Below are 56,770 nucleotides of genomic sequence, written 5' to 3' on the forward strand. Positions count from 1 at the left end.
GTGGCGACCAGCACGGCCGGGCCGGAGAGCCAGCAGGTGTCGTCGGTGATCGTGATCGTGAGGCGGCCGCCGGGGACGTCGACGGTCATCGTGCCGGTCTCCCGGCCGGCGTCGCGCAGCGCCACGGCGGCCACCGCGCAGGCGCCGGTGCCGCAGGAGAGCGTCTCGGCCGAGCCCCGCTCGTAGACCCGCATGAGCACGTGCCCGTCGCTGCCCTCGACCGGCTCACCCGGGGTGGTGAACTCGACGTTCACCCCGGCCGGGAAGAGGGACGGGTCGACGTCGGGCGCCCGGGTGAGGTCCAGTCCGCCCAGGTCCAGGCTGGCGGGCAGCGGGCAGACCAGGTGCGGATTGCCCACGTCCACGGCCGCGCCGGTCAGGGTGAGCCCGCCCAGGGTGGCGGTGGCCGTGTCGTACAGCCGGGGGCGGCGCATCTCGACGGCGACGTCGGCCCCCTCGACCCGGGCGCGGACCAGGCCGGCCCGGGTGGCCAGCGGCAGGGTCGCGCCGGACGGGGCGGCCAGACCGGTCTCCAGCAGGTAGCGGACGAAGACCCGGGCGCCGTTGCCGCACATCTCGGCGAACGAGCCGTCGGAGTTCCAGTAGTCCATGAACCACTCGGCCTCACCGGCCAGCGCGGCGCCGTCCGGGTGCTTGGCGGCGCGTACCACGCGCAGCACACCGTCGCCGCCGAGGCCGCGCCGCCGGTCGCAGAGCGCGGCGACCAGGCCGGGCGTCAGGTCGAGCGCCCCGTCCGGGTCGGGCAGGATGACGAAGTCGTTGCCGGTGCCGTGGCCCTTGGTGAACTCCACGCCTCCATCATTCCCGATGCTCGGCGACCAGCCGCAGCGCAGTGTCGAGAAACGCGGGCGAGGCCGAGTCCAGCCAGTGGATCCGCGGGTCGCGGCGGAACCAGGAGCGCTGCCGGCGGACGAAGCGCCGGGTGGCCCGGACGGTCTCCTCGTGCGCCTCGGCCTCGGTCAGCTCACCGGCCAGGAAACGCAGCACCTGCTGGTAGCCGAGCGCCCGGCTGGCCGTCCGCCCCTCGGGCAGGCCCTGGCCGACCAGGGTCCGCGTCTCGGCGACCAGGCCGTCCGCCCACATCCGGTCCACCCGCAGCGCGATCCGCTCGTCCAGCAGCGCGGTGTCCAGGTCGACGCCGAGCTGCACCGACGGGTAGTACGGCGTCGGCGCGGGCAGCGACGCGGTGAACGGCGCGCCGGTCAGCTCGACGACCTCCAGGGCCCGGACGATGCGCCGGCCGTTGCTCGGCAGGATGCCCGCCGCGGCCACCGGGTCGGCCTCGGCCAGCCGGGCGTGCAGCGGGGCCGGGCCGACCTCGGCCAGCTCCGCCTCCAGCCGTTCCCGCACGGCCGGGTCGGTGCCGGGGAACTCGAACTGCTCCAGCACCGCCCGCACGTAGAGCCCGGAGCCGCCGACCAGCAGCGGCACCCGCCCCCGGGCCAGGATGTCGTCGACCGCCGCGCGGGCCAGCTTCTGGTATTCGGCGACGCTGGCCGGCTCGGTCACCGGCCAGATGTCGAGCAGGTGGTGCGGCACGCCCTCCCGCTCGGCCGGGGTCAGCTTGGCGGTGCCGATGTCCATGCCCCGGTAGAGCTGCATCGAGTCGGCGTTGACGACCTCGCCACCGAGGGCGTGCGCCAGGGCGATGCTCAGCGCCGACTTGCCCGCCGCGGTCGGCCCGACCACGGCCACCACGGTCCGGCTCACTGCTGCTCTCCGTTCGCGACTGCGGGGCTCGCAAGCTCACTCCTCGCGCTCACACCCGCTCCCAGTTCGCCACGAAGTAGGCAACGCCGTAGGGAGCCTGGTGGTAGCCGAGGTCCCCGCGCCAGTCGCCGCCCGCCGCCCGGACGGCGCCGGCCAGCACCTGCCACGGCGCCCGCCCGGCGGCCTTCAGCTCCGCCGACAGCACCGGGTCCAGGCCGAGCAGGGCCTCGGTGTCCGCGCCGGCCAGGGCCGCGGCAACCCCCTCGTCGTACGCGGGCGCGCGCGGGTCGTCGTAGCCGGGCGCCTTGACGCCCCGGCAGGCCGACCCGTCACCGAGCACCAGCAGCGCGACCCGCTCAGCCGCCTCGGCGCCCAGCTCCGCGCCGAGGGCGGCGCACTCGGCCGGGGACGCGTCGGCGGCGACCGCCCGGGCCAGCCGGGGCAGCTCGGACCCGGACCGGTTCACCAGCCAGGCGCCGATGGTCAGGCTGAGGGGCAGCGCCTCGACGCCCGCGCAGTTGGTCTTCCAGAGCCGGACGTGACGGTGCAGCCCGAAGGGCAGCAGCGACCCGTAGTCGGCGGTGCCGAACCGCTCCGTCTGTGGCCCGGCGCCGAGCAGCAGGACCACCTCGGGGTCGGCGGCGAGCAGCCGGGCCACGGCCACGTCGGCGGCGGCACGGAGGTCGTCCAGCTCGGGCGCGGCGGCGCCGGCCAGCTCGGGCACGATCAGGGGCGGGTGGGGGCAGACGGCGGCGGCGACCAGGGGCACCGGTCCAACCTATCCGTATCCCCCGGTGCGTCCCCGCGCCGATCCGGTCATCGAGGCGCAACGACACCGTATGGTCACGGTCGACGACAGGCGCTCGACACGGACCGGGTCGGACCTGTGACAATGCCGGGAGAACTTTGCTGCGCCGTGGCGGCGATCGCGGGAGGTGTCCCGTCGACGCCGGGAGAACGAGGATGGGCACATGAGCGACTGGACTGCCTTCGGACGGGTGGACGAGGACGGCACCGTCTACGTCAAGACCGCCGAGGGCGAGCGGGTGGTCGGATCCTGGCAGGCGGGGGCACCGGAGGAAGGGCTCGCCCATTTCGCCCGGCGCTTCGCCGACCTGGTGACGGAGGTGGACCTGACCGAGGCCCGGCTCAACTCGGGCGCGGCGGACGCCGGCCACTCGCTGACCACGATCCGGCGCATCCGCGCCTCGCTGGCCGAGGCGCACGTCGTCGGTGACATCGACGCCCTGGCCGCCCGTCTGGACAAGCTGGCCACGGTGGCCGAGGAGAAGGCCGGCGAGGCCCGTGCCGCCCGCGACGCCGCCCGCGGCGAGGCCCTCGCGCGCAAGACCGCCCTGGTCGAGGAGGCCGAAAAGCTGGCCGCCGAGTCGACCGGCTGGAAGACCGCCGGCGACCGGCTCAAGGAGATCCTCGACGAGTGGAAGACCATCCGCGGGGTCGACAAGAAGGCCGACGGTGAGCTGTGGAAGCGGTTCGCCGCCGCGCGCGACGGCTTCACCCGCCGCCGGGGCGCCCACTTCGCCTCCCTCGACCAGCAGCGCAAGCAGGCGCAGGGGGTCAAGGAGGAGCTGGTCGCCGAGGCCGAGAAGCTCAAGGAGTCGACCGACTGGGGCACCACCGCCAACCAGCTCAAGGACCTGATGGCCCAGTGGAAGGCCGCGCCGCGCGCCTCCAAGGAGGCCGAGCAGAAGCTCTGGGAACGGTTCCGGGCGGCGCAGGACGAGTTCTTCACCCGGCGCAGCGAGGTCTTCTCGGCGCGGGACAACGAGCAGCGCGCCAACCTGGAGCGCAAGCAGGCCCTGCTCGCCGAGGCCGAGGCGCTCGACGTCGACGGCGACCCGAAGGGCGCCCAGGCGAAGCTGCGGGAGATCCAGGCGCAGTGGCACGAGGCCGGCCGGGTGCCGCGCGAGGCGGCCGCCGGGCTGGAGCGCCGCCTGCGCGCCGTCGACGACAAGGTCCGCGAGGTCATGGACTCGGCGTGGCGGCGGACCTCCAAGGAGGACAACCCGCTGCTGGCCCAGATGCGGGCCCAGGTCGCCGAGGCCGAGGACCGGCTGGCCCGGGCGCAGACGGCCGGCGACGCCCGGCGGATCAAGGAGGCCGAGCAGGCGCTCGCCTCGAAGCGGCAGTTCCTCCAGCTGGCCGAGCAGGCCGGCTGAGCCGAGCTTCACCGGAGAGCCCCCGTCCCGCCCCGGGACCGGGGGCTCTTCCGTGTCCGCCCCAGGCCGGAAGAGGAAAGCGGCCCGGCCCGGAAGTCGCGTGTTGACGCATCGAGGCGGGCTGATCAAAATGGGCGGCAGAGCCAGGTTCCGCACCGGCGCGAGGGCACGACGGCACGACCCGCCGTCGGGATTCGCCGGTGCCTCTCGCCGCGGGTGGCCGTCCACGTGACACGGCCCGACGCGCGCTGTCCGCGTACTCGATGACGAGCGGGCCGTCTCGCCCTGGTCCTTCCGCCCGCGGCGCTCGCGCGGCTCGGGCATCCGAAGTGGAGCTCGCCATGCACCGACCCACCGCCCTCGGCGGCGCCCTCGCGGCGCTCGCCACCGCCGCGGCCGGCGTCCTCGTCGCCGCCGCCGTCAGCACCACCCCGGCCGCCGCCGCCACCGCCGGGACCGGCACCGGCTACCTGCACACCAGCGGCAACAAGATCGTCGACAGCACGGGGGCCACGGTCCGGCTCACCGGCATCAACTGGTTCGGCATGGAGACCGACAACAAGACCTTCCACGGTCTGTGGTCGAGCAACCCGTGGCGCGGCCAGCTCGACACCATGGCCCGGCTGGGCTACAACACGCTGCGCATCCCCTACTCGAACGACGCGCTGAAGCCCGGCGCGACGGCCACCGGCATCAACGACTTCGTCAACCCGGACCTGGTCGGCCTGTCCCCGTTGCAGATCCTCGACAAGGTGATCGACTACGCGGGCAGCAAGGGCATGCGGATCATCCTGGACCGACACCGGCCCACCTCGGCCGGGCAGTCGCCGCTCTGGTACACCTCGACGGTCTCCGAGGCGACCTGGATCGCCGACTGGAAGGTGCTCGCCCAGCGGTACGCGAACAACCCGACGGTGATCGGCGCGGACCTGCACAACGAGCCGCACGCCGAGGGCACCAACCCGGCGGCCACCGGCGCCTGCTGGGGCTGCGGCGACACCGCCCGGGACTGGCGGCTGGCCGCGGAGCGGGCCGGCAACGCGATCCTCGGGGTGCAACCGAACTGGCTGATCTTCGTGGAGGGGGTGAGCTGCCCGAGCGGCGGCCTGTCGAACGTCTGGGACAACGACCCGAGCAACGACGAGGACTGCGGCTGGTGGGGCGGCAACCTGTCCAGGGCCGGGCAGTTCCCGGTGCGGCTGAACGTGGCCAACCGGCTGGTCTACTCCCCCCACGAGTACGCGACCTCGGTCTACCACCAGGCCTGGTTCGACGACCCGACGTACCCGGCGAACATGCCGGGCATCTGGGACAAGTACTGGGGCTACCTGTACAAGCAGAACATCGCGCCGATCATGATGGGCGAGTTCGGCACCACGCTGCAGGACCCGAAGGACAAGGTGTGGTTGCAGAACCTGATGGCGTACACCGGGACCGGGGTGACCGGGATGTCCTTCACCTACTGGTCGTGGAACCCGAACTCCGGTGACACCGGCGGCATCGCCAACGACGACTGGACCACCATCAACCAGGCCAAGCAGGACATCCTCCAGCCCTACCTGATCCCGCCGGCCGGCGGCGGCAACCCCACCCCGACCCCGACCGGGTCCGGCTCACCGTCGCCCTCCCCGACCACCCCGGCACCGAGCGGCGGCTGCACCGCCACCTACAACCAGGTCAACGCGTGGCAGGGCGGCTTCCAGGGCGAGCTGACCGTGAAGAACACGGGCACCGCCGCGCTCAACCCGTGGTCGGCGACCTGGACCTGGCCGTCCGGGGTGACCCTGGCCAGCGGCTGGAACGCCACCGTCACCCAGTCCGGCAGCACGGTCACCGCGGCCGCCCCGACCTGGGCGGCGTCGCTGGCGCCGGGCGCCTCGGTGACCGTCGGCTTCACCGCAAACGGCACGGCCGCCGCGCCGGGCGCCGTGAAGCTCAACGGCACCGCCTGCTGAGTGAGGCAGGGCCCCTTCTTGACAGGCGTCTGTCAAGAAGGGGCCCTTCCCGGACCGTCAGTGCGCGGCGCAGCCGCCGGTGGCGGCGGGCACCGCGGCCGGCGCGCCGATCGTCGGCAGCCCGAGCAGCACCCCGGGGGTACGCGGGGCGCGCCCCGCCTCGGCCGCGTCGCCGGCCCGGGTACGCCGGTGCGACAGCGGCTCACCGTCGGCGTTGAGGTGGTGCGGGGCGGCGTAGGTGACCGTGGTGTGCACGATGTCGCCCGGGCGGATCTGCCCGGCCAGGATGCCCGCGTCGAAGTGGACCAGGCGGCCGTCGCGGGCGCGGCCGGACATCCGGCCCGTGCGCTCGTCCTTGCGACCCTCGCCGACCGCGACCAGCACCTCGACGGGCTCCCCGACCAGCTTCCGGTTCTCCGCCCAGGTGATCTCCTCCACGCAGGCGATCAACCGCTCGTACCGCTCCTGCACGACCTGCTTGGGCAGCTGGCCGTCCATGGTCGCGGCCGGGGTGCCGGGGCGCTTCGAGTACTGGAACGTGAACGCCGACGAGAAGCGGGCCGCGCGGACCACGTCGAGGGTCTTCTCGAAGTCGGTGTCGGTCTCGCCGGGGAAGCCGACGATGATGTCGGTGGTGATCGCCGCGTCGGGCATCGCGGCCCGGACCTTCTCGATGATCCCCAGGTACTTCTCCGACCGGTACGAGCGGCGCATCGCCCGCAGCACGTCGTCGGAGCCGGACTGGAGCGGCATGTGCAGCGAGTGGCAGACGTTGGGCGTCTCGGCCATCGCGGCGATGACGTCGTCGGTGAAGTCCTTCGGGTGCGGGCTGGTGAACCGGACCCGCTCCAGCCCGTCGATGTCGCCGCAGGCGCGCAGCAGCTTGCCGAAGGCGTACCGGTCGCCGAACTCCACGCCGTAGGAGTTGACGTTCTGCCCGAGCAGGGTCACCTCCAGCACGCCCTCGTCGACCAGGGCACGCACCTCGGAGAGGATGTCGCCGGGGCGGCGGTCCTTCTCCTTACCGCGCAGGGAGGGCACGATGCAGAACGTGCAGGTGTTGTTGCAGCCCACCGAGATCGACACCCAGCCGGCGTACGTCGACTCGCGCCGGGTCGGCAGCGTGGACGGGAAGACGTCCAGGGATTCGAGGATCTCCACCTCGGCGGCGGTGTTGTGCCGGGCCCGCTCCAGCAGCACCGGCAGCGAGCCGATGTTGTGCGTGCCGAAGACCACGTCCACCCAGGGCGCCTTGCGGACGATCTCGCCGCGGTCCTTCTGGGCCAGGCAGCCGCCGACTGCGATCTGCATCCCGGGGTGCTTGTCCTTCACGGGGCGCAGATGACCCAGGTTGCCGTAGAGCCGGTTGTCGGCGTTCTCCCGGACGGCGCAGGTGTTGAACACCACCACGTCGGGCTGCTCGTCGGCCTCGGCGGCACGCACGTAGCCGGCCTGTTCGAGCAGGCCGGAAATGCGCTCGGAGTCGTGCACGTTCATCTGGCAGCCGTACGTGCGCACCTGGTAGGTGCGCGGGCTGCCCGCGGCTGCGGTAGTCATGACCCGGACAGCGTATCCGGGCGGAGCTGGTCGGACCGAACGAGGAGGAGCCGTGTGCCGAAGCATCAAGACCCTGCGTGAGCCGTACGTCCCGGTGGCGACCGAGGAGGACATCCGGGCGGCCGCGCTCCAGTACGTCCGGAAGATCTCCGGGTTCCGCGCCCCCGCGGCGCACAACGCCGCCGCGTTCGACTCGGCGGTCGACGCCGTGGCGGCGGCGACCGCCACGCTGCTGGAGCAGCTGGTGGTCCGGGGCCAGCAGCCGGCGGCCCGCGGCTGAGCCTGCCGGCTCCGGCCTGCCCTCGCCGCCGGTCAGGCTGCGGCGAGGGCCGGGGCGACCGAGTCGGGGGCCCACCGGGAGCGGTGGCACTGCGACCAGCCCCGGCAGCGGGGGTCCGCCACGGTGCAGAGCCGCTGGTCGCTCAGGACCTCGCCGTCGTCGGTCTCAACCACGTCGAAGTGCACCGGGCGGATCGTGCCGTCCGGGGTGACCAGCAGGTGCCGCCCGGCGTCGAGGGTGTCGTCGCGCATGAGGCAGTTGCGGTCCAGCAGCCGGGCCAGCGCCGCGATGCTGGGCAACTCGCGTAGGCGCTCGGGCACCCCGTAACAGTCGACCATGGTCCCGTACACCCCGGGCGCCTCCCACACGTCGCAGACCACCGCGTACGCGGGGAGTCGGGCCGGGTCGGCGACGGCGAGGGGCATCACCACCCGGCCGAGCGCCTCGGCCAGCGCCGGGTAGACCTCCACGGGCGCCGCGCCGTCTATTCTCCAGTTCCACAGCTCGGTCATGCCGCCTCCTCGCTGCGCTCGTCCCACCGGCCTCCGGATCGGGCCCTACTGACGATGGTGGGGTGCATTTGACCTCAGCCGGGCGCAAGTTACCGGTCTGTGACCATTCTGGGCAGAATTTCCCTGGGCGACCTTGCCCAGAGTAGCGGGAAGGTGACAGTTTATCGGGTATGGTGCCGCGTCCGCGACGGGAAACACCGGGGTGTGGTGACGGATTCGCGAATACCGACGCGGGTTTCAGCGCACCCGGATCAGGTGTTCGCTCGCCGGCAGCAGTTCCCCGACCACCGTGCCGCCCGGCACCTCGCCCGCGACCAGCAGCCCGCCCGAGGTCTGCGCGTCGGCCAGCAGCAGCCGCTCCCCCTCGTCGGCCCCGCCGAAGTCGGTCCACGGGGCCACCCAGTCCAGGTTGCGCCGGGTGCCGCCGCTGACGAAGCCGTCGCGCAGCGCCTCCCGGGCGCCGGGCAGGTAGGGCACCGCGGCCGCGTCGATCGCCACGGTGAGCCGGCTGGCCCGAGCCAGCTTCGAGGCGTGCCCGAGCAGCCCGAACCCGGTCACGTCGGTGCCGCAGCGGATACCGGCCGCGACGGCCGCCCGGGCCGCGTCCCGGTTCAGCCGGGCCATCGAGGCGACCGCCTCCGGGAAACGCTCCCCGGTCCGCTTGTGCCGGGTGTTCAGCACCCCGACGCCGAGCGGCTTGGTCAGCGACAGCGGCAGGCCGGCCCGGCCTGCGTCCAGGGTGATCAGTTCCTCGGGACGGACCACCCCGGTGACGGCCAGCCCGTACTTCGGGCCGTCGTCGTCCACGCTGTGCCCGCCGGCCAGGTGGCAGCCGGCCTCCCGGGCCACGTCCTGGCCGCCGCGCAGCACCTCCCGGGCCAGTTCCAGCGGCAGCACCTCGCGGGGCCAGCAGAGCAGGTTGAGCGCGACCAGAGGGGTGCCGCCCATGGCGTACACGTCGGAGAGCGCGTTGGCGGCGGCGATCCGCCCCCAGTCGTAGGCGTCGTCGACCACCGGGGTGAAGAAGTCGGCGGTGCTGACCAGGCCGGTGCGCTCGTCCAGCCGGACCACCGCGGCGTCGTCGCCGTGCTCTAGACCCACCAGCAGATCGGCGGTGCCGACGGCCGGGGCCAGGCCGGCGACCATCGTCTCCAGCTCCCCCGGCGGGATCTTGCAGGCGCAGCCGCCGCCGCGGGCGTAATCGGTCAGCCGGAGTGCGGATGTCATCTCCATATGATCTCCGTGAACCAGCCTGGTGGCCACTCGGAACCCCCGTTTCGTGACGGAATTCGGACGCACGGGTACGGCGGTGACCGGTGTTACCGCTCCGTGACCATTCGAGTTGCGTTCTGCCACATCACGCCGCCTACAGTGGCCCAACCGGGGGTCTCGCGACCCCACTTTCCGTACGGACGACAGGGACGGTGGACGACGTGACGACGGGCGAACCGCTGATCGTGCTGGACGGGGTGAACAAGTGGTTCGGCCCGCTGCACGTGCTGGACGACGTCTCGCTCTCCGTCGGCAGGGGCGAGGTGGTCGTGGTCATCGGCCCGTCCGGCTCCGGCAAGTCGACGCTCTGCCGGGCGATCAACCGGTTGGAGCCGATCAACTCGGGCACCATCACCTTCGACGGCACCCCGCTGCCGGCAGAGGGCAAGGCGCTGGCCAAGCTGCGCAGCGAGGTCGGCATGGTGTTCCAGTCGTTCAACCTCTTCGCGCACAAGACCATCCTGGAGAACGTCACCCTCGGCCCGGTCAAGGTGCGCCGGGAGAAGCCGGCCGCCGCCCGCGAGCGCGGCCTGGCCCTGCTCGACCGGGTGGGCATCGCCAACCAGGCGGACAAGTACCCGGCGCAGCTCTCCGGCGGCCAGCAGCAGCGGGCGGCGATCGCCCGCGCGCTGGCCATGCAGCCCAAGGCGATGCTCTTCGACGAGCCGACCAGCGCGCTCGACCCGGAAATGGTCGGCGAGGTGCTGGAGGTGATGACCTCGCTCGCCCGCGACGGCATGACCATGGTCGTGGTCACCCACGAGATGGGCTTCGCCCGGCACGCGGCCAACCGGGTGATCTTCATGGCCGACGGCAAGCTCGTCGAGGACGCGCCGCCGGCGGAGTTCTTCGCCAACCCGCGCAGCGAGCGGGCCAAGGACTTCCTCTCCAAGATCCTCACCCACTGAGCGTCCGTAGTGGAGCGCGCCGTCCCCCGGCGGCTCCGTCGAAGAAGGAGATGAGTATGCGTATGAAGCGCGTGGCGGCGGTCGCCGCGGCGGCTACCTTGGCGCTCGGCATGAGCGCCTGCGGCGGCGACGGGGACGGCGGCTCCGGCAGCGGCGGGGCCAAGGGCATCATCGGCAAGGCGCAGAGCCAGAAGAAGCTGGTCATCGGCGTGAAGGCCGACCAGCCGGGCCTGGGCATCCAGACCGGCAGCCAGTACGAGGGCTTCGACATCGAGATCGCCAAGATCGTGGCCAAGGGCCTCGGCGTGGACGCGAACAACATCGAGTGGAAGACCACCGTCTCGGCCAACCGCGAGCCCTTCATCCAGCAGGGCACCGTCGACCTGGTGGTGGCGACCTACACCATCAACGACGAGCGCAAGCAGAAGGTCAACTTCGCCGGCCCGTACTTCATCGCCGGTCAGGACCTGCTGGTCAAGGCCGACTCCACGATCACCGGGCCGGAGGGGCTGGACGGCAAGAAGGTCTGCTCGGCGCAGGGCTCCACCCCGGCCAAGCGGATCCAGACCGACTACCCGAAGGCCAAGCTCCAGCAGTTCGACGCGTACTCGAAGTGCATCAACGCCCTTGAGGGCGGCAAGGTCGACGCGGTGACCACCGACGACATCATTCTCGCCGGCTACGCCGCGCAGTCCCAGTACGCCGGCAAGTTCAAGGTGGTCGGCAAGACCTTCTCCACCGAGCCCTACGGCATCGGCCTGAAGAAGGACGACAAGGACGGCTGCGAGAAGGTCAACGAGATCCTCAAGGCCGCCGCCGCGGACGGCACCTACAAGGCTGCCTGGGACGCCACCCTGGGCAAGAGCGGCAAGGCCGCGCCTGAGCTGGACACCACCAAGCTGACCAACTGCGGCAGCGTCTGACCGGTTCCGGGGCCGGCATCCCTAGGGGTGCCGGCCCCGGCCTGTCGCGACGCCGACGACGTGCCCCGGGAGTCGACGCATGCACGTATTCGCTGATCCGACCAACCTCGACGCGTACCTGTCGGGCTTTCTCTGGATCCTCAAGCTGACCGGCGCGTCGGCGGTCCTCGCGCTGGTGCTCGGCGTGTTCCTCGCCGCGTTCCGGGTGTCCCCGGTGCCGGTCCTGCGGGGCTTCGGCACGGCCTGGGTCAACACCTTCCGCAACACGCCGCTGACGCTGATCATCTTCTTCTGCTACTTCGGCCTGTACTCGACGCTCGGGCTGACCCTCTCCGAGGACCTCGACCTGAACAACTTCTGGCTCGGGGTGGTCGGCCTGTCGGTCTACACCGCCGCGTTCGTCTGCGAGGCGGTCCGCTCCGGCGTCAACACCGTGCCGGCCGGCCAGGCGGAGGCGGCCCGCGCGATCGGGTTGACCTTCTTCCAGACCCTGCGCATCGTGATCCTGCCCCAGGCCGGCCGGGCCGTGGTCGCCCCGCTGGGCAGCGTGCTCATCGCGCTGTGCAAGAACGCCACGATCGTCGGCACCATCGGCGTGATCGAGGCGTCCAGCGTGATGAAGCAGCTGATCAACGACAACGGCGACGCCGTGATCCCGATCTTCCTGGTGTTCGCCGGCACCTTCGCCGCGATCCTCGTCCCGACCGGCTACTTCTTCGGCTGGCTCGCCAACCGACTGGCGGTGAAGCGCTGATGAGCATGACCACGGTTCTCTACGACCACCCGGGGCCGCGGGCCCGCGTGCGCAACGCGGTGCTCAGCGTCGTCTTCGGCGTCGGCCTGGCCGCGCTGCTCTGGTGGGTCTACGCCAAGTTCGACCAGGCCGGGCAGTGGGAGGGCAGCCTCTGGAAGCCGTTCGCCGAGGCACCGACCTGGACCCAGTTCATCCTGCCCGGCCTGCGGCAGACGCTGCTCGCCGCGGTCACCGGCATGGTGCTGTCGCTGGCCTTCGGCATCCTGTTCGCCGTCGGCCGGCTCTCCGACCACCGGTGGGTCCGGATCCCGGCCGGCGTCGTCGTGGAGTTCTTCCGCGCCGTCCCGCTGCTCCTCATGATCTTCTTCATCTTCTACGGCGTGCCGTTCCTCATCCAGGGGCCGGTCTCGGCGTTCTGGTCGGTGGTCGTCGGCCTCACCCTCTACAACGGGTCGGTGCTGGCCGAGGCGTTCCGCGCCGGCATCCGCTCGCTCCCCGGCGGGCAGTCCGAGGCCGCGTACGCCGTGGGCATGCGGAAGAACCAGGTGATGCGCCTGATCCTGGTGCCGCAGGCCGCCCGGGCCATGCTGCCGGTGATCGTCAGCCAGCTCGTCGTGCTGCTCAAGGACACCGCGCTCGGCTACATCGTGGCCTTCCCCGAGCTGCTCCAGCGGGGCGTCAACGACCTGTCGGCCAACCGGGGCAACGTGATCGCCGCCGCCATCGTGGTCGCCGCCATCTACATCCTGATCAACTCGCTGCTGACCGCGCTGGCGAACTGGCTGGACCGGCGCACCCGGCGGCGGGGCTTCCGGATCCCGAAGCAGGCCGCGGCGCCGGACTCGACCCCGGCCGACGGCGCCACCGTGGCGGAGCCGCAGGGCTGACCGCCCGCCCGTCCACGCGAAAGCCCTGCCACCTCTTTTGGAGGTGGCAGGGCTTCGTCGTGGCGTCGACCCGGATCAGCGGGCGATCTCGGTGACCCGGGACTCGCGGACCACGGTCACCCGGATCTGACCGGGGTAGGTCAGCTCTTCCTCGATCTGCTTGGCCACGTCCCGGGCCAGCACCGCCGCGCCGATGTCGTCGACGTCCTCGGGCTTGACCATCACCCGGATCTCCCGGCCGGCCTGCATGGCGAAGACCTTCTCCACGCCGAGCTTGCCGGCCGCGATCTCCTCGATCCGCTCCAGCCGCTTGACGTACGCCTCCAGGCTCTCCCGCCGCGCCCCCGGCCGCCCGCCCGAGCAGGCGTCCGAGGCCTGGGTGAGCACCGCCTCGATGGTCTGCGGCGGCACCTCGTTGTGGTGCGCCTCGATGGCGTGCACCACGTCCTCGCTCTCCCCGTACCTGCGGGCCAGGTCGGCGCCGATGATGGCGTGGCTGCCCTCCACCTCGTGGGTGAGCGCCTTGCCGATGTCGTGCAGGAACGCGCAGCGCTTGATGGTCGGCACGTCCAGCCGCAGCTCCGCGGCCATGATCCCGGCGATGTGCGCGGTCTCCACCAGGTGCTTGAGGACGTTCTGCCCGTACGACGTCCGGTAGCGCAGCCGGCCGAGCAGGGTGACCAGCTCGGGGTGGATCTCGGTGATGCCGACCTCGACGAGGGCGTCCTCGGCGGCGCGGTGGCAGAGCTCCTCCACCTCGTGCCGGGCCAGGTCGTAGACCTCCTCGATCCGGTGCGGGTGGATCCGGCCGTCGAGCACCAGCTTCTCCAGGGTGAGCCGGCCGACCTCCCGGCGCACCGGGTCGAAGCAGGAGAGCAGGACCGCCTCGGGGGTGTCGTCGATGATCAGGTTGACCCCGGTGACCGACTCGAAGGCCCGGATGTTGCGCCCCTCCCGGCCGATGATCCGCCCCTTCATCTCGTCCCCGGGCAGGTGCAGGACGCTGACCACGCTCTCCGCGGTCTGCTCGCTGGCCACCCGCTGGATGGCGTCGACCACGATGTGCCGGGCCCGCTGCTCGGCGGTGCCGCGGGCATCGGCCTCGATCTCCCGGATCAGCAGCGCGGCCTCCCGCTTGGCCTGCCCCTCGATCGACTCGACCAACTCGGCCCGGGCCGTGTCGGCGGTCAGGCCGGCCACCCGCTCCAGCTCGCGGCGGCGCTGCTCCTCGGCCTCGGCCAGCGCCTGCTCCCGCTCCGCCAGGGCGGCCTCCCGGGCGGCGAGCGCGGCGGTGGCGGCGGTGAGCTGCCGCTCCCGCTCGGCGAGCCGCTCCACCTCCTCGGTGTGCAGCCGTTCCCGCTCGTCCATCCGGGCGGCCCGCCGCTCGACCTCGGCGGCCTGCTCGCGGGTGGTCGCGGCGAGCACCGCCACCTCGCGCTCGCCGCTGCGCCGGGCGGCGGCGCGGAGCTGGTCGGCGTCCGCCTCGGCCTGCTTGTGCGCCCGCTCCAGCACCGTGTCGGCCTCGGCCCGGGCGTCGTCGAGCACCCGCCGGGCCTCGGCCCGCGCCGCCTTCGCCTCGGCCTTGGCGGCGGCCGCCTCGGTACGGGCCGCGGCGGCGGCCGACTTGGCCACGTCGATGGTGCTGTTCGCCTCGTCGGCGGCGTTGCGCAGGGCCGCCAGGGACTGTTCCTGGCGGTCCTTCTCGGCGATGAAGGCCGGATCCTCGGGGGCGGGCGCGAGACTGAGCCGACGCATGGTGCGCACGCCGAACAGGACGGCGCCGACCACCACCACGACGAGCAGCAGCACCACCGCGAGGATGACGACGTCGAAGGCGGTCATGCGGCCGCTCCGAGCCGGTGCGCGCCCACTCCGACCCGGTCCGGGCGGCCGCCCGGCGAGGAGCGGCCGGCCGCGTGTGGAAGACCGCCGGTGAACCTGTGCCGCCCCGCCATGGCCGCCTCCCCTGAACGTCGGCACCGCAGGCGGCGTGCGGATGGCACGCACCTGCGGCTCTGGACGCCCGACCGGAGCGGCTGGCTGTGGGTAGCTTTCCGTCGGCGGTGCCCACCTCGGGGCATCGCCAGCGGCCGGTTTAGTTGTCGGTCGGCTCCGGACCGGCCGTCCGGAGCTTGCCGTCAAGGGCCGGTGAAGCTGGCCAAAGTGATGCTGTTCTGTTACGCGATCTATGTTGTGCGCTTAGCCTGCGCTGGTCGGGCAAAGTGAGCCTGTATGGCGAGGCTAGGTCGCGAGGGGCCGTTCGGTCAAGAACTCATGATCAAACCACCCGGACGGAGAGAAGTTGGAACGTCACGCAGTGCTGTCCAGATGCCGGACACGGCCGGACAAAACTCGCCGGTCACGGCCGGCCCGGTCACGTTCCCGACCTGCTCAGAGCCGCAACGCGACCGTGCCCGGCTCCGGTCCGGGGTGACCTGTCGCCGGCTTCGGCGAGCCCACAACTTCTCGCAAGAGTGACTCGCGTTTCACCGGCCACTCGCCCGCCCGAGGGGCGACGAGCGGCGGGCACGGCGGCGTCGAGGCCCGTGCGTGCGCGTCTTCGCGGGGGGCGAAGAGGGCACGGACGCGCGTCAGCGGGCGCCGAGGGAGCGGGCTGCCGTCACCAGCGCCAGGTTGTCCGGGGCGACGCCGCCGTCCGGCAGGACGAGGGTGTCCTCCAGGCCGATCCGGGTGTCCAGGCCGCGGCGTACGGCCTCGGCGACCACCGGCCAGGTCGCCGGGCCCTCGCCGTGCAGCAACACGGGCGGGCGGTCGGCGGGCAGCGCGGCGAGGATGGCGGCGGCGTCGGCGAGGGCCACGTCGACCGGTTCGGCCAGGCACTCGACGAGGACCCGCCCGGTCGGCGCCGGCCAGCGGCGCCAGGCGTCGACCGCCGCCACCGTCCAGAGGCCGGCCTCGACCATGACGCCCCGCTCGTGCAGGGCGGCCGCGACGGCCGCCGCGCCGGGTTCGTGGGCGTTGACGGAGGCGAAGTCGGGCAGCACCGTCCAGGCGCGTACGGCGGCGACCCGGTCGGCGGGTTCGGGGGCGATCCAGGCGCCGGTGCTCACCCCGACGGGCAGGCCGGGCCGGGCGGCCCGGATCGCGGTGACCGCCGCGGCGATCACGCCCGGATCGAGCGACTCGGCGCCGTCGGCGTCGCGGGGGTGCACGTGCACGGCCGCCACCCCGGCCGCCGCACACCTCACCGCCTCGGCCGCCAGCTCGTCGGGCGTCACCGGCACCGCCGGATGCTCCTGCCGTCGCCGCCCGCCGTTCAGACACGCCTTCAACACGAGCGCACACCTCCCCGGAGTCGATTCTGACGTCGTTGCCCCCGGCAGGCCGCCGCGGCCGGGCGGAGTCAGTCGAGGCGGCGGGCGGCGGGGTCGAGGTCGTGCTCGGCGTCCGCGAGGGCGTCGGCGTCGATGTGCTCGGCGAACTCGGCCGCCTCGGCGCTCTGCGCGGCCAGCGCGTCCTTGACGGCCCGGATGGCCACGCCGGCCGGGTAGCCCTTGCGGGCCAGCATGCCGACCAGGCGCCGGAAGATCGCGTCGGGCTCGCCCCGGGTGGAGCGCAGCTTCCGCTCCACCAGGGCCCGGGCGGTCTCCGCCTCGGCCGCCTCATCGATCTCGTCGAGGGCCGCGCCGGCCACCTCGCCGTCGACGCCGCGCTGGCGCAGCTCGTTGGCGAGCGCCCGGCGGGACAGGCCGCGACCGGTGTGCCGGCTGCTCACCCAGGCGCGGGCGAAGGCCGCGTCGTCCACGATGCCGACCTCGTCGTAGCGGTCGAGGACCTGGTCGGCGACCTCCTCGGAGATGCCCCGCTTCGCCAGGGCGCCGGCCAGCTCGGCACGGGTGCGCGGCCGGACCGCGAGCTGCCGCAGGCAGATCTCCCGCGCCACCTCGGCCTCGTCGCGAGGCGGCGCGGGGGTCGCGTCGGCATCGGGCTCCTCGGCCCGGCCCCGGCGGCCACGGCGCGGCCGGGGTGGAGTGGTGGCGTCACCCGTGCGGGGCGGGCTGGCATCCCAGCCCCGCCCCGTACGGGCGCGTCGTCCTGCCACGGGTCAGCCGGGGATCAGAAGTCGACCGGCGGCAGCTCCGGGCCGCCGGCGGCGTCGCCCGCGCCGGTGCCGACGCCGAGCTTCTCCAGGATCTTCTTCTCGATCTCGGCCGCCACGTCCGGGTTCTCCCGGAGGAACTCGCGGGCCTTCTCCTTGCCCTGGCCGAGCTGGTCACCGTCGTAGGTGTACCAGGCGCCGGACTTGCGGATGATCGCCTGCTCCACGCCGACGTCGATCAGCGAGCCCTCGCGGGAGATGCCCTTGCCGTACATGATGTCGAACTCGGCCTGCTTGAACGGCGCGGCGACCTTGTTCTTCACGACCTTGACCCGGGTGCGGTTACCGACCACGTCGGTGCCGTCCTTGAGGCTCTCGATGCGGCGCACGTCGAGCCGGACCGAGGCGTAGAACTTCAGCGCCCGACCACCGGTGGTGGTCTCCGGGCTGCCGAACATCACGCCGATCTTCTCGCGGAGCTGGTTGATGAAGATCGCCGTGGTGCCGGTGTTGTTGAGCACACCGGTGATCTTCCGCAGCGCCTGGCTCATCAGCCGGGCCTGCAGACCCACGTGGCTGTCGCCCATCTCGCCCTCGATCTCGGCGCGCGGCACCAGGGCGGCGACCGAGTCGATCACGATGACGTCGATCGCGCCGGAGCGGACCAGCATGTCGACGATCTCCAGCGCCTGCTCGCCGGTGTCCGGCTGGGAGACCAGCAGGGCGTCGGTGTCGACGCCGAGGGCCTTCGCATATTCCGGGTCGAGCGCGTGCTCGGCGTCGATGAAGGCGGCGATGCCGCCGGCCCGCTGCGCGTTGGCCACCGCGTGCAGGGCCACCGTGGTCTTACCGCTGGACTCCGGACCGTAGATCTCGACGACCCGGCCGCGGGGCAGGCCGCCCACGCCGAGCGCCACGTCGAGCGCGATGGAGCCGGTCGGGATGACCGCCGTCTGAACGACGGGCCGCTCCCCCAGCCGCATCACCGAACCCTTGCCGAACTGCTTGTCGATCTGAGCGAGAGCAAGGTCGAGTGCCTTCTCCCGGTCTGGCCCTGCCGCCATCGTTGCCACCCCTGCCTTCGCCGGCGTCTTCCCTGAGCTTCGCGTCACGCGGACACGCTAGGCGCTGGGTCCGACAGAAAACCAGCCGACGGGCCGCGAGCTGTGGACGAGCACCCCGCAGTGGACAATAGCCGAACAGGTGTACGACTCGACAAGCGACACGCGGAACCGGCGAAAAGGCTGCTCAGCGTAGTCGCCCGGGGACCCGGTCGGGATATGCGGCGACCACCGCGCGCCACACCACGTGGGTCTCCTCCCCCGCCGCGAGGGCCTGCTCGATGGTCCGCCCGCCGAGCTGGGGCAGCACCTGGTCGCTGGCGAGGCTGGCCGCGTAGCCCGGTCCGAACGCCTCCGCCAGCCGCGCCCAGAAGTCGGTCAGCCGCACGTCTCACTCCTCCTTGTCGGGCGCCTCGACCGGCGCCGGACGCAACGCTAGCGCCACCAGCGGCACCACCGCGATCGCCGCCAGCAGGGTCAGGGTCGGATAACCCACGGCCCGCATGACAAACCCGCTCGCCGCCGCCGCGCCCGCTCCGGCCAGCCCCATGACCAGGTCGGACAGGCCCTGCACACCGGGCCGGTCGGCGGTGGGCACCGACTCGGACAGCAGGGTCGAGCCGGCCACCATGGTGCCCGACCAACCCAGCCCGAGCAGGGCCAGACCCACCGAGAGCAGCGGCGTGTGGTGCCCGGCGGTGCCGGCGACCGCGCAGGCGGCCAGCAGCAGGGCCACCCCGCCGAGGATCACCGGACGCCGGCCCAGCCGGTCGGTGAGCCAGCCGACCAGCGGGGAGAGCGCGTACATGCCGGCGATGTGCAGGCTCAGCACGATGCCGACCACCCGCAGCACGTCCGCGTCGGCGTGCGACTCGCCGAGGCGTACCGGGGTCATCGACATCACGGCGACCATCACGAGGTGGCCCACGGCGACGGCGGCGATGCCGAGGCGCGCGGCGGGCCGCCCGCGTACCGTGCGCCAGGCCGCGACCATGCCCGCGCGGCGCCGGGCGCTTCCACCCGGCGCCGCGACCGGGTCGGCCGGGGTCTCGGCCGCCGCCAGCCGGCGCGCGGTGAGCAGCGGGTCCGGCCGGAGCAACACCGCCAGTACGACGGCGGCCAGCACGAACGCGGCGGCGCTGAAGGCGAACGGGCCGGCCAGCGCCGGCAGGCCCCAGCCGCGGGTGGTGGCGTCGGCGAGCGCGGCGAAGTTCGGCGCCGCCACCGCGCCGATGGTGGTGGCCCAGACGACCAGCGAGAGCTGGCGCCCCCGGCGGGCCGGCTCGGCCAGGTCCACGGCCGTGTAGCGGGCCTGGAGGTTCGCCGCGGTCCCGCCGCCGAAGAGCAGCATGCCGAGGAAGAGCAGCGGCACCACCTGGACCACGGTGGCGACCACCACCAGCACGCCCCCGACCGCCCCGACCAGGTACGCGGTGACCAGCCCCGGCCGCCGCCCCCGGGCCGCCATGAGCCGGGTGACCGGCACGGCGAGCAGCGCGGCGCCGACCACCCCGGCGCTCTGTGCCACCCCGGCCAGGGCGGTGCCGGCGACCCGGGCGGCGAGCAGCGCGCCGACCGAGATGCCGATGGTGACGCCGATGCCGCCGATGATCTGGGTGAGGAAGAGCAGCCGGACGGTGCGCCGCTGGATCGGGGCGACGTCGAGCCGGCCCGGGGCCGGCGTGGTCAGGTCGGTGGCCATGGCGGATGCTCCTGGGAGTAAGGGGTGACCCATCCTCCCGCACCCGACCCGGTCGCGGGCACCCGGTTTCGCTAGAGGCCGAGCCCCCGACCGATGATCTCCTTCATGATCTCGGTGGTGCCGCCGTAGATGGTCTGCACCCGGCTGTCCAGCCAGGCCTTCGCCACCGGGTACTCCAGCATGAAGCCGTAGCCGCCGTGCAGCTGCACGCAGCGGTCGGCGACCCTGTTCTGCAGCTCCGTGGTCCACCACTTGGCCTTCGCCGCGTCGGTCACCGAGAGCCGGCCGGCGTTGTACTCGGCCACGCAGTGGTTGACGAAGGTCCGCGCGATGGTGACCTCGGTGTCCAGCTCGGCCAGGAGGAACCGGTTGTGCTGGAACCGCCCGATCGGCCGGCCGAACGCCTCCCGGGAGCGGGCGTAGTCGAGGGTGAGCGCGAGCAGCTTCTCCGCCGCGGCCACCGCGGCGACCGCGATGCTCAGCCGCTCGCGGGGCAGGTTGGCCATCAGGTGGTAGAAGCCGTGGTTCTCGGTGCCGATCAGGTTCTCCGCCGGTACCCGGCAGTCGTCGAAGAACAGCTCGGCGGTGTCGTTGGCCTTCAGGCCGACCTTGGCCAGCCGCCGGCCCCGGCCGAAGCCGGGCGTGCCGGTCTCCACCACGATCAGGCTCACCCCGTGCGCGCCCTGGTCGGGGGCGGTCTTGGCGACCACCACCACGAGGTCGGCCAGCTCGCCGTTGGTGATGAACGTCTTCTGCCCGTTGAGCACCCAGCTGTCGCCGTCGCGGACCGCGCTGGTGCGGATCCCGGCCAGGTCGCTGCCGGCGCCCGGCTCGCTCATCGCGATGGCGGTGACCAGGTCGCCGGAGCAGAAGCCCGGGAGCCAGCGCTTGCGCTGGTCGTCGGTGGTCAGCTCGGTCAGGTACGGGCCCACCACGTCGTTGTGCAGCCCGAAGCCCAGCCCGGTGCAGCCGGCCTCGATGATCTCCTCGTCGAGCACCGCGTTGAACCGGAAGTCGCGCTGCCCGCCGCCGCCGTGCTCGGGGTCCACGTCCATGCCGAGCAGCCCGGCCGCGCCCGCCTTGCGCCACACCTCCCGGTCGACGATCCCGTCGGCCTCCCAGCGCTCGTGGTGCGGCACGGCCTCCCGGGCGAGGAACTGACGGCACAGGTCCCGGAACTCTTCGTGGACGGGCTCGTAGAGATGCTGCTCCATGGCGACGAGTGTGCCCGCCGGGGCGGCCGGCGGGAAGGGGCCGCCGGGCAAGGCAAACCGCCATCAGCTCTTGACGACGCTATCCGTTGCACCTCTATTCTCACGGCACGATTTCCGTGGACCCTGGTCCACTGGCGCAACGTAACCCGTAGGACTGAGGAGCGCCCATGTCAGCCGGGCCCGCCACCCCCGCCGTCTCCCTCCGCGGGCTGCGCAAGTCGTTCGGCGCGGTGGAGGCGGTGGCCGGCGTCGATCTGGACATCGCCGACGGCGAGTTCTTCTCGATGCTCGGGCCGTCCGGCTCGGGCAAGACGACGGTGCTCCGCATGATCGCCGGGTTCGAGCCGCCGACCGCCGGGAGCGTGCTGCTCGGCGGGCGTGACGTCACCCGGCTGGCCCCGTTCGAGCGGGACGTCAACACCGTCTTCCAGGACTACGCGCTGTTCCCGCACATGACCGTGCGGCAGAACGTCGAGTACGGGCTGCGGGTGCGCAAGGTGGGCCGCGCCGAGCGCCGGGCCCGGGCCACGGAGGCGCTGCGGGGCGTACGGCTCGACGGTCTGGCTGACCGACGACCGGCCGCGCTTTCCGGCGGGCAACGGCAGCGGGTGGCCCTGGCCCGCGCGCTGGTCGTCCGGCCGAAGGTGCTCCTGCTCGACGAACCGCTCGGCGCGCTGGACCTGAAGCTGCGCGAGCAGATGCAGGTGGAGTTGAAGGCGCTCCAGCGGGAGGTGGGCATCACCTTCGTCTTCGTCACCCACGACCAGGAGGAGGCGCTCACCATGAGCGACCGGGTGGCGGTCTTCGAGAACGGCCGGATCGCCCAGGTGGGCACGCCCGCCGAGGTCTACGAGCGGCCCGCCACCCCGTTCGTCGCCGGCTTCGTCGGCACGTCCAACCTGCTCAGCGGCGACGTGGCCCGCTCGGTGCTCGGCCGCGACGGCACCTTCTCCATCCGGCCCGAGAAGATCCGGCTCGTGGGCCTGCCGACGGCTCCAGGTCGCGGGGCGTCAGACGCGCCCGAGCCGGAGTTGCCGCAGCCGACCGACGAGGAGACATCGGCCACCGGCAGGGTGGCCGAGGTCGTCTACGCCGGGGCGAGCACCCGGTTCGTCGTCGACCTCGACGCCGGCGCCCGGCTGGTCGTGACGCAACAGAACCTGACCACCTCCTCGGCCGACGTGGCGGCACTGCGCGGCACCCCGGTCCGCCTGGCGTGGCGCACCGAGCACGCCGTGGCCGTACCTGTCCCCGCCGTACCGACCCCCCTTGCGAAGGAGAGCGCTCATGCGTACCGGTAGGACCCTCACCGCGCTCGCCGCAGTCGGCCTGCTCGCCCTGACCGGCTGCGGCGACGGCGGCACGACCACCGGCGGCTCCGGCCCGGGCGGCATCAAGCCGCCCAAGATCGACAAGCTCGCAGCGCTGGGCGCCGGCGAGGGACAGGTCAACGTCATCGCCTGGGCCGGGTACGTCGAGGACGGCTCCACCGATCCGAAGGTGGACTGGGTCACCGACTTCGAGAAGCAGACAGGCTGCCAGGTCAACGTCAAGGTCGCCGGCACCTCCGACGAGATGGTGACCCTGATGAAGACCGGCGAGTACGACGTGGTCTCCGCCTCCGGGGACGCCTCGCTGCGGCTGATCTACGGGGGCGACGTCGCCCCGGTGAACACCGACCTGATCAGCAACTACAAGGACGTCTTCGACGGGCTCAAGCTGAAGCAGTGGAACTCCGTCGACGGGGTGGCCTACGGCGTCCCGCACGGGCGCGGCGCGAACCTGCTGATGTACCGCACCGACGTGGTCAAGCCCGCCCCGACCTCCTGGGGCGCGGTGTTCGACGCGAACTCCCCGTACCAGGGGAAGATCACCGCGTACGACTCGCCGATCTACCTCGCCGACGCGGCGCTGTACCTGATGAAGCACCAGCCGGAACTGGGCATCAAGAACCCGTACGCGCTGGACGACAAGCAGTTCGCCGCCGCCGTCGACCTGCTGAAGAAGCAGAACAAGCTGATCGGCGAGTACTGGTCGGACTACACCAAGGAGGTGCAGGCCTTCAAGGCCGGCAACTCGGTGCTCGGCACCACCTGGCAGGTCATCGCCAGCCTGGCCACCGCCGACAAGGCCCCGGTGGCGGCGATCCTGCCCGAGGAGGGGGCGACCGGCTGGTCCGACACCTGGATGATCTCCGCCAAGGCGAAGCACCCGAACTGCGCGTACCGCTGGATGGACCACATCATCTCGCCGAAGGCCAACGCGGCGGTCGCCGAGTGGTTCGGTGAGGCGCCGTCCAACAAGCTCGCCTGCGCCGAGACCGCCGACAAGAACCACTGCGCGACGTACCACGCCGACGACGAGTCCTACTTCGAGAAGGTCTGGTACTGGAACACCCCGGTGCAGCAGTGCCTGGACGGGCGTACCGACGTGAAGTGCAAGGACTACGCGGCCTGGACCCAGGCCTGGACGACGATCAAGGGCTGAGGTGGCCACCTCCACGCTCGACCGGCCCGCGGGCGGCACCACCGCCCTCCGCGGGCCGGTCCGCCGGCTCTCGGCCTGGCTGCACCGGCACGCCGGGGTACGCCTCGCCGCCCTGCTCACCGCGCCGCTGTTCTGGCTGGTGGTCGCCTACCTGGGTTCGCTGGCCGTGCTGTTCGTCTCGGCGTTCTGGACGGTCAACGGGTTCACCGGGGAGGTCGTCCGCCGGCCCACGCTGGACAACTTTCGCACCATCGTCACCGACGAGGTCTACCGGACGGTCGCGCTGCGCAGCGTCGGCGTGGCCGCCGGGGTGACCGTGATAGACACGCTGATCGCCCTGCCGATTGCCTTCTACATGGCGAAGGTCGCCAAGCCCCGCCACCGGCGCTGGCTGGTGGTCGCCATCCTCACTCCGCTCTGGGCCAGCTACCTGGTCAAGGCGTACGCCTGGCGGGTGCTGCTGGCCAACGGCGGGCCGGTGGACTGGCTGTTCGGCGGGCCGGGCAGCGGCCCCGGGTACGGGCTGGGCGCGACCGTACTGGTGCTGGCCTACCTCTGGCTGCCGTACATGATCCTGCCGATCTACGCGGGCCTGGAGCGGCTGCCTGACTCGCTGCTGGAGGCGTCGGCCGATTTGGGCGCCCGGGCGGGCCGGACGTTCCGCGCCGTGGTGCTGCCGGTGGTGGTCCCGTCGGTGATCGCCGGCTCGATCTTCACCTTCTCGCTCTCGCTGGGTGACTACATCACCGTGCAGATCGTGGGCGGCAAGACGCAGCTCATCGGCAACCTCGTCTACGTCAACATCGGGGCGGCGAACAACCTGCCGTTCGCCGCCGCGCTGGCCACCATCCCGGTCCTGATCATGGTCGTCTACCTGGTCGCCGTACGGCGGTCCGGGGCCTTGGAGGAGTTGTGACGCTGTCCCGGTCGGCGCGCTGGCTGCTGCGCGGCGCGATGGCGCTCGGCCTGGCCTTCATCTACCTGCCGCTCTCCATCGTGCTGGTCAACTCGTTCAACGCCGACCGCACGTTCGCCTGGCCCCCGCCCCGCTGGACCACCGAGTGGTGGGTACGCGCCTGGGAGAACGTGGGCGCCCGGGAGGCGCTGTGGACGTCGGTCCAGGCCGGGCTGGGTGCGACCGGCGTCGCGCTGCTGCTCGGCTCCCTGGTCGCCTTCGCCGTGCAGCGGTACCGGTTCTTCGGTCGGGAGACCGTGTCGCTGCTGGTCGTGCTGCCGATCGCGCTGCCCGGCATCGTCACCGGCATCGCGCTGGACACCGCGTTCCGCTCGGTGATGGCGCCGCTCGGCATCGGCAAGGGGCTCTTCTCGGTCATCGTCGGGCACGCGACGTTCTGCGTGGTCGTCGTCTACAACAACGTTCTGGCCCGGCTGCGCCGGTCGGGCGGCAACCTCCAGGAGGCGTCGGCCGACCTGGGCGCCGACGGCTGGCAGACCTTCCGGTACGTGACGTTCCCGGTGCTGCGCTCGGCGCTGCTGGCCGGCGCGCTGCTGGCGTTCGGGCTCTCCTTCGACGAGATCATCGTCACCACGTTCACCGCCGGTCCGGGCGTGCAGACCCTGCCGATCTGGATCTTCAGCAACCTGTTCCGGCCGAACCAGGCGCCGGTCATCAACGTGGTGGCCGCCGTGCTCATCGTCGCCTCGGTGGTGCCGATCTACCTGGCCCAGCGGCTCTCCGACACGGCCAGCGGCGGCCGCCTCTGACCGCCCGCCGCCGCCCACGCTCCCCGGTGCAGCCGGCTCAGCCCCACCAGGTGGCGTCGGCCACCGGGATGAAGCCGAGCGAGTCGTGGAGCGAGCGGCCGGCGCGGGCCGCGGTGAGCGTCATGGGTACGTCGCCGAACCGGCCGAGCACGCCGTGCAGCAGGGCCCGGCCCACGCCCCGGGACCGGGACTCGGGCAGGCTGGGCCGGCGACCGGCACCGCGCAGGTCCATTTCGCCGCCGTCGGGCTGGTCCGTTCCGGCGAGGACGCCAGAATGGCGGGATGACCACGTTGACCGGACAACAGATCGCCGACGAGCAACTGGACGGCTGGACCTACCTGCTGGGCGGCCTGCAGGCCCGGATCCGTACGCCGAACTTCGCGGTCGGGCTGTCGATCGTGGACGCGATCGGCGCCGAGGCCGAGCGGATGGACCACCACCCGGACCTGGACCTGCGCTACACCCATGTCGACGTGCGGCTCTGGTCGCACGACGTCCGCGGGATCACCGACCGGGACGTCCGGCTGGCCCGGGCCATCTCGGCGCTCGCCGCCGAGGCCGGCCTGTCCCCGGCGTACACCGGCGTGGCCCGGCTCGAGCTCGCCCTGGACAGCCCGGACTTCGCCGCCGTGCTGCCGTTCTGGCGGGCGGTGCTGGCCGGGGAGCACCTGGCCGGGCCCGGGCTCGGTGACGAGGTGCGCGATCCGGCCGGCGCGCTGCCCACGGTGTGGTTCCAGGAGTCCGGACGCGAGGAGCCCCGCCAGCGCTGGCACCCCGACGTGTGGGTGGACCCGGCGGAGGTGGGGCCGCGCATCGAGGCCGCGCTGGCCGCCGGCGGGACGCTGGTCAGCGAGGAGGCGGCACCGCACTTCTGGGTGCTCGCCGACGCGGACGGCAACCGGGTCTGCCTCTGCACCTGGCAGGGGCGCGACTGACCCGCCTCAGCGCAGCGCGCGGGCGGCCACCTTCAGGTCCTTGACGAGGCCGTCGAACGCGACGTCGTGGTTGTCGGCGCGCAGCACCGCGGAGGGGTGGATGGTGGCCAGCAGCCGGGCCGCCGGGGCGTCGGCGACCGTGCCGGCGCTGTCCACCGGGACCCGGGCGAAGTCCTCCGGGTGCTGGGCGGCGGCCGGCCAGGGCAGCAGCTCGCCGCGCTGCTTCGTGACCCGGAAGGTCGGGCCGAGCAGGGCCTTGGCGGCGGTGGCGCCGAGCACCACCACGATCTCCGGGTGCAGCCGGGCGAACTCGGCGACCAGCCAGGGCCGGCAGGCGGTGATGTGCACCCGGTCCGGCGTCTGGTGGATCCGCCGCTTGCCGCGCAGTTCGAAGCGGAAGTGCTTGACGGCGTTGGTGAGGTAGATGTGGCCGGGGTCGATGCCGGCGTCGTCCACGGCCTTGCGCAGCAGCCGGCCGGCCGGGCCGACGAACGGCAGCCCCTTCTGGTCCTCCATGTCGCCGGGCTGTTCCCCGACGAGGACCACCCGGGCGCTCTCGTCGCCGCGGCCGAACACCGTCTGCGAGGCGTCCCGGTAGAGCTCGCAGCCCCGGCAGCCGGTTGCGGCGGCGCGCAGCTCGTCGATGGTGTCCGCCTGCGGCGGGATGAACTCCTGTGCTCCGGGGGCGTTCTCGGTCTCGGCCATGCCAGCTTTATATACCGGTTTCGGCATCGACGCCGGATCCGCCCGGGGCTCGGGTCAGTATCCGGAGCCGCCGCCACCGCCGCGCGAGGCCAGCGCGATCGCGATGATCACCAGGATGATCACGACCACCGCCACGCCGATCCAGAGACCGGTCCGGGACCTGTTCGAAGCCATGACATGCACCTCCCGGCCGCGGTTACCCACGGGCCGCCCGGCCATGCCGCCGCTCAGGTGGTGAAGCCGGCGGGCGTCGGCCGGACCGCGCGGGCCACCGCGTCGGCGAGCGGGCCGAGGTCGGCCTCGTCGAGCCGGCTGACGGTGATCCGCACGCCGGGCGCGGCGGCGATCCGGTTCAGCGCGCCGGGGGCCACCGACCAGCCGGCGTCCCGCAGGGCGGTGACCGCGACCGTCTCGTCCGGCACCGGCACCCAGACGTTGATGCCGGTCCGCGCGTGCGCGGCCAGCCCGCGCGCCGCGAGGGCGTCGACCAGCCCGTCGCGCCGCCGCTCGTAGCTCTCCGCCGCGCGGCCCACCAGGTCGGCGGTGGCCGGGTCGCGCCAGAGCGCCAGGACCAGGCGTTGCAGCACGGTGGAGACCCAGCCGGCGCCGACCCTGGCCCGGCCGGCCACCCGGGCCACGGTGGCCTCGTCGCCGGCCAGCACCGCGAGCCGCAGGTCGGGGCCGTAGGGCTTGCTCACCGACCGGACGAAGGCCCACGCCGGGGTCGCCCCGGCGAGCGGGTGCAGGGGTACGCGGGCCAGCTCGGCGGCGTGGTCGTCCTCGATCAGCAGCAGGTCGGGGCGGCCGGCGAGGAGCGTACGCAGCTCGGCGGCCCGGTCGGCGGAGACGGCGGCGCCGGTGGGGTTCTGGGCCCGGCTGGTGACGATCAGCGCGCGGGCGCCGGCGCCCAACGCGGCCCGGACCCCCGGCGCGGTGGGGCCCTCGTCGTCCACCGGCACCCCGATGGCGCGCAGCCCGAGCGCGGCCAGCAGGTCGAGCAGGTTGGCCCAGCCGGGGTCCTCGACGGCGACCGCGTCGCCGGGGCGCAGGTGGGCGGCGAGCAGGCGTTCGATGCCGTCGAGCGCGCCGCCGGTCACGGTGATCTCGTCGGCCGGCACCCCGTCGGCGGCGAGCCGGTCGCGGGCGGCGACGGCCAGGTCGGGCAGGACCGCGCTGGCCGCGTAGCCGCCGGGTGTCCCGAGCTCGGCGGCGAGCGCGGCCAGGTGCGGGCCGAGGGGCGGCAGGAGGCGGCTGTCGGGCTCGCCGGCGGAGAGGTTGCGCGTGCCGGGCAGCGGCGGCGGCATCAGCGCGGACCGGCGGCTCGCCACCGGCGGGCGGGGGCGCACCCGGGTGCCGTGCCGGCCGGCGGTGACGACGAGGCCACGCTGCCGCAGCTCCTGGTACGCCTTCGCGACGGTCGCGGGGCTGACGCCCAGCTCGGTGGCGAGGCCGCGGACGGCGGGCAGGGCGTCGCCCGGGGCGAGGTCGCCGGCCCGGATGCCGGTTTCCACGCTCGCCGAAATCGCCGCCGACGAGAAGCCACTGATCTGATAACGTGCTGCCACAGTTCGGAGATTGTACTAGAACAAAGGTGGGATGTCGCATGTACCCCCCGACCGAACGCACCACGGCCAGCCGCTACCGGGACCGGATGCACTACGACCGGGAGACCGCCCACGCCCTGCTCGACGAGGCGTACCACTGCGCGCTCGGGTTCACGGTGGACGGCGAGCCGCGCGTCCTGCCCACCCTGCACGTGCGGGTCGACGACACCCTCTACGTGCACGGCTCCACCGGCAGCCGGCCGCTGCTCGCCGCCCGCGGCGGGGACGGGCTCCCGGTCTGCGTCGCGGTCACCCACCTCGACGGCCTGGTGTTCGGCCGCTCCCAGTTCCACCACAGCGCCAACTACCGGTCGGTGGTGGCGCACGGCACCGCCCGGCTGGTCATCGACGAGCGGGAGAAGGCCCGCGTGCTCACCGCGCTGGTGGAGAAGCTGGGTGCCGGGCGCAGCACCGACAGCCGGCCGCCGACCCGCCGGGAACTGGCCGAGACGGCCGTGCTGGCGCTGCCGCTGCGGGAGGTCTCGGTGCGGATCCGGGCCGCCGGGGTGAGCGACGAGCCGGCCGACTACGACCTGCCGTACTGGGCCGGGGTGGTGCCGCTGCGACTGACCAGGGGGCTGCCCGAGCCGGACGCCGGGATCACCGCGCCGGTGCCGGCGTACCTGCGGCCGGCCACCTCACCCTGGCTGGAGCCGGTGGTGCTGCGCGGCGAGCACGTCGTGCTGGAGCCGCTCGACGAGTCCCACGCCGAGGAGCTGTACGCCGCCCTCGACGACGAGGAGGTCTGGCGCTACGTCGGCACCCCGCGGCCGGGAAGCGTCGCGGCGATGGCGGACTACGTGCGGGCCTCACTCGACGCCCACCGGCGCGGGGTGCGGATGCCCTGGGTGCAGCGCTGCGCGGTGACCGGTGCGGTCGTCGGCACCACCTCCTACTACCAGCCCGACGCCGAGCTGCGGACCGTGGAGATCGGCTACACCCAGCTCGGCCGGCCCTGGTGGCGCACCGGGATCAACACCGAGGCCAAGCTGCTGCTGCTCACCCGGGCCTTCGAGGAGCTCGACGCCGTCCGGGTCACCTGGCAGACCAGCTCGCTCAACGAGCGCTCGCAGCGGGCCATCGAACGGCTCGGCGCCGTCCGGGAGGGGACACTGCGATCCAACCGGCGGCGCGCCGACGGCACCTGGCGGGAGTCCGCGCTCTACTCGATGCTCGCCTCGGAGTGGCCAAACGCACAGGTCACGCTGCGGGAACGGCTTCGCCCCACGGCACCCGCGGCGTCATGATGACCGGCGTGCTGGGAATCACCGACATCGGGACGTACGTGCTGGGCACCGTGGCGATCGTGCTGCTGCCCGGGCCGAACTCGCTCTTCGTGCTCTCCACCGCGGCGCGCCGCGGGGTGGCGACCGGCTACCGGGCCGCGGGGGGCGTGTTCGTCGGCGACTCGGTGCTGATGATCCTCTCCGCCGCCGGGGTGGCGTCGCTGCTCAGGGCGTACCCGGCGCTCTTCCTCGTGATCAAGTACGCCGGCGCCGCGTACCTCGGATGGTTGGGGTTGACCATGCTGCGCGGCGCCTGGCGGCGCTGGCGCGACCGCAACGACCCCACCACGCCGCGGCTGATCGACGCGGCCGAGCCGGCCGCGGTGCGCGACCCGTTCCGGCGGGCGCTGGTCATCAGCCTGCTCAACCCGAAGGCGATCCTCTTCTTCATCTCTTTCTTCATCCAGTTCGTCGACCCCGCTTACGCCTGGCCGGCGCTGTCGTTCCTGCTGCTCGGGTTGATCGCGCAGGTGACCAGCGCGCTCTACCTGACCGCGCTGATCCTCACCGGCACCTTCCTGGCCGCCCAGTTCCACCGCCGGCGGCGGCTCGCCGCGACCGGCACCACCGCCATCGCCGTGCTCTTCCTCGGCTTCAGCCTGAAGCTCGCGACCGCCTCGGTCTGAGGAGGGGCCCGTGCCAACGCCGCGAATCGGGGCGCGCCGTCAGGTGCCGTCGCCGCCCCCGCTGCCGCCCACGCCCGCGCCGCCGGCGGTGCCGCCGAGGCCGTAGCCGGGGGCGACCGGCTCGTCGGGCGGGCGGCTCACGTGCGCGGACTCGCGGATCGTGGCGGACCAGTCGGCGTTCGCCGCGGCCGCCGCGTGCCGGTCGATGGCGTGCCGCAGCCAGCCGTCCACGGTGCCGACCCAGTCCCGCCGGTCGGCCCCCGCGTGCCAGACCCGGAACCGGCTGACGCTCTGGTGGGTGACCCCGGCGAGTGAGAGCCGCCGGTCCATCCAGAGCAGCACCTCCAGCCCCGCCGCGTTGGTCACGAAGATCACCTCCAGTTCGGTGATCGGGCCGGCGTAGAGCGGGGCCACCCAGAACCCCAGCCGCTGGTGGAGCGGGAGCGCCTGGTCCACCCCGGGCAGCCGCCCGTGCTGGAGCCCGGCCTGCCGCAAGGCGAAGCCGAGGGTGTCCAGCGCGGCGAGGATGTGCAGCTGGGTGGGCAGCGGATGGACGAGGACCGGCACCATGGCGCCCTGGTCCAGGTCCGGGTCGACGGACACCTCGGTACGCAGCCCGGTGCGCAGGCTCATCAGCGGCACCCCGCCGAACATGGTCACCGGGGTCTCCCAGGGCAGCGGCATGGCGAAGTCGACCGCCCGCCGCCGCCCGGCCGGCACCACGAACCGGCCGGCGATCGGCACCTGGTGGTACTGCAGCAGCCGGTGGGGCGCGTCCGGGTCCTCCGGCTCCACCTGCGCGACCAGCCCGAGCCGGATGTGCCGGACGGCGACGTCGGCGCCGCCGGCCGTCAGGGTGACCCGGCCGGGGAGGCGCAGGCCGGGGCGGGTGCTCGGGTTGGGCAGCGTGGTGCTCACCGACAGCCCGGTCCACACGGACTCCGACGACACCCCGGTCACCCGCATGCCGGGCGCATTCCCGCTGCCCGCTCCCCCATGCCCACGGGCGGGCCGGGCCGCGCGGATCGGGGTGCGCCCGTTGTCGCGGGAACGACAACAGGCGCACCCGAAGAAATGGGTGTCAGCGCAGCCGGCGGCCCCGGGGCACCGGGTCGGTCTCGTCGTCGAACTCGCCGATGACCTCCTCCAGGAGGTCCTCCAGCGCGACGAAGCCGATCGGCCGGGTCGGGCCGCCACCGTTGCGGACCAGCGCCAGCTGGGCCTGCCGGCCCCGCATGGCCGCCACCGCCTCGGTGACCGACGCCTCCCCGGGCAGGGTGAACGCCGGGGTCATCAGTGCCTCGGCGGTCGCCGGCCGGCCGGTGGTGACCGCGCGGACCGCCTCGCGGACGTGGACGAGGCCGCACACCTCGCCGCCGGTGTCGACCACGGCGAGCCGGGACCGGCCGCTGTCGCGGGAGACGTGCTCGATCCGCTCGGCGGTGTCGTCCCGGCGCACCGTGACGATCCGGTCGAACGGCTCCATCACCTGCGCCACGGTGGTGCCCTGCAACTCCAGCATGCTGGTCAGCATCTGGTGCTGCTCGGCACCGAGCAGCCCGTGCTCACGGGACTGCTCCAGCAGGATGCGCAGCTCGTCCGGGCCGTGCACCTGGGCGAGCTGGTCCTGCTGGCGGACGCCGACCAGCCGCAGCACGGCGTTGGCCAGCGCGTTGAGCGCCGACAGCACCGGGCGGGCGACCCGGGCGAAGGCCCGGAACGGCAGCGCCAGCAGCATGGCCGAGCGCTCCGCGTCGGTGATCGCCCAGGACTTCGGGGCCATCTCGCCGAGCACCAGGTGCAGGAAGGTCACCAGCGCCAGGGCGAACAGCAGCCCGACCAGGTGGCTGACCGCGTCCGGCAGCCCGACCACGTGCAGCAGCGGGCTGAGCAGGTGCTCGATGGCCGGCTCGGCCAGCGCGCCGAGGCCCAGGGTGCACAGGGTGATGCCGAGCTGGGCGCCGGCCAGCATCAGGCTCAGCTCGCGGACGCCGTCCAGCGCCGCGCGGGCCGCCCGGCCGCCGCCGGCCGCCGACTGCTCCAGGCGGTACCGCTTGGCGGCGACCAGCGCGAACTCGGCCGCCACGAAGAAGCCGTTGAGCGCCAGGAGCACCACGGAGAAGAAGAGCGCGAACCCGGGGCTCATGCCGCCTCCTCCCCGTGCGCGGCCGTGGTCCGGAGCCGGACGGAGTCGGCCACGTGCCGGTCCACGGCGAGCACCTCGACCAGGGCGCGCGGCTCGTCCGGCTCGTCGCCGTCGACGGCGAGCGCGATCTCCAGCCGGTCGCCGACCTCGGGCACCCGGCCCAGCTCGCGCATGACCAGGCCGGAGAGGGTGTCGTACTCGGGCGCCTCCGGCAGCGCGATGCCGGTGCTGTCGGCGACCTCGTCGATCCGCCAGCGGGCCGGCACCACCCAGGAGCCGTCCTCCTGCCGGGCGGGGGCCCGCTCCGGCGGGTCGTCCTCGTCGCGGATCGGCCCGACCAGCTCCTCGGCGATGTCCTCCAGCGTGATCACGCCGGCGAAGCCGCCGTACTCGTCGACCACGCAGGCGAGCTGGCGGTGCCCGACCCGGAGCCGGTCCAGCACCGTCGGCAGCGGCAGCGTCTCCGGCACCAGCAACGGGGGTACGGCCACCGCGGCGACCCGGGTGGTCGCCCGCTCGGCGGGCGGCACCCCGAGCACGTCGGCGATGCCGATCACGCCGACCAGGTCGTCGACACCCTCGGCGCCGCGCACCGGGAACCGGGAGTGGCCGGTGTCGAGCAGCTCGACGACCCGGCTGACCGGCTCGTCGGCCCGTACGGTGTGCACGTCGACCCGGGGGACCATGGCCTCCCCGGCGGTCAGCTCACGGAAGTCGAGCCCCCGGTCGAGCAGGTCGGACATCTCGGCGTCGAGATGCCCCTCCTCCCGGGAATCGGCGATGATCTGCTCCAGGTCCTCCGGGGTGGCGCCGCTGGGCAGCTCCTCGATGGGCTCGATGCCGACCCGGCGGAGCAGTCGCACGGCGGCCCGGTCGAAGAGGGTGATCACCGGTCCGGCGATCCGCAGGTACATGAGGGTGGACCGGGACAGCGCCCGGGCGAGCGGCACGGCGCGGGCGATGGCCAGGTTCTTCGGGGCCAACTCGCCGAGGACCATCTGCACGACGGTGGCGATGAGCAGGGCGAGCGTCACCGACAGCGGAAGCGCCACCGCGTCGGAGACGCCGGCCAGGCCGAGCAGGTCGGCCAGCCCGGCGCCCAGGTACGGCTCGGCGGCGTAACCGACCAGCAGGGCGGTCACGGTGATGCCGAGCTGGGCGCCGGAGAGCATGAACGAGAGCCGGCCGGTCACCTCCAGGGCCCGGGCGGCGGCGCGGTCGCCACCGTCGGCGAGCTGCTTGAGCTTGCCCCGGTCCACGGCGACGTAACCGAACTCCTGGGCCACGAAGTAACCGGTGGCGGCGGTGAGCACGATGATGAGGACGAGTCCGACGAGGATCAGCACGGGAAGGTCAGGGCTCCCGGGGCCGTCGGGTCCAGAGGTTGCCGGGCACGACCCGGCTGGCTACTGCTGCCCTCCTGGGCAGAGGAGTCGATCATGCCGCCAGTTTATCGGCGGCGGCTGGACATTCGCTGAGGGTGCCGGAAGCCTCCCCGCTGTCCGGTTCACCGCCCGGCCAGCTCGTCGACGTCCAGAAGCTCCCGGTCGATCCGCCCCGAGCGGTAGGCGGCCCGCCCGATCATCTGCGCGGCGACCGGCGCGGTGGCCAGCTGGAAGACCGCCACCAGCGCGATCATGCCGAGGTCCGAGGGCGTACGCAGGCGCAGCGCGAGGCCGACGAGGAGCAGCAGCACGCCGAGCACCTGCGGCTTGGTGGCGGCGTGCATCCGGCCCAGCACGTCCGGGAAGCGCAGCACGCCGATCCCGGCGACCAGGCTGAGCAGCGCCCCGGCCAGCAGGCAGGCCCCGCCGAGCCAGTCGGCAAGCAGAATCACACTTCCTCCCGGACGGCGAAGCGGACCAGGGACACCGAGCCCACGAAGCCGAGCAGCGAGAGCACCACCAACACGGGCAGCGTGGTGGCGTGCCCGTTGACCGCCGCCTCCGCGCCCACCGCGCCGAGCATGGTGGACAGCAGCAGGTCGGCGGCGACGACCCGGTCGAGCAGGGACGGGCCGCGGTAGATCCGGGCCAGGGCGAGCAGCGCGGTGACCGACAGCAGCACGGTCAGCGCGAGGGCGAGGAGCACGGTCACGGGTGGTTCCTCCGATCGACGGGTTCGAGACTGAGCTGGCGTACCTCCGCGGGGGAGCCGACGGCGCGGACGACGCGCCGTTCGACGGCGAGGACCCGCTCCCGACTGGCGGTCAGGTCCTCCGGGCCGCGGACGTCGAGCACGTGCACGTAGAGCACCCCGCGGTCGCGGTCCACCTCGAGGATCAGGGTCCCCGGCACCAGGGAGATCACCTCGGCGGTGAGCGCCAGGTTGAGGTCGGTGCGGACCCGCAGCGGCACCGCGATGACCGCGCCGCGCGGGCGGTAGCCGGGGCGCAGGGCGACGGCGGCGACGTGCAGGCTCGCGCTGACCAGCTCGCCGGCGAAGGTGACCCCGAGGACCAGCAGCGCGCCGGGGCGCAGCCGCCCGCCGAAGGTGACCGGCGGGAGCGGGAAGAAGAGCAGCACGGCCGCGCCGATCACCAGGCCGGCGAGCAGGTTGCCCCAGGACAGGTCGCCCCAGAGCAGCAGCCAGATGGCGACCAGCCAGCCGAGCGCGAGCGCCTGGTCGCGTCGCCGCCCGCCCCGGCCCACGGCGGGCGGGAGGGCTTCGGGCGCCGGGTGGGCCGCCGGCGGGTCGCCCGCCGGTTCCCCGGCGCCGGCCGCCCGGCCCGGGGGCAGGTCGTCGGTCACGGCACGTCCACCGGCAGGACCGAACGGACGTACGGGGTGCGCTGGCGCAGGTCGGTGGCGGCGTCCGTGGTGACCCGGAACAGCGGCCCGGCGGCCAGGGTGAGCACCAGGCCGAGAAGCACCAGGGCGGCGGTGGCCCCGACCATCAGCCCGGGCAGCCGGACGGCCGGGCCGGCGGTGGCCAGCCGGGGCGCCCGCCAGAACGCGATGTTCCACACCCGGGAGGCCGCGTAGAGGGTGAGCAGGCTGGTCAGGGCGCCCGCCCCGACCAGCACAGCGGGCAGCGTCCCGCCGGCCGCCACCCCGGCCTGGAGCAGGCCGAGCTTGCCGAGGAAACCGGAGAACGGCGGGATGCCGGCCAGGTTCATCGCCGGGACGAAGAAGAGCACGGCGAGCAGCGGGGCGATCCGGGCCAGCCCGCCGAGCCGGCGCAGGTCGGTGCTACCGGCGCGCTCCTCGACCAGCCCGGCGACCAGGAAGAGGGTGGTCTGGATGGTGATGTGGTGCACCACGTAGAAGATCGCCCCGGCCAGGCCCGCGACGCTGCTCAACGCCACCCCGAAGATCATGTAGCCGATGTGGCTGACCAGGGTGAACGAGAAGAGCCGCTTCATGTCGGACTGGGCCGCCGCGCCCAGGATGCCGACCACCATGGTCAGCCCGGCCACCACCATGAGCAGGCCGGAGACCTGGCCGCCGGGGAAGAGCAGCGTCTCGGTGCGGATGATCGCGTACACGCCGACCTTGGTGAGCAGGCCGGCGAAGACCGCGGTGACCGGGGCGGGCGCGGTGGGGTAGCTGTCCGGCAGCCAGGCGGAGACCGGGAAGACCGCCGCCTTGATGCCGAAGGCGAGCAGCAGGGTGAGCTGCAACGCCAGGCGTACGCCGGGCGGCAGGGCGTCGAGCCGGCCGGCGAGTTGCGCCATGTTGAGGGTGCCGGTGGCCGCGTACACCAGCCCCAGCGCGGCCAGGAAGATCATCGAGGACAGGACGCTGACCACCACGTACGTCGAACCGGTGCGGATCCGGACCTCCGTGCCGCCGAGGGTGATCAGCACGAAGCTCGCGGCCAGCAGGACCTCGAAGCCGACGAACAGGTTGAACAGGTCCCCGGCCAGGAAGGCGTTGGTCACGCCGGCGGTGAGCACCAGGTAGGTGGGGTGGTAGATGCTCACCGGCGCGCTCTCGCCGGACTCCGCCCGCCCCTGCCCGATCGAGTAGATCAGCACGCAGAGGGTGACCGCCGACGAGACCACCAGCATCAGCGCGGCCAACTGGTCGGCGACCAGCACGATGCCGACCGGCGCCGGCCAGCCGCCCACCCGGACCACCACCGGCCCGTGCCGGTACGCCTCGACCAGCAGCACCACCGCCACCGCCAGGGTCGTGGTCAGCCCGATCACGCTGACCGACCGCTGCAACCCCGGCCGGTTGGTCAGGATCAGGGTGAGCGCCGCGCCGAGCAGCGGCACCACCACCGGCAGCGGCACCAGGCCGGTCACGGGCCGGTCCCCGTTCGCGGCTGCGGGGCTCGCCGGACCGGCGCACTCCCCGCGCTCACCGCTCCTCCCTCCGCCGGCGCAGGCGACGCAGCGCCGGCTCCGGGTCCACCTGCTCCGGGTCGTTGTCCGGCCCCTCACCGCCGAGGTCCGCGGTGGACACCTCGTTGCGCTCGGCCAGCCGGACGATCTGCCGGTCCTCCAGGTCGTCCTGCACCTCGTCGTCGCCGGACAGGTACCAGCTCCGGTAGGCGACGGCGAGCAGGAACGCGGTCAGCCCGAACGTGATCACCACGGCGGTGAGCACCATGGCCTGCGGCAGCGCGTCGCTCATCGCCGGGGTCGGCGCGGTGCCCACCAGCGGCGCGGCCCCGGACCGGCCGCCGAGCAGGATCAGCAGGTTCACCCCGTTGCCGAGCAGGATGACGCCGAGCAGGATCCGGGTCAGGCTCCGCTCCAGCAGCAGCGTGACCCCGGTGGCCACGAGCACGCCGACGGCGATCACCAGCACCAGGGTCGGCCCGGCCGCGCCCCGGGTCACGGCGGCGCCCCCGGCCGGAACCGGGACGCTCGCGGCGGCGCGCTCACGGCGTTGCCCTCTGTTCGCGACTGCGGGGCTCGCAGAACCGGCTCACTCCTCGCGCTCACGACGCCTCCCCCTCGCGCTGGACGGCGAGCCCGCGGGCCGGTTCGCCGGCCGCCTCGACGTGCCGGTCCACCTCGGCGCCGAGGCTGCGCAGGATGTCCAGCACGAGCCCGACCACGATCAGGTAGACGCCGATGTCGAAGAAGAGCGACGTGACCAGGTAGAAGTGGCCGACCAGCGGCAGCCAGAGGTTGACCTTCACGCTCTCCAGGACCTGGCCGGCGAGGAGCAGTCCGAGCGCGCCGCCGCCGACTGAGACGGCCAGGCCCGCGCCGAGCACGGTGCCGGCGCCGACCGGCGCCGCCTCGGCCAGCTCGTACCGGCCGCCGGCCAGGTAGCGGACGGTCAGCGCGAGGCCGGCGACCAGGCCCCCGGAGAACCCGCCGCCCGGGGAGTTGTGCCCGGAGAAGAGCAGGAACAGCGAGAAGAGCAGCACCGTGTGGAAGATCAGCCGGGTGACCACCTCGAAGACGATCGAGCGGCGGCGCTCGTGCAGGGTGGCCCCGCCGCGCAGCCAGACCGTCCGCCGGTCCCGGCGGGACCGGACCGGGCCGGGCCGGCGCGGCCGGGGCCCGGTGCGGGACCGCTCGAAGATCAGGCTGGCCACACCGGTCGCGGTCACCACCAGCACGGCGATCTCCCCCATGGTGTCCCAGGCCCGGATGTCGACCAGGGTCACGTTGACCACGTTGCGGCCGTAGCCCTGCGCCACGGCCAGGTCGGGGAACGCCGCCGAGATCGACGGGGTACGCCGCGCGCCGGCCGCGGCCAGCGCCAGGCCGGCCATGACCAGGCCGGCGGCCAGCCCGATGCCCCGGCGTACCCAGCGGCTGCGGCGCAGCGGGCGGGCCGAGAAGCGTTCCGGCAGCCGGCGCAGCACCAGCACGAAGACGGCGATGGTGGCGGTCTCCACGAGGAACTGGGTGAGCGCCACGTCGGGCGCGCCGTAGAGGACGAACATCATCGCGGTGCCGTAGCCCGTGACGCCCACCAGCAGCATGGCGGTGAGCCGGCGCCGGGCGCCCACCGCGAGCAGCGCGGCCACCGCGATCACCATGCAGACCACCAGCTGGGTCGGGTTGTCCCAGACGGCAATCTCGGTGCGCCAGGGCCGGGTGGCGAGCATCGCGCCGCCCGGCACCAGCACCAGGGCGACCAGCACGGTGCCGAGGTACTGCGGCAGGGCGCCGCGCTGGGTGGCGCCGGTGACCTCGATGGCGAACCGGTCGAACCAGTGGGTGACCCACTCGTACCCCTGGTTGCCGCTGACCGGCGCGCGCAGCCGGGTCAGCGCGGGGGTGAGCGGGCCGCGGACCAGGTGCAGCACCACCCCGCCGGCGAGTACCACGGCGGAGAGGCCGAGCGCCGCGGTCGGTCCGTGCCAGAGCGCCAGTTTCTCCTCGACCGGGCCGAACAACTCGGCGTACGGGCGGAGCAGGCCACCCAGCCACCCGGCGGCCGGGCCGGCGGCGAAACCGGCCACAGCGAGCACGGCCGGGGGTACGAGCATCGCGGCGGGCGGGCGCTCCACGTCGGTGACCGGCACGCCGGGCCGAGCCGCGAACGCGCCCCAGAGGAACCGGATGCTGTACGCGACGGTCAGCGCGCTTCCCACCACCAGCGCGGCGAGCACCACCGGCCGCCCGGTGAACGCGCCGAGCACCGCCTCCTTCGCCACGAAGCCGAGCAGCGGCGGCACGCCGGCCATCGAGGCGGCGGCCAGCGCGGCGACCGTGGCGAGCAGCGGCGCGCTCCGTCCCACGCCGGACAGGTCGCGCAGGTCCCGGCTGCCGGCGCTGTGGTCGAGGATGCCGACGACGAGGAAGAGCGCCGCCTTGAACAGCGCGTGCGCCAGCAGCATGGCGACGCCGGCGAGGGCCGCCTTCGGGGTGCCCGCGCCGAGCACCACGGTGAGCAGGCCGAGCTGGCTGACCGTCCCGTACGCCAGCAGCAGCTTCAGGTCGGTCTGCCGCAGCGCCGCCCATCCCCCGGCGATCAGGGTGACCAGCCCGGCGACCATGGTGACCGGCCGCCACGGCCCCGTCGGCGCGAGCGCTGGGCCGAGCAGTCCGACGAGGAACACCCCGGCCTTCACCATGGCCGCCGCGTGCAGATAGGCGCTGACCGGTGTGGGCGCCGCCATCGCCACCGGCAGCCACGAGGTGAACGGGAAGACCGCGGACTTCGCGAGGGCGCCGGTGAGGACGAGCAGCACCGCGACCACCAGGTAGCCGCCGCCGGGCAGCGGCGCGGCGGTGACGACGGACCAGCGGTAGCTGCCGACGTGGTGGCCGAGCAGCAGGAAGCCGACCAGCATGGCCAGCCCGCCGAGGGTGGTGACGGTCAGCGCCTGGGCCGCGGCCCACCGGCTGGACCGCCGCTCGGTGCTGTGCCCGATCAGCAGGTAGGAGAAGACCGTGGTCAGCTCCCAGAAGACGTAGAGCAGCAGCAGGTCGTCGGAGACGACGAGGCCGACCATCGCCCCGGCGAAGGCGACCATGACGGCGGCGAACCGGGCCAGGCCCGCGGAGCCGGCGTGGAAGTAGCGGGCGGAGTAGACCAGCACCAGCGCGCCGACGCCGCCGACCAGCAGCAGCATCAGCCAGGACAGGGTGGTGACCCGCAGCGCCACGTCGAGCTGGAGCTCCGCGACCCACGGGTACGTCTCGACCACCGCCCCGCCCGCGCGGACCGCCCCGGTGTGCGCCACCGCCCAGCCGACGGTGGCGGCCGGGGCGAGCGCGAGCAGCAGGCAGGCGCGGGGACCCCACCGGCGGACCAGCAGCGGAGCGGACAGGGCCGCCACCAGGTGCAGGATCAGCAGGACGAGCACGCGCACTCCCGGTCGAGGTGACAGCGCGCCGGGGCACGCTGCGGCCAGGACCGATCAGACGACACATTCCCGCCCAACCGGGCGGTTTTCGGGAAACCGCCCGGCGGCGGGTCCGCCGTCAGCGCAGGGCCGGGTCGGGGGCGGAGCGGTCCCGGCGGGGCGTCTCGACCAGCAGGTCGGGGCGGCCGAGTTGGCGGACCGCCTTGTTCACCACCCGTTGGGCGGCGGCCAGGGAGCGCACCGGCAGCAGCTTGCCGCGGCTCTCCCGGCGCAGGACGAAGTAGTGCACCGCGGCGCGGACGAGCCCCCGGTCGGCGGCGCTGGAGTGGGCGGTGGCGACGACCAGCTCGCGCAGGCAGCGGGCCAGGTCCTCGGCCAGCTCCAGCTCGGGGCCGTGCAGGCCGGTGCGGAGCGTGGCGAGGTGACTGTCGACCTTGCGGATGAGCACGTCCGTCCCGGACCCGGACCCTCGCCCCTGCATGGTCATCCAAGCCCTCCACCCCACGCTGCGTTGCGAGTGAAGTTACTTTATGTTGCGGGGTGCAAGCAAGCAGTTAAGTAAGACTTAACGCATTCAAGGTCGCATTCGTCGCTTAAGACCCCGTCCCGGACAGATCAGCGTCCGGCGAGGACCCGGGTTGTCGCACCGGCGAGGCAGGATGGGAGGCGTGGCGGACGAGGTGACCCAGGGGGCGGCGGTCCTGGCGGAGTTCGGCGCGGCGACCCGGGAGTGGTTCACCGCGGCCTTCGCGGCGCCCACCGCCGCCCAGGAAGGCGCCTGGCGGTCGGTCGCCGCCGGGCGCAACGCCCTGGTCGTCGCCCCGACCGGCTCCGGCAAGACCCTCGCGGCGTTCCTCTGGTCGCTCGACCGGCTGGCCAAGGAGCCGCCGCCGGCCGAGGCGCGGCAGCGCTGCCGGGTGCTCTACGTCAGCCCGCTCAAGGCGCTCGCCGTCGACGTGGAACGCAACCTGCGTGCCCCGCTCACCGGCATCCGGCAGGCCGCCACCCGGCTCGGCATCACCCCGCCCGACATCACCGTGGGCATGCGCACCGGCGACACCCCCGCCGACGAGCGGCGGGCCTTCGCCCGGACCCCGCCGGACATCCTCATCACCACGCCCGAGTCGCTGTTCCTGCTCCTCACCTCCGCCGCCCGCGACTCGCTGCGCGGGGTCCGCACGGTGATCGTCGACGAGGTGCACGCGGTCGCCGGCACGAAGCGCGGCGCCCACCTGGCGCTCTCCCTGGAACGCCTCGACGCGCTGCTGGAGACCCCGGCCCAGCGGATCGGGCTCTCCGCCACCGTCCGGCCGATCGACGCCTGCGCCCGCTTCCTCGGCGGGGCCCGCCCCGTCGACGTGGTGCAGCCGCCCTCCAGCAAGACCATCGAGGTCAGCGTCCAGGTGCCGGTGGAGGACATGACCCGCCTTGACGAACAGGAGCCGCCGGAGGACGCGCTGGGCGGGGTCGGCCCCCGCCGGGCATCGATCTGGCCGGCCGTCGAGGAGCGGGTCTTCTCGCTGATCCGGTCGCACCGGTCGACCATCGTCTTCACCAACTCGCGGCGCAGCGCCGAGCGGCTCTGCGCGCGGCTCAACGAGCTGGCCGCCGAGGAGTTGGAGGCGGCGGCCGCCCCGGACGGCAGTCGCGTGGCCCGGGGCGGGGAGCCGGTGGGCGTATCCGAGCTGTTGGCGGGGATGGACGGCCCGCCGGTTGGCGACGGCGGTCCGGCGGGTGGTCCCGGCCCGGCGCGGCGGCGTGGCGCCGACGCGTTCGGCGGGCCGGTCGGGCCGCTGCGGGCGCCCCGGCAGCCGGCCGAGGTGATGGCGCAGTCCGGGGCGGCGGCCGGCGCGCCGCCGGTCATCGCCCGCGCCCACCACGGCAGCGTCTCCCGCGAGGAGCGCAAGCACATCGAGGAGGCGCTCAAGTCCGGGCAGCTCCCGGCCGTGGTCGCCACCTCCAGCCTGGAGCTGGGCATCGACATGGGCGCGGTCGACCTGGTCGTGCAGATCGAGGCCCCGCCGAGCGTCGCCGCCGGCCTGCAACGCGTCGGACGGGCCGGGCATCAGGTCGGCGCCGTCTCCCGGGGCGTGGTCTTCCCGAAGCACCGCGGCGACCTGCTCTCCTGCACGGTGGTCGCCGAGCGGATGGGCCAGGGCGCGATCGAGGAGCTGCACTACCCGCGCAACCCGCTCGACGTGCTGGCCCAGCAGATCGTGGCGATGGTGGCCCTGGAGCCGTGGCGGCTGGGCGACCTGGCCGTGCTGGTCCGCCGGGCCGCGCCCTTCGCCGAGCTGCCCGACTCGGCGCTGCACGCGGTGCTCGACATGCTCTCCGGGCGCTACCCGTCGACCGCCTTCGCCGAGCTGCGGCCCCGGCTGGTCTGGGACCGGGCCGCCGACGTGCTCACCGGCCGGCCCGGCGCGCAGCGGCTCGCCGTCACCAGCGGCGGCACCATCCCCGACCGGGGCCTGTTCGGGGTCTTCCTGGCCGGCGCCGAGCGGGCCGCCCGCGTCGGTGAGCTGGACGAGGAGATGGTCTACGAGTCTCGGGTCGGCGACGTCTTCCTGCTCGGCTCGTCGTCCTGGCGGATCGAGGAGATCACCCCCGACCGGGTGCTCGTCTCCCCCGCTCCCGGGCAGGCCGCCCGGATGCCGTTCTGGAAGGGCGACCAGCTCGGCCGCCCGGTCGAGCTGGGCCGGGCCATCGGCGCGCGGGTCCGGGCGCTGCTGCGCCAGTCCGACACCGACGCCGTGGCCGCGCTGCGCGCGGGCGGGCTGGACGACTGGGCCGCCGGCAACCTGATGACCTACCTGCGCGAGCAGAAGGAGGCCACCCGGTCGCTGCCCGACGACCGCACGGTGGTGGTCGAGCGGTTCCGCGACGAGCTGGGCGACTGGCGGCTCGCCGTGCACTCGGTGCTCGGCGCCCGCGTCAACGGCCCGTGGGCGCTCGCCATCGGCCGCCGGCTCGCCGAGCGTTACGGGGTGGACGCCCAGGTGATGCCCTCCGACGACGGCATCGTGGTCCGGCTGCCCGACACCGCCGAGGAGCCGCCCGGCGCCGACGTGGTGGTCTTCGACCCGGAGGAGATCGCCCAGCTCGTCGAGGAGTCCGTCGGCACCTCGGCGCTGTTCGCCTCGCGGTTCCGCGAGTGCGCGGCCCGGTCCCTGCTGCTGCCCCGCCGCGACCCGCGCCGCCGGCAGCCGCTCTGGCAGCAGCGCCAACGCGCCGCGCAGCTCCTCGACGTGGCCCGCGAGTACGCCGACTTCCCGGTCACCCTGGAGGCCGCCCGGGAGTGCCTCCAGGACGTCTTCGACCAGCCCGCGCTGGCCGAGCTGATGCGCGACCTGGGCGCCCGCAAGGTCCGCCTGGTCGAGGTGGAGTCCGAGCGCCCGTCGCCGTTCGCGCGCTCGCTGCTCTTCGGCTACGTCGGCGCGTTCCTTTACGAGGGCGACGCGCCGCTGGCCGAGCGGCGGGCCGCCGCCCTGGCCCTCGACTCCGGGCTCCTCGGCGAGCTGCTCGGCCGGGTCGATCTGCGGGAACTGCTCGACCCCGCGGTGCTGGCCGAGACCGAACGGCAACTGCGCTGGCGGACCGAGCAGCGCCGCGCTCGCGACGCGGAGGATGTGGTCGAGCTGCTCCGGGTGGTCGGCGACCTGAGCGAGGCCGAGCTGGCCGAGCGGGGCGTACCGGCCGGGTGGCTGGGCGAGCTGGAGGCGACCCGGCGGGTGCTGCGCGTCCGGATCGCCGGCGAGGACCGCTGGGTGGTCGTCGAGGACGCCGCCCGGCTCCGCGACGCGCTCGGCGTGGCGCTGCCCGTCGGGGTGGCCGAGGCCTACCTGACACCGGTGGCCGACCCGCTCGGCGACCTGGTCGCCCGCTACGCCCGCACCCACGGCCCGTTCGCGGCGGCCACCTGCGCCGCCCGGTTCGGGCTCGGGGTGTTCGTCGTCGAGCAGGCGCTGCGCCGGCTCGCCGCCACCGGGCGGGTGGTCTCCGGCGAGTTCGCCCCGGACAGCGTCGGCACCCAGTGGTGCGACGCCGAGGTGCTGCGGATGCTGCGCCGCCGGTCCCTCGCCGCGCTGCGCCGGGAGATCGAGCCGGTGCCGCCCCGGGCGCTCGCCGCGTTCCTGCCCCGCTGGCAGCAGGTCGGCTCCTCGGCCCGGGGCGTCGAGGCGGTCGCCGCCACCGTGGAGCAGTTGCAGGGCGCGGCCGTGCCGGCGTCCGCGCTGGAACGTCTCGTGCTGCCCGCCCGCATCGCCGACTACTCCCCCGCCCAGCTCGACGAGCTCTGCGCCAGCGGGGAGGTGGTCTGGGCCGGGTCCGGGGCGATCTCCGGCGGCGACGGCTGGGTGACGCTGGCCTACGCGGACGTCGCACCGCTGCTGCTTCCCCCGCCGGACGAGGCGCTGGCCGTCACCCCGCTGCACGAGGCCGTGCTCGACGCACTCACCGACGGGCAGGCGCTCTTCTTCCGCTCCCTGTCCGACCGGGTCGGCTCCACCGACGACACCGCCCTGACGGCCGCGGTGTGGGACCTCGTCTGGGCCGGTCACCTCACCAACGACACCCTGGCCCCGCTCCGGGCGGCGCTTGGCGGCGGCGGGGCGCACCGGAGCCGGCCGACCGCCCCGCGCACCCGCTACCGCCGCCCCGGCCGGGTGGCGCTGCCCAGCCGCGGCGGCCCGCCCACCGTGGCCGGCCGCTGGTCCCGGCTGCCCGAACGCGACCTCGACCCCACCCGGCGGGCCGCCGCCCTCGCCGATCTGCTGCTCGAACGGCACGGCGTGGTCACCCGCGGCGCGGTCATGGCCGAGCAGGTGACCGGTGGCTTCGCGGCGGTCTACCCGGTGCTCTCCGCGCTGGAGGAACGCGGGGCGGCCCGCCGCGGCTACTTCGTCGAAGGGCTGGGCGCCGCCCAGTTCGCCGTGCCCGGGGCAGTCGACCGGATCCGCGCCCTCGCCGACCCCACCGACGACGGCCGGGCCCGGGGCGGCCCCACCGTGGTGCTCGCCGCCACCGATCCGGCGAACCCCTACGGTGCGGCCCTGCCCTGGCCCGACCGGGTGGTCGACTCCGGCGACGGGGCGGCCCCGGCCACCGGCCACCGGGCCGGGCGCAAGGCGGGGGCGCTGGTCGTGCTGGTCGGCGGCGACCTGGTGCTCTACGTCGAGCGGGGCGGGCGGACCATCCTCTCCTTCACCGACGACACCGACACGCTGGCCGCGGCCGGCAAGGCGCTCGCCGACGCCGTGCACTCCGGCGCGCTCGGCGCGATCTCCGTGGAACGCGCCGACGGCGAGGCGGTGCACTCGTCGCCGCTGCGCGACGCGCTCACCGCGGCCGGCTTCCGCGCCACCCCCCGCGGCCTCCGCCTCCGCGGCTGACCAGGCCGACACCCGGCCCGCACGCTGGGCAGGAAGAACCGTGCGGACCGGGTCGCTAGGGTGTGCCGCACATGACGAGGAGGGACCGATGGCCTCGATCCAGGTACGACCCGCCGGACCCGGCGACCACGCCGACCTCGCGGCCCTGCACCAGCGGGAGTGGGACGGCCCGCACGTTGTGGTCCACGACAGCCGCTGCGACCTGCGGGAACCACCCAACCTGGTGGGCGTGGACGCGGGCGCGGTGGACCGGGCACGGGCCGTCAAGCCGAGCATCCCGTACCTGGGAGAGGACGACATCCCGCTCCACGACGAGCTGCGGCTGGAGCGGCGCCTCACCCCACCGGCGGCCCAGTCGTGACCCGCCCCGACGGAGCGCCGGCCGGCGGCCCCTGGATCTCGCTGACCACCGACTACGGCCTGGCCGACGGGTTCGTGGCGGCCTGCCACGGGGTGCTCGCCCGGCTCGCCCCGGCCGCCCGGGTGATCGACGTGACCCACCTCGTGCCGCCGGCCGACGTACGCCGGGGCGCGGCGGTGCTCGCGCAGGCCGTGCCGTACCTGCCGGTGGGGGTGCACGTGGCGGTGGTCGACCCGGGCGTCGGCACGGCACGGCGCGGTGTCGCCCTGGCCACCGCGGGCGGGCTGCTGGTCGGCCCGGACAACGGGGTGCTGCTGGACGCCGCCGAGGCCCTCGGCGGGATCACCGGGGGGGCCGAGCTGACCAATCCGGCCTGGCTCGCTCCGACGGTCTCCCGCACCTTCCACGGGCGGGACGTGTTCGCGCCGGTCGCCGCGCGGCTGGCGCTCGGCGCGCCGTTGGCCGAGGCGGGCCCGGCCGTGGACCCGGCGACACTGGTCCGGCTGCCGGCGCCGGTGGTGCGCGCCGACGACGCGGGCTTCACCGCCGAGGTGCTGACCGTCGACCACTTCGGCAACGTCCAGCTCGCCGCCCCCGGCGCGCTGCTGGCCGGGCTGCCGGAGCGGGTACGGGTGGCCGGCCGGGCGGCGGTGCGCGGGCGCACCTTCGGCGACGCCCCAGGCGGCGGGCTGGTCGCGTACGTGGACTCGGCCGGGCTGGTCGCGCTGGCGGTCAACACCGGCCGGGCGGTCGACCTGCTCGGCGTACGCCCCGGCGAGGTGGTGACGGTGACCGGCGACTGAGCCGGCCGCCCTGCGAATTCGGCGGACCGAGGGAGGATGGAGGGGTGCCCGAAGGCGACACCGTCTGGAACACCGCCCGCGTCCTTCAGCGCGCCCTGGCCGGCGCCCGGCTCACCGGCTCCGACTTCCGCGTGCCGCAGCTCGCCGCGACCGACCTGACCGGCTGGACCGTGCGCGAATCGGCCAGCCGGGGCAAACACCTGCTGCTCCGGCTCACCGCGCCGCCCGAAGCCGCCGCGCGAACCACCGCCGCGCGGACGGACGCCGCGCGGACCGACGCCGCGCGGACCACCGCCGCGCCGCCCGACGCCGCCGACGGGGGCGGGCGGGACTGGACGCTGCACTCGCATCTGCGGATGGACGGTGCCTGGCGGGCGTACGCACCGGGTGAGCGGTGGGCGGCCCGGCCGGCGCACCTGATCCGGGTGGTGCTTCGCTCCCCCGGCGCGGTCGCGGTCGGCTACCACCTGCACGAGCTGGCCCTGATCCCGACCGCCGAGGAGGAGTCGCTGGTCGGCCATCTCGGCCCGGACCTGCTCGGCCCCGACTGGGACCCGGACGAGGCGGTGCGCCGGCTGTCCGCCCGCCCGGACGAGACCATCGGCGAGGCACTGCTGGACCAGCGCAACCTGGCCGGGGTGGGCAACCTCTACAAGTGCGAGGTGCTGTTCCTGCGCGGGGTCAACCCGTGGACGCCGGTCCGGGCGGTGCCCGACCTGCCGGGCACGGTCACCCTCGCGCAGCGGCTGCTCGCCGCCAACCGGGGCCGCTGGGCGCAGAGCACCACCGGGTCGCTGCACCGCGGCCAGACCAGCTACGTCTACGGCCGCCGGGCGCAGCCGTGCCGGCGCTGCGGCACCGCGATCCGTAAGGAGGAGCTGGGCGAGCGGGTGACGTACTGGTGCCCGGCCTGCCAACCGGACCGCCGCTGACGGCGACCGGTGGCCGGGACGGCGCGTGGAACTTCCACGAACCACCCAAGATCGTCCGAGATAGGGACGATTGGGTAGTTCCCTCCCGCACCTTCGGCGTCGCATGCTGCGGTGGAGTGCTCACCGATCGTCAGCAGCGCGTACGCCCGCCACATCGGGGTGACGGCAGGCGCGCCCCGACCCCGGGGAGAGCCATGGTGCTGTTCCGCAGACTCCGGCCGGGATGGACGGACCGGTTCGCCCGGACCGCCGAGGACCACGCGCCGACGGTGCCCGCCGCCCGCGCCGCCGAGGAGGAGACCGGCCCCGCCCCGGCCAGCCTCGACCCGGCCGCCGTGCCGCGCTGCTTCGGCCCGATGCCGAACTTCGCCGCCAGCCCGCTGCCCGCGCTCGACCGGGACGGCCGGCCGGTGCCCGGCACCGGCGTCCGCAAGTTCGTCGACCCGCTGCCGGTGCCTGGCCCGCTGGCCACCGCCGGGCTGGGCGCCCGCCTGCCCGTCGCGGTTCCCGACACGATCACCTGGCCGGGCTGCGACTACTACGAGATCGGCCTCCAGGAGTACGCGCAACGCCTGCACAGCGACCTGCCGGCCACCCGGCTGCGCGGCTACCGCCAGCTCAACCTGGGCACCGACGCGGCCGGCCACAACACGGTGGTCCCGCCCGACCGGCCCTGGCACCTCGGCCCGATGATCGTGGCCCGGCGCGGCCGGCCGGTGCGGATCAAGTTCATCAACCAGCTCCCCACCGGCCGGGCCGGCGAACTGTTCCTGCCGGTCGACGAGACGGTCGACGGGGCCGGGACCGGCCCGCTTGACGGGCCAGCGCCCTACCCGCAGAACCGGGCGGTGCCACACCTGGCCGGTGCGCAGACCGGGTGGATCAGCGCCGGCAACCCGTGGCAGTGGGTCACCCCGGCCGGCGAGATCACCCCGTACCCGACCGGGGTCGGGGTGACCCCGGTGCCGGACATGCCGCCGCCCGGCGCCGGCGCCACCACGCTCTACTTCCCCAACGAGCAGAGCGGCCGACTCATGTGGCTGCACGACAACACCCTCGGACTGTCCCGGCTCACCGTCTATTCCGGGCAGCTCGCGCTCTATCTGCTCACCGACCCGGCCGAGGAGCGGCTGGTCGACGGCGGGGTGCTTCCCGCCGACCATCTCCCCCTGGTGATCGAGGACAAGACCTTCGTGCCGGACGACGCCCAGCTCGCCGCCCAGGATCCCACCTGGGACCGGGACCGCTGGGGCGCGAAGGGCAGCCTCTGGCACCCGCACGTCTACCAGCCCCGGCAGAACCCGTACGGGAGCACTGGCGGAAACCGGACCGGCCGCTGGGACTACGGCCCGTGGACGCACGACCCGGACGGCGGGGCCAGCCCCTGGATCGCCCCGGTCCCGAACCCGCACCACGACCCCGTCGCCGAGCCGGACGAGCCCCCGCTGGCCCCGGGCGTGCCCCACCCGTCGGCCGTGCCCGAGGCGTACGGGGACACCCCGCTGGTCAACGGGGTGGCCTACCCGTACCTGGAGGTCGCGCCGCGGGCGTACCGGTTCCGGATCCTCAACGCCTGCCCGGACCGGACGCTCAACCTCCAGCTCTACCGGGCCCGCGCGGACGAGCCGATGTGGACCGAGACCGGGGCTCCGGGCGACCCGCGCGCCGGGGAGGTGCCGATGGTCGACGCCGCCCGGGCCGCCGGCCGGCCGGCGCACTGGCCGGTCGACGGGCGCGAGGGCGGGGTGCCCGACCCGGCCGCCGTCGGTCCGGAGCTGATCCAGATCGGCAACGAGGGCGGCCTGCTGCCCGCCCCCGTGGTGCTTCCGAACCGCCCGATCGGCTACCGGTACGACCGCCAGGACCCGACCGCGCTCAACGTGGACGGGCACACCCTGCTGCTCGCCCCCGGCGAGCGGGCCGACGTGGTGGTCGACTTCGCCGGCGTCCCGCCGGGCAGCACGCTGATCCTCTACAACGACTGCCCGGCCCCGCTGCCCCGGTTCGATCCCCGCTACGACCAGCACACCGACGCACCGGACCGCACCGCCACCGGCGGCCTCCCCGCCGCCCGCCCCGGCTACGGCCCGAACACCCGAACCCTGCTCCAGATCCGGGTGACCGGCACCCCGGCCGCGCCGTACGACCGGGACCGGCTCGCCGCCCGGCTGCCCGGCGCGTACGCGGAGAGCCAGCGACCGCCGATCGTGCCGCAGCCGGCCTACGACGCCGCCTTCGGCACCCGCACTCCCGGCGCGACGCTGGTGCCGGCGCGCGCCACCTCGGTGACCTTCACCCCGGCCGGCGCGGCCGCCCCGGTCACCCTGCCGCTGGCCGTGAAGTCGGTCGGGCAGGTCTTCGAACCCCGGCACGGCCGGGCGGTGGGGCGGCTCGGGGTCGCCCACCCGAACGCCGGGCAGCGCACCCCGGCCACCCTGCCGCTCGGCCCCGTCGACCCGGCCACCGAGGTGCTGTACGCGACCGACCCGACCGTGCCGGTGGGCGCGCCGGCCGACGGCACCCAGCTGTGGCGGATCGTCGGCGACGCGCCGCGCACCCACCCGGTGCACATCGAGGGCTGCGATGTGCAACTGGTCAACCGGGTCGGCTGGGACGGCACGGTCCGCCCGCCGGACGCCAACGAGCTGGGCTGGAAGGACACCGTCCGGGTCAACCCGCGGGAGGACGTGATCGTGGCCCTGCGCCCGGTGCCGCCCAGCCTCCCCTTCAAGATCGGCGACAGCGTGCGGCTGCTCGACCCGACCCGGCCGGCGGGCGCCCGGCTGGACGCGAGCCCCGTCAGCCCGGTCGACGGGCGGCCCGCCGTGGTGGTCAACCAACTGGTCAACCTGGGCTGGGAGTACCGCTGGCAGACCCGCTCGGCGGGGCTGCGCGACCAGGGCATGAGCCGGCCGCTGGTGCTGCGGGTGGCACCCAGGGCGCCGACCGGGCTGACCGCCACGCCGGCGCCCGGTTCGGCCACCGCGCTGCCCGCCATCGCGCTGGCCTGGACCGGCAACGGCAGCCGCCCGCCGGCCACCAGCCACCGGCTGCAACGCGCCACCGACGCGGCCTTCACGGCCGGGCTCACCGAGATCACCGTGGCCGCCACCGCCACCCGGTACACCGACGCGACCGTCACCCCCGGCGTCACCTACCACTACCGGATCCGGGCCGAGAACGCGGCGAGCTGCTCCGCCTGGTCGAACAGCGTCCCCGCCTCGGTGCAGCTCACCGCCCCGGCGAAGCTGGCCGCCGTGGTGCCGCCGGCCGCGCCGCTGCGGATCGCGCTGCGCTGGGCGAACCGCTCCTTCGCCACCGGGCTGGACGTGCAGCGGGCGACCAACCCGACGTTCACGAGCGGGCCGGGGACCACCGCCATCGCCGTGGGCGAGGCCCATCTCGACCCGGCGGTCGCCCCGGACACCACCTACTACTACCGGGTACGCACCACCTACCTGGGCGCGGCGTCACCCTGGTCGACGGTGGCCACGGTGACCACGCCGCCCCGGCCCGGGGTGCCGACCGGAGTCCTCGCCACCGCCACGGCGCCCGCCCCGGACACCGCCACGGTGATCCTGAGCTGGTCGGCCAGCACGCCGACCGGGGCGGGCGCCGGCTTCGTGGTGCAGCGCGCCACCGACGCCGCCTTCGCCCACGATCTGGCCACGTTCAGCGTGACCGGCCGGGGCTTCACCAACACGGGCCTCGCCCGGGGCGTCACCTACCACTACCGGATCCGCTCGACGAACGTCGTCGGCACCTCCCCCTGGACCACCCCCACCCAGGTAACCACCCCCGACTGACCGCCCCCGCCCTTGTTGATCAAGAAGTTTGCGTCGGGAAATCCCCCGCTCCTGACCCAAACCTCTTGATCAACGCGGAGACGAGGCGTGGGGTCGTCAGGGGGTGCGGAGGGGGGTGTGGGCGGTGCGGAGTTCGGCCAGGGCGGACGCGACGCCGTGCAGCAGGTCGGTGGCCTCGGTGAGGCGGGCGGCCGAGGGGTGCTCGATGCTCGGGTGGGCGTCCTCGGCCACGTAGCCGGCGGCGGCGACCACCAGCCGCTCGTACGCGGCCACCCCGCTCTCCAGTTGATCGACCAGGGTGGCGTGCGCCTCGGCGAGCGACCCGCGCGCCTCGGCGGGGGCGAGCTTCAGGGCGCGTTCCACGCCGGCCACCCGGTTGGCCAGGTCGCGCAGGGAGCGGTCGGCCTCTGCCGCCTCGCGGACCGCCGGCTCGGCCAGCCCGGTGAGCCGGCCGGCCAGCCCGGCCAGGGTCAGCGCGGCCCGGTCCAGCCGGGCCCACGCCTCGGCGGCGGTGGTGCCGCGCAGCGCGAGGCGGGAGCGGACCCGGCGTACCTCGGCGAGGACCCCGGGGCCCACGGGCAGCCGCTCGACGGCGGCGACCAGCCGGGCACGGGAGCGGGCGGCGGCCTCGGCCGGGTCGAGGGCCGGCGGGGCCGGCACGGCGGCGAGGACTCTCAGGTCGACCCAGCGCCAGGCGGCGACGGCGATGGCGCTGCCGGCGGCGCCGGCCCAGGCCGCGTCGGGCAGACCCAGCCCGGCGTACGGGGTCAGCACGGCGGCGGCGCCGCCCAGCCCACCGGCCAGGACGCTCCAACGCCGCGCCGACCGGCGCAACCTGCGCAGTCGGCGGAAGTGCCGCGCCCGCTCGTCGACCATCGGTCTCCCCCGTCCCCTAGCTCGTGGTGCTCTCCCCGGTGCCGCGCTCCCGGCCCATGCTGGCGCGGAGCTCGTCGAGCCGGGCGGCGGCCGCCGGGTCGGCGGGCTGCTCCACCCCGGGGCGTTCCTGCCGGCCGCCGAGCTGCTCGCCGGCCATGCTCGACCGGATCTGCTCCAGTCTCGCCGACCCGGCGGAGTCGAGGGTCGCCTTCTGGATCTCCAGCATCCGGCCCTCGACGGAGTTGCCGGCCAGTTCGGCCCGGCCCATCGCGTCGGCGTAGCGGCGCTCGATCCGGTCGCGGACCTCGTTGAGCTGCGGGGTGGTGCCGGGGGCGGTGAGCGCCGACATCGACTCCAGCGAGCGGGCCACCGTCTCCTGCATCTTGGCCTGCTCGAGCTGGCTGAGCAGCTTGGTGCGCTCGGCCAGCTTCTGCTGGAGGATCATCGAGTTGTTCTCGACCGCCTTGCGGGCCTGCGCGGCCGCGCCGAGCGCCTGGTCGTGCAGGGTCTTGAGGTCCTCCATCGCCTGCTCGGCGGAGACCAGCTGGCTGGCGAGCAGCTGCGCGGACTGCTCGTAGCGCCCGGCCTCGGTCTCGTCGCCGCGGCCCCGGGCCTGGTCGGCCAGGACCAAGGCCTGCCGGGCGTTGGCCTGGAGCTGCTCGACCTCGGTCATCTGCCGGGACAGCTTCATCTCCAGCTGGCGTTGGTTGCCGATCACGGCGGCCGCCTGCTGGACCAGCGCCTGGTGCTGCCGCTGGGCCTCCTCGATGGCCTGCTGGATCTGCACCTTCGGATCGGCGTGCTCGTCGATCTTCGCGCCGAAGAGCGCCATCAGGTATTTCCAACCCTTGACGAACGGGTTCGCCATCTCCGCCTTGTCCCCTCAGTAGCGTCGCGTCGCCCGACCGGGGTCGACCGGCGAGCCGCGCGGTGTGCCTCCATCGTCCCAGTCGGACGCCAACCCGGCACCCCGTACGACCCTGATCAACACTACGACGCGGTCGCCACCGGTGACCACGGCGCGACGGGGCCGGATCAGGCGGCGCAGACCACGTCCCGGTCCGCGGGGCGGACCCGGGTGGTGCGGAGCGTCGCCTTGAGCGGCGAGTCCTGGCGGACCTGGACGGCCACCGAGCCGTCGGAGGTGACCTGGTGGACCCCCCGGTTGGTCGCCTTGCGCACGGCCGGCGTCGGCTCGATCGACTCGTCGGCCATCGGGACCAGCACCCCGGGCATCTGCTCGGCCAGCGCGACCGTGTCGCTGACCTCGCGGAGCAGCTCGGAGAGGCGGGCGCCGAGCGCGTCGCAGATCGCGGCCAGCAGCTCGCTGGAGGGTTCCTTCTGGCCGCGCTCGATCTCGGAGAGGTAACCGAGGCTCACGTTGGCGGCGGAGGAGACCTCGCGGAGGGTGCGGTGCTGCCCCTGCCGGCGCGCCCGCAGTGCGTCACCGATCACCCGGCGTAGCAGAACCATCGCACCTCCCCCTGAACGGGAACCACCATCTCCGGCCGGGCGTGCCGCGCCGGGCGCGGCGGACCGCCCCTGCGCCGGCGACGTCCGCCGGAGCCTTCCCGCAACCGTACCCGTTGGTCGCCCCGACGACATCCCACCCCGCCTCTCCAATCCTGCGGACCCGACCTTGCGGGCCGGTCGGCGGCCCGGGCCGGATCGCCCGCGGTCGGGCGTGTCACGGACCGGCTCACCCCGGGCCGGCTCCGGTCCGATCGGTGCCGTCCGCCTCGTCGGCGGACTGCGCCTCGTCCGCCTGGGCGGCGGCGTGGATCTGCTCGGCGAGCAGGCGCAGCGCCTCGATCACCGCGGCCGAGCGGATGTGGTCCCGGCCACCGTCGAGGCACAGCTCGCGTACCTCGGTGCCGCCGGGACCGGCCGCGGCGACGTAGACCAGGCCGACCGGCTTGCCGTCCTGCGGCTCCGGCCCGGCCACGCCGGTGGTGGCCAGCCCCCAGTCGGCGCCGCACCGCCGCCGCCCGCCCTCGGCGAGGGCGGCGGCCACGTCCGGATCGACCGGTCCGCGCTCGACCAGCAGGTCCTCCGGTACGCCGGCCAGCTCCGACTTCAACTCGGTGGCGTAGACCACCAGGCCGCCCCGGAAGACCCCGCTCACCCCGGCGATCTCCACGATCGCGGCGGAGAGCAGCCCGCCGGTCAGCGACTCGACGGTGGCCAGGGTCTCCTTGCGCTCGTGCAGGCTGTGCACCACCGAGGCCGCCGGACTGCCGGCGGGCCGCTCGTACTTCGCATCCGTCCCCATGCCGGCCCTCTCTTCCCGCACCGCGGCGACCTACTCATCCTGCGCACTGATTCGCCGATCATGCGGTTGTCGCCGGCGACGCGCCGCTCGGGGTCAGCGGGTGGGGCGGCGCAGGCGCAGCGCCTGGGCGATGTAGTCGAAGCCGGTGACCACCGTGACCACCACGGCCGCGCCCATGATCCAGGGACCGACGGGGGCCAGCGCGTCGGGCATCGGCCAGAGGTACCAGGTGATCGCCAGGATCTGCAGCGCGGTCTTGACCTTGCCGCCCCGGCTGGCCGCGATGACGCCGTGCCGGATCACCCAGAACCGCAGCGCGGTGATGCCCAGCTCGCGGGCGAGGATCACCGCGGTCACCCACCAGGGCAGCCGGTCGTAGAAGGAGAGCAGCACCAGGGCGGCGCCGGTGAGCGCCTTGTCGGCGATCGGGTCGGCCACCTTGCCGAGCGAGGTGACCAGCCCGAACCGGCGGGCGATCCAGCCGTCCACCAGGTCGGTCGCCGAGGCCACCACGAAGATCAGGCAGGCCGCCATCCGCCAGCCGGCGTGGCTCATCGCGGAGGCGACCACGGTGACCGCGAAGACCGGGACCAGCACGAGCCGCACCGCGGTCAGCACGTTCGCCGCGTTGAGCAGGGGCACCGGGGCCGCCACGGTCGACTCCGCCCCGGTCATGTCCGGCACCGCCCCACGTGGCTTCCCCGTTCTGTCCGGGCCCGCCGTCACCGTGCCGCGCCGGGCGCCGCCGAGATCATCTCATCCGGTACGGCGACCAGGTCCACTCCCTCGGTCGCGGTGACCGTGGCCCGGACCAGGTCGCCGGGGCGCAGCGCGGCCAGGTCCACCCCGCCGCCGTGCGGGGCGACCAGCGTGGTCGAGCCGTCGACCTCGGGCGCCTGGTGGGCGGCCCGCCCCTCGACCACGCCGTCGGCGACCGAGTCGACCAGCACCTCCACGGTCGAGCCGAGCCGCTCCTCGGCCCGCTGCGAGCAGAGCTCGTCGGCCAGCGCGGCGAGCTTGTCGTAGCGCCGCTTGATCGTCGCGGCGGAGACCTTGCCGGGCAGGCCGGCGGCCTCGGTGCCGTCCTCGTCGCTGTAGTCGAACACCCCGATGGCGTCGAGGCGCGCCTCGGTCAGGAACCGGACCAGCTCGGCCACGTCCTGCCGGGTCTCGCCCGGGAAGCCGACGATGAAGTTGCTCCGCGCGCCCGCCGCCGGGGCCAGCGCGCGGGCGGAGGCGAGTAGCTCCAGGAACCGGTCGGTGGAGCCGAACCGGCGCATCCGGCGCAGCACCGGCTCGCTGGAGTGCTGGAACGACAGGTCGAAGTACGCGGCCACGCCCGGCGTGGTGGCGATCACCTCGACCAGGCCGGGCCGGGTCTCGGCGGGCTGCAGGTAACTGGCCCGCACCCGCACGATGCCGTCGATCGCGGCGAGCTGCGGCAGCAGCTTCTCCAGCGCCCGGGGGTCGCCCAGGTCCTTGCCGTACGAGGTGGAGTTCTCGCTGACCAGCACCAGTTCGCGGACGCCGGTCTTGGCCAGCCACTCCGCCTCGGCGAGCAACTCGTCCGGGGTACGCGAGACGAACGCCCCGCGGAACGCCGGGATGGCGCAGAACGCGCAGCGCCGGTCGCAGCCGCTGGCCAGCTTGAGCGAGGCCACCGGCCCGGTGTCGAGCCGGTGCCGCAGCACCTGCCGCAGGTGCGCCGGGGTGTGCTCGTCGGCCTCGGCGGCGACCCGGGTCGGGGTGCCGTGGCCGGGCAGCGACACGGCCGACTCCCGGCGCTTCACCGGCGTGAGGGGCAGCAGCTCGCGCCGGTCGCGCGGGGTGTGCGCGCCCAGCGCCTCGCCGGCCACCACGGCGTCCAGCCGGGCCGAGATGTCCGGGTAGTCGTCGAAGCTGAGCACCGCCTGCGCCTCGGGGAGGCTGTCGGCCAGCTCGCGGCCGTAGCGCTCGGCCATGCAGCCGGCGGCGACCACCTTGGCGCCGGTGTCGGCGGCGGCCAGCAGCGTCTGGATCGAGTCGTGCTTGGCCTTCTCCACGAAACCGCAGGTGTTCACCACCACCACGTCGGCGCCCTCGCCGTCGGTG

The 56,770-nt window shown here is 74.1% G+C and carries 50 protein-coding genes and 1 pseudogene (2 of these 51 running past the window's edge); 19 read left to right on the top strand and 32 right to left on the bottom strand.

All coding sequences use genetic code 11. The features are described 5' to 3' along the window. The 3 genes in view from dapF to ACFYPD_RS14150 are tightly spaced (at most 49 nt apart) and all read right to left on the bottom strand, a layout consistent with a single transcriptional unit that may run on beyond the window. Nucleotides 1-812, bottom strand: the 5' portion of a protein-coding gene (gene dapF, locus ACFYPD_RS14140; protein ID WP_387112817.1) for a diaminopimelate epimerase. It extends 34 nt beyond the left edge of the window; only the first 812 of its 846 coding nucleotides appear in the window; the start codon lies at nt 810-812; its stop codon lies off the left edge, out of view. 7 nt (nt 813-819) lie between these two features. Further along, nucleotides 820-1,731, bottom strand: a complete 912-nt coding sequence (gene miaA / locus ACFYPD_RS14145) for a tRNA (adenosine(37)-N6)-dimethylallyltransferase MiaA (RefSeq protein WP_387112819.1) — start codon at nt 1,729-1,731, stop codon at nt 820-822. 49 nt (nt 1,732-1,780) lie between these two features. Then, nucleotides 1,781-2,500 carry a class III extradiol dioxygenase subunit B-like domain-containing protein gene (locus tag ACFYPD_RS14150; protein ID WP_387112821.1) on the bottom strand — a complete coding sequence of 240 codons (720 nt, stop codon included), beginning with the start codon at nt 2,498-2,500 and terminating at the stop codon, nt 1,781-1,783. A 202-nt stretch (nt 2,501-2,702) separates the two neighbouring features. On the opposite strand from ACFYPD_RS14150, the gene ACFYPD_RS14155 reads away from it, so the two are divergent. Both ACFYPD_RS14155 and ACFYPD_RS14160 read left to right on the top strand, forming a co-directional pair. Further along, nucleotides 2,703-3,911: a DUF349 domain-containing protein gene (locus ACFYPD_RS14155; protein ID WP_387112823.1), complete on the top strand. Its 1,209-nt coding sequence runs from the start codon at nt 2,703-2,705 to the stop codon at nt 3,909-3,911. 341 nt (nt 3,912-4,252) lie between these two features. Then, on the top strand, nt 4,253-5,866 hold the full coding sequence (locus tag ACFYPD_RS14160; protein WP_387112825.1) for a cellulase family glycosylhydrolase: 1,614 nt from the start codon (nt 4,253-4,255) through the stop codon (nt 5,864-5,866). Nucleotides 5,867-5,923: 57 nt separating this feature from the next. Here ACFYPD_RS14160 and miaB read toward each other — a convergent pair whose 3' ends face one another. Further along, nucleotides 5,924-7,423: a tRNA (N6-isopentenyl adenosine(37)-C2)-methylthiotransferase MiaB gene (gene miaB / locus ACFYPD_RS14165; protein WP_387112826.1), complete on the bottom strand. Its 1,500-nt coding sequence runs from the start codon at nt 7,421-7,423 to the stop codon at nt 5,924-5,926. Nucleotides 7,424-7,475: 52 nt separating this feature from the next. Between miaB and ACFYPD_RS14170 the strand changes: the two genes are divergently transcribed. Then, nucleotides 7,476-7,703, top strand: a complete 228-nt coding sequence (locus ACFYPD_RS14170) for a DUF2277 family protein (protein WP_387112828.1) — start codon at nt 7,476-7,478, stop codon at nt 7,701-7,703. A 32-nt stretch (nt 7,704-7,735) separates the two neighbouring features. On the opposite strand, the gene ACFYPD_RS14175 is transcribed toward ACFYPD_RS14170, so the two are convergent. Both ACFYPD_RS14175 and selD read right to left on the bottom strand, forming a co-directional pair. Then, nucleotides 7,736-8,215, bottom strand: a complete 480-nt coding sequence (locus tag ACFYPD_RS14175) for a hypothetical protein (protein WP_387112830.1) — start codon at nt 8,213-8,215, stop codon at nt 7,736-7,738. Nucleotides 8,216-8,452: 237 nt separating this feature from the next. After that, the gene (selD, locus tag ACFYPD_RS14180; protein WP_387112832.1) at nt 8,453-9,442 is read right to left on the bottom strand and encodes a selenide, water dikinase SelD; all 990 of its coding nucleotides are present in this window, start codon (nt 9,440-9,442) and stop codon (nt 8,453-8,455) included. Between the two features lie 197 nt (nt 9,443-9,639). Here selD and ACFYPD_RS14185 point away from each other — a divergent pair, with 197 nt between their 5' ends. From ACFYPD_RS14185 to ACFYPD_RS14200, 4 genes are all read left to right on the top strand, one after another. Beyond that, nucleotides 9,640-10,395: an amino acid ABC transporter ATP-binding protein gene (locus ACFYPD_RS14185; protein ID WP_387112834.1), complete on the top strand. Its 756-nt coding sequence runs from the start codon at nt 9,640-9,642 to the stop codon at nt 10,393-10,395. Nucleotides 10,396-10,451: 56 nt separating this feature from the next. Continuing rightward, entirely contained in the window at nt 10,452-11,318 is an 867-nt protein-coding gene (locus ACFYPD_RS14190) for a glutamate ABC transporter substrate-binding protein (protein ID WP_387112836.1), read from the top strand. 79 nt (nt 11,319-11,397) lie between these two features. Beyond that, a complete protein-coding gene (locus tag ACFYPD_RS14195) occupies nt 11,398-12,072 on the top strand; it encodes an amino acid ABC transporter permease (protein WP_387112838.1) in 675 nt (224 codons plus the stop codon). Then, nucleotides 12,072-12,959 (top strand): amino acid ABC transporter permease, encoded by an 888-nt coding sequence (locus ACFYPD_RS14200; protein ID WP_387112840.1) that lies wholly within the window; start codon nt 12,072-12,074, stop codon nt 12,957-12,959. The genes ACFYPD_RS14195 and ACFYPD_RS14200 overlap by 1 nt, the downstream gene beginning before the upstream one ends. Before the next feature lie 75 nt (nt 12,960-13,034). Here ACFYPD_RS14200 and rny read toward each other — a convergent pair whose 3' ends face one another. From rny to ACFYPD_RS14235, 7 genes and pseudogenes are all read right to left on the bottom strand, one after another. Further along, nucleotides 13,035-14,801 carry a ribonuclease Y gene (rny, locus tag ACFYPD_RS14205; RefSeq protein ID WP_387112842.1) on the bottom strand — a complete coding sequence of 589 codons (1,767 nt, stop codon included), beginning with the start codon at nt 14,799-14,801 and terminating at the stop codon, nt 13,035-13,037. Nucleotides 14,802-15,550: 749 nt separating this feature from the next. Continuing rightward, nucleotides 15,551-16,255: a 3-keto-5-aminohexanoate cleavage protein gene (locus tag ACFYPD_RS14210; RefSeq protein ID WP_387112844.1), complete on the bottom strand. Its 705-nt coding sequence runs from the start codon at nt 16,253-16,255 to the stop codon at nt 15,551-15,553. Between the two features lie 68 nt (nt 16,256-16,323). Further along, entirely contained in the window at nt 16,324-17,022 is a 699-nt protein-coding gene (locus tag ACFYPD_RS14215) for a regulatory protein RecX (protein ID WP_387112846.1), read from the bottom strand. 14 nt (nt 17,023-17,036) lie between these two features. Continuing rightward, nucleotides 17,037-18,083: a recombinase RecA gene (recA, locus tag ACFYPD_RS14220; RefSeq protein ID WP_387112848.1), complete on the bottom strand. Its 1,047-nt coding sequence runs from the start codon at nt 18,081-18,083 to the stop codon at nt 17,037-17,039. 184 nt (nt 18,084-18,267) lie between these two features. Next, entirely contained in the window at nt 18,268-18,468 is a 201-nt protein-coding gene (locus tag ACFYPD_RS14225) for a DUF3046 domain-containing protein (RefSeq protein ID WP_387112850.1), read from the bottom strand. Beyond that, a pseudogene (locus tag ACFYPD_RS14230) lies at nt 18,459-19,782 on the bottom strand (MFS transporter). The gene ACFYPD_RS14225 and the pseudogene ACFYPD_RS14230 overlap by 10 nt, the downstream one beginning before the upstream one ends. Before the next feature lie 71 nt (nt 19,783-19,853). Further along, nucleotides 19,854-20,996 (bottom strand): acyl-CoA dehydrogenase family protein, encoded by a 1,143-nt coding sequence (locus ACFYPD_RS14235; protein WP_387112852.1) that lies wholly within the window; start codon nt 20,994-20,996, stop codon nt 19,854-19,856. 167 nt (nt 20,997-21,163) lie between these two features. Here ACFYPD_RS14235 and ACFYPD_RS14240 point away from each other — a divergent pair, with 167 nt between their 5' ends. Genes ACFYPD_RS14240 through ACFYPD_RS14255 form a run of 4 tightly spaced genes read left to right on the top strand, consistent with a single transcriptional unit; the run spans nt 21,164 to nt 25,208 of the window. After that, complete coding sequence (locus tag ACFYPD_RS14240) at nt 21,164-22,297, top strand: ABC transporter ATP-binding protein (protein WP_387112854.1); 1,134 nt, start codon at nt 21,164-21,166, stop codon at nt 22,295-22,297. Then, nucleotides 22,284-23,483 carry an ABC transporter substrate-binding protein gene (locus tag ACFYPD_RS14245; protein WP_387112856.1) on the top strand — a complete coding sequence of 400 codons (1,200 nt, stop codon included), beginning with the start codon at nt 22,284-22,286 and terminating at the stop codon, nt 23,481-23,483. The genes ACFYPD_RS14240 and ACFYPD_RS14245 overlap by 14 nt, the downstream gene beginning before the upstream one ends. Before the next feature lies 1 nt (nt 23,484). Then, nucleotides 23,485-24,399, top strand: a complete 915-nt coding sequence (locus ACFYPD_RS14250) for an ABC transporter permease (RefSeq protein ID WP_387112858.1) — start codon at nt 23,485-23,487, stop codon at nt 24,397-24,399. Continuing rightward, nucleotides 24,396-25,208: an ABC transporter permease gene (locus ACFYPD_RS14255; RefSeq protein WP_387112860.1), complete on the top strand. Its 813-nt coding sequence runs from the start codon at nt 24,396-24,398 to the stop codon at nt 25,206-25,208. Before ACFYPD_RS14250 ends, ACFYPD_RS14255 begins: the two co-directional genes overlap by 4 nt. Before the next feature lie 37 nt (nt 25,209-25,245). On the opposite strand, the gene ACFYPD_RS14260 is transcribed toward ACFYPD_RS14255, so the two are convergent. Beyond that, nucleotides 25,246-25,440: a hypothetical protein gene (locus ACFYPD_RS14260; protein ID WP_387112862.1), complete on the bottom strand. Its 195-nt coding sequence runs from the start codon at nt 25,438-25,440 to the stop codon at nt 25,246-25,248. Nucleotides 25,441-25,490: 50 nt separating this feature from the next. Here ACFYPD_RS14260 and ACFYPD_RS14265 point away from each other — a divergent pair, with 50 nt between their 5' ends. Next, nucleotides 25,491-26,144, top strand: coding sequence for a 4a-hydroxytetrahydrobiopterin dehydratase (locus ACFYPD_RS14265; RefSeq protein WP_387112864.1), 654 nt, complete (start codon nt 25,491-25,493; stop codon nt 26,142-26,144). Between the two features lie 6 nt (nt 26,145-26,150). On the opposite strand, the gene ACFYPD_RS14270 is transcribed toward ACFYPD_RS14265, so the two are convergent. Continuing rightward, the gene (locus tag ACFYPD_RS14270; protein WP_387112866.1) at nt 26,151-26,849 is read right to left on the bottom strand and encodes a UdgX family uracil-DNA binding protein; all 699 of its coding nucleotides are present in this window, start codon (nt 26,847-26,849) and stop codon (nt 26,151-26,153) included. A gap of 227 nt (nt 26,850-27,076) precedes the next feature. After that, complete coding sequence (locus ACFYPD_RS14275; protein ID WP_387112868.1) at nt 27,077-28,414, bottom strand: aminotransferase class I/II-fold pyridoxal phosphate-dependent enzyme; 1,338 nt, start codon at nt 28,412-28,414, stop codon at nt 27,077-27,079. A 38-nt stretch (nt 28,415-28,452) separates the two neighbouring features. Between ACFYPD_RS14275 and ACFYPD_RS14280 the strand changes: the two genes are divergently transcribed. Together ACFYPD_RS14280 and leuE are read left to right on the top strand one after the other, a co-directional pair. Then, complete coding sequence (locus tag ACFYPD_RS14280) at nt 28,453-29,700, top strand: bifunctional pyridoxamine 5'-phosphate oxidase family protein/GNAT family N-acetyltransferase (RefSeq protein ID WP_387112870.1); 1,248 nt, start codon at nt 28,453-28,455, stop codon at nt 29,698-29,700. Continuing rightward, a complete protein-coding gene (gene leuE, locus ACFYPD_RS14285; protein ID WP_387112872.1) occupies nt 29,697-30,365 on the top strand; it encodes a leucine efflux protein LeuE in 669 nt (222 codons plus the stop codon). Before ACFYPD_RS14280 ends, leuE begins: the two co-directional genes overlap by 4 nt. Before the next feature lie 39 nt (nt 30,366-30,404). Here the strand turns inward: leuE and ACFYPD_RS14290 are convergent, their stop codons facing one another. The 10 genes from ACFYPD_RS14290 to ACFYPD_RS14335 all read right to left on the bottom strand — a co-directional run bounded on the left by ACFYPD_RS14290 (nt 30,405) and on the right by ACFYPD_RS14335 (nt 40,726). Next, nucleotides 30,405-31,331, bottom strand: a complete 927-nt coding sequence (locus ACFYPD_RS14290; RefSeq protein ID WP_387112874.1) for a sporulation protein — start codon at nt 31,329-31,331, stop codon at nt 30,405-30,407. Between the two features lie 115 nt (nt 31,332-31,446). Then, entirely contained in the window at nt 31,447-32,511 is a 1,065-nt protein-coding gene (locus tag ACFYPD_RS14295; RefSeq protein WP_387112876.1) for a hemolysin family protein, read from the bottom strand. Then, nucleotides 32,508-33,857, bottom strand: a complete 1,350-nt coding sequence (locus ACFYPD_RS14300; protein WP_387112878.1) for a hemolysin family protein — start codon at nt 33,855-33,857, stop codon at nt 32,508-32,510. The genes ACFYPD_RS14295 and ACFYPD_RS14300 overlap by 4 nt, the downstream gene beginning before the upstream one ends. 161 nt (nt 33,858-34,018) lie before the next feature. Beyond that, the gene (mnhG, locus tag ACFYPD_RS14305; protein WP_387112880.1) at nt 34,019-34,348 is read right to left on the bottom strand and encodes a monovalent cation/H(+) antiporter subunit G; all 330 of its coding nucleotides are present in this window, start codon (nt 34,346-34,348) and stop codon (nt 34,019-34,021) included. Next, complete coding sequence (locus ACFYPD_RS14310) at nt 34,345-34,608, bottom strand: monovalent cation/H+ antiporter complex subunit F (RefSeq protein WP_387112881.1); 264 nt, start codon at nt 34,606-34,608, stop codon at nt 34,345-34,347. Before ACFYPD_RS14310 ends, mnhG begins: the two co-directional genes overlap by 4 nt. Next, a complete protein-coding gene (locus tag ACFYPD_RS14315; RefSeq protein WP_387112883.1) occupies nt 34,605-35,261 on the bottom strand; it encodes a Na+/H+ antiporter subunit E in 657 nt (218 codons plus the stop codon). The genes ACFYPD_RS14310 and ACFYPD_RS14315 overlap by 4 nt, the downstream gene beginning before the upstream one ends. After that, on the bottom strand, nt 35,258-36,763 hold the full coding sequence (locus tag ACFYPD_RS14320; RefSeq protein WP_387112885.1) for a Na+/H+ antiporter subunit D: 1,506 nt from the start codon (nt 36,761-36,763) through the stop codon (nt 35,258-35,260). The genes ACFYPD_RS14315 and ACFYPD_RS14320 overlap by 4 nt, the downstream gene beginning before the upstream one ends. Nucleotides 36,764-36,818: 55 nt before the next feature. After that, complete coding sequence (locus tag ACFYPD_RS14325) at nt 36,819-37,301, bottom strand: Na(+)/H(+) antiporter subunit C (protein ID WP_387112887.1); 483 nt, start codon at nt 37,299-37,301, stop codon at nt 36,819-36,821. 103 nt (nt 37,302-37,404) lie between these two features. After that, nucleotides 37,405-40,239 carry a Na+/H+ antiporter subunit A gene (locus ACFYPD_RS14330; RefSeq protein ID WP_387112889.1) on the bottom strand — a complete coding sequence of 945 codons (2,835 nt, stop codon included), beginning with the start codon at nt 40,237-40,239 and terminating at the stop codon, nt 37,405-37,407. A gap of 118 nt (nt 40,240-40,357) precedes the next feature. Then, the gene (locus ACFYPD_RS14335; RefSeq protein WP_387112891.1) at nt 40,358-40,726 is read right to left on the bottom strand and encodes a hypothetical protein; all 369 of its coding nucleotides are present in this window, start codon (nt 40,724-40,726) and stop codon (nt 40,358-40,360) included. 172 nt (nt 40,727-40,898) lie between these two features. Between ACFYPD_RS14335 and ACFYPD_RS14340 the strand changes: the two genes are divergently transcribed. The 5 genes from ACFYPD_RS14340 (at nt 40,899) to ACFYPD_RS14360 (ending at nt 51,531) form a co-directional block, all read left to right on the top strand. Further along, entirely contained in the window at nt 40,899-45,629 is a 4,731-nt protein-coding gene (locus ACFYPD_RS14340) for a DEAD/DEAH box helicase (protein ID WP_387112893.1), read from the top strand. An 88-nt stretch (nt 45,630-45,717) separates the two neighbouring features. Further along, nucleotides 45,718-45,990, top strand: coding sequence for a hypothetical protein (locus ACFYPD_RS14345; RefSeq protein ID WP_387112895.1), 273 nt, complete (start codon nt 45,718-45,720; stop codon nt 45,988-45,990). Further along, the gene (locus tag ACFYPD_RS14350; protein ID WP_387112897.1) at nt 45,987-46,793 is read left to right on the top strand and encodes an S-adenosyl-l-methionine hydroxide adenosyltransferase family protein; all 807 of its coding nucleotides are present in this window, start codon (nt 45,987-45,989) and stop codon (nt 46,791-46,793) included. The genes ACFYPD_RS14345 and ACFYPD_RS14350 overlap by 4 nt, the downstream gene beginning before the upstream one ends. 44 nt (nt 46,794-46,837) lie before the next feature. Further along, a complete protein-coding gene (locus ACFYPD_RS14355) occupies nt 46,838-47,725 on the top strand; it encodes a zinc finger domain-containing protein (RefSeq protein WP_387112899.1) in 888 nt (295 codons plus the stop codon). Nucleotides 47,726-47,919: 194 nt separating this feature from the next. Continuing rightward, nucleotides 47,920-51,531: a multicopper oxidase domain-containing protein gene (locus tag ACFYPD_RS14360; protein WP_387112901.1), complete on the top strand. Its 3,612-nt coding sequence runs from the start codon at nt 47,920-47,922 to the stop codon at nt 51,529-51,531. A 96-nt stretch (nt 51,532-51,627) separates the two neighbouring features. On the opposite strand, the gene ACFYPD_RS14365 is transcribed toward ACFYPD_RS14360, so the two are convergent. The 6 genes from ACFYPD_RS14365 to rimO all read right to left on the bottom strand — a co-directional run. Continuing rightward, nucleotides 51,628-52,407 (bottom strand): hypothetical protein, encoded by a 780-nt coding sequence (locus ACFYPD_RS14365; protein ID WP_387112903.1) that lies wholly within the window; start codon nt 52,405-52,407, stop codon nt 51,628-51,630. Nucleotides 52,408-52,423: 16 nt separating this feature from the next. After that, a complete protein-coding gene (locus ACFYPD_RS14370; RefSeq protein WP_387112905.1) occupies nt 52,424-53,275 on the bottom strand; it encodes a PspA/IM30 family protein in 852 nt (283 codons plus the stop codon). Nucleotides 53,276-53,442: 167 nt separating this feature from the next. Further along, on the bottom strand, nt 53,443-53,880 hold the full coding sequence (locus tag ACFYPD_RS14375; protein ID WP_387112907.1) for a helix-turn-helix domain-containing protein: 438 nt from the start codon (nt 53,878-53,880) through the stop codon (nt 53,443-53,445). Nucleotides 53,881-54,106: 226 nt separating this feature from the next. Then, the gene (locus ACFYPD_RS14380; RefSeq protein ID WP_387112909.1) at nt 54,107-54,679 is read right to left on the bottom strand and encodes a CinA family protein; all 573 of its coding nucleotides are present in this window, start codon (nt 54,677-54,679) and stop codon (nt 54,107-54,109) included. Nucleotides 54,680-54,772: 93 nt separating this feature from the next. Beyond that, nucleotides 54,773-55,354 carry a CDP-diacylglycerol--glycerol-3-phosphate 3-phosphatidyltransferase gene (gene pgsA / locus ACFYPD_RS14385; RefSeq protein ID WP_387112910.1) on the bottom strand — a complete coding sequence of 194 codons (582 nt, stop codon included), beginning with the start codon at nt 55,352-55,354 and terminating at the stop codon, nt 54,773-54,775. Nucleotides 55,355-55,401: 47 nt separating this feature from the next. Continuing rightward, nucleotides 55,402-56,770, bottom strand: the 3' portion of a protein-coding gene (rimO, locus tag ACFYPD_RS14390; protein WP_387112912.1) for a 30S ribosomal protein S12 methylthiotransferase RimO. Its footprint extends 140 nt past the window's final position; 1,369 of the gene's 1,509 nt are visible here — the last part of the coding sequence; its start codon lies off the right edge, out of view; its stop codon occupies nt 55,402-55,404.

It is taken from the genome of Micromonospora sp. NPDC005299 (genome assembly GCF_042872345.1).
Classification (GTDB): Bacteria; Actinomycetota; Actinomycetes; order Mycobacteriales; family Micromonosporaceae; genus Micromonospora.

What these genes read in the sequence shown, in the direction of transcription:
- ACFYPD_RS14155 (WP_387112823.1), top strand. Translation starts at nt 2,703, where the DNA reads ATGAGCGACTGGACTGCCTTCGGACGGGTGGACGAGGACGGCACCGTC.
- ACFYPD_RS14160 (WP_387112825.1), top strand. Translation starts at nt 4,253, where the DNA reads ATGCACCGACCCACCGCCCTCGGCGGCGCCCTCGCGGCGCTCGCCACC.
- miaB (WP_387112826.1), bottom strand. Translation starts at nt 7,423, where the DNA reads ATGACTACCGCAGCCGCGGGCAGCCCGCGCACCTACCAGGTGCGCACG.
- ACFYPD_RS14175 (WP_387112830.1), bottom strand. Translation starts at nt 8,215, where the DNA reads ATGACCGAGCTGTGGAACTGGAGAATAGACGGCGCGGCGCCCGTGGAG.
- selD (WP_387112832.1), bottom strand. Translation starts at nt 9,442, where the DNA reads ATGACATCCGCACTCCGGCTGACCGATTACGCCCGCGGCGGCGGCTGC.
- ACFYPD_RS14190 (WP_387112836.1), top strand. Translation starts at nt 10,452, where the DNA reads ATGCGTATGAAGCGCGTGGCGGCGGTCGCCGCGGCGGCTACCTTGGCG.
- ACFYPD_RS14195 (WP_387112838.1), top strand. Translation starts at nt 11,398, where the DNA reads ATGCACGTATTCGCTGATCCGACCAACCTCGACGCGTACCTGTCGGGC.
- ACFYPD_RS14200 (WP_387112840.1), top strand. Translation starts at nt 12,072, where the DNA reads ATGAGCATGACCACGGTTCTCTACGACCACCCGGGGCCGCGGGCCCGC.
- rny (WP_387112842.1), bottom strand. Translation starts at nt 14,801, where the DNA reads ATGACCGCCTTCGACGTCGTCATCCTCGCGGTGGTGCTGCTGCTCGTC.
- recA (WP_387112848.1), bottom strand. Translation starts at nt 18,083, where the DNA reads ATGGCGGCAGGGCCAGACCGGGAGAAGGCACTCGACCTTGCTCTCGCT.
- ACFYPD_RS14235 (WP_387112852.1), bottom strand. Translation starts at nt 20,996, where the DNA reads ATGGAGCAGCATCTCTACGAGCCCGTCCACGAAGAGTTCCGGGACCTG.
- ACFYPD_RS14240 (WP_387112854.1), top strand. Translation starts at nt 21,164, where the DNA reads ATGTCAGCCGGGCCCGCCACCCCCGCCGTCTCCCTCCGCGGGCTGCGC.
- ACFYPD_RS14245 (WP_387112856.1), top strand. Translation starts at nt 22,284, where the DNA reads ATGCGTACCGGTAGGACCCTCACCGCGCTCGCCGCAGTCGGCCTGCTC.
- ACFYPD_RS14260 (WP_387112862.1), bottom strand. Translation starts at nt 25,440, where the DNA reads ATGGACCTGCGCGGTGCCGGTCGCCGGCCCAGCCTGCCCGAGTCCCGG.
- ACFYPD_RS14265 (WP_387112864.1), top strand. Translation starts at nt 25,491, where the DNA reads ATGACCACGTTGACCGGACAACAGATCGCCGACGAGCAACTGGACGGC.
- ACFYPD_RS14270 (WP_387112866.1), bottom strand. Translation starts at nt 26,849, where the DNA reads ATGGCCGAGACCGAGAACGCCCCCGGAGCACAGGAGTTCATCCCGCCG.
- ACFYPD_RS14280 (WP_387112870.1), top strand. Translation starts at nt 28,453, where the DNA reads ATGTACCCCCCGACCGAACGCACCACGGCCAGCCGCTACCGGGACCGG.
- leuE (WP_387112872.1), top strand. Translation starts at nt 29,697, where the DNA reads ATGATGACCGGCGTGCTGGGAATCACCGACATCGGGACGTACGTGCTG.
- ACFYPD_RS14290 (WP_387112874.1), bottom strand. Translation starts at nt 31,331, where the DNA reads ATGCGGGTGACCGGGGTGTCGTCGGAGTCCGTGTGGACCGGGCTGTCG.
- ACFYPD_RS14295 (WP_387112876.1), bottom strand. Translation starts at nt 32,511, where the DNA reads ATGAGCCCCGGGTTCGCGCTCTTCTTCTCCGTGGTGCTCCTGGCGCTC.
- ACFYPD_RS14335 (WP_387112891.1), bottom strand. Translation starts at nt 40,726, where the DNA reads ATGACCATGCAGGGGCGAGGGTCCGGGTCCGGGACGGACGTGCTCATC.
- ACFYPD_RS14340 (WP_387112893.1), top strand. Translation starts at nt 40,899, where the DNA reads ATGGGAGGCGTGGCGGACGAGGTGACCCAGGGGGCGGCGGTCCTGGCG.
- ACFYPD_RS14345 (WP_387112895.1), top strand. Translation starts at nt 45,718, where the DNA reads ATGGCCTCGATCCAGGTACGACCCGCCGGACCCGGCGACCACGCCGAC.
- ACFYPD_RS14360 (WP_387112901.1), top strand. Translation starts at nt 47,920, where the DNA reads ATGGTGCTGTTCCGCAGACTCCGGCCGGGATGGACGGACCGGTTCGCC.
- ACFYPD_RS14365 (WP_387112903.1), bottom strand. Translation starts at nt 52,407, where the DNA reads ATGGTCGACGAGCGGGCGCGGCACTTCCGCCGACTGCGCAGGTTGCGC.
- ACFYPD_RS14370 (WP_387112905.1), bottom strand. Translation starts at nt 53,275, where the DNA reads ATGGCGAACCCGTTCGTCAAGGGTTGGAAATACCTGATGGCGCTCTTC.
- ACFYPD_RS14375 (WP_387112907.1), bottom strand. Translation starts at nt 53,880, where the DNA reads ATGGTTCTGCTACGCCGGGTGATCGGTGACGCACTGCGGGCGCGCCGG.
- ACFYPD_RS14380 (WP_387112909.1), bottom strand. Translation starts at nt 54,679, where the DNA reads ATGGGGACGGATGCGAAGTACGAGCGGCCCGCCGGCAGTCCGGCGGCC.
- pgsA (WP_387112910.1), bottom strand. Translation starts at nt 55,354, where the DNA reads ATGACCGGGGCGGAGTCGACCGTGGCGGCCCCGGTGCCCCTGCTCAAC.